This window comes from Leptospira alstonii serovar Sichuan str. 79601 (assembly GCF_000347175.1).
Taxonomy (GTDB): Bacteria; Spirochaetota; Leptospiria; order Leptospirales; family Leptospiraceae; genus Leptospira; species Leptospira alstonii.
On sequence record NZ_ANIK01000071.1, the window covers coordinates 57,672 to 115,342 of the forward strand.

At 42.2% G+C, this 57,671-nt stretch carries 44 protein-coding genes and 3 pseudogenes (1 of these 47 only partly in view); 26 read left to right on the forward strand and 21 right to left on the reverse strand.

The window, feature by feature from the left end; translation table 11 throughout:
* A protein-coding gene (locus LEP1GSC194_RS14600) for an aldo/keto reductase (protein WP_020774388.1) crosses the window boundary here: on the reverse strand, window positions 1–407 show its start. The gene continues 1,129 nt to the left of window position 1, outside the view; 407 of the gene's 1,536 nt are visible here — the first part of the coding sequence; the start codon lies at window positions 405–407; its stop codon lies beyond the left edge, outside the window.
* A gap of 276 nt (window positions 408–683) precedes the next feature.
* On the opposite strand from LEP1GSC194_RS14600, the gene LEP1GSC194_RS14605 reads away from it, so the two are divergent.
* From LEP1GSC194_RS14605 to LEP1GSC194_RS14625, 4 genes and pseudogenes are all read left to right on the forward strand, one after another.
* Window positions 684–1,364 carry a succinate:quinone oxidoreductase gene (locus tag LEP1GSC194_RS14605; protein ID WP_036043153.1) on the forward strand — a complete coding sequence of 227 codons (681 nt, stop codon included), beginning with the start codon at window positions 684–686 and terminating at the stop codon, window positions 1,362–1,364.
* Between the two features lie 18 nt (window positions 1,365–1,382).
* Window positions 1,383–3,296, forward strand: a complete 1,914-nt coding sequence (locus LEP1GSC194_RS14610; protein WP_020774313.1) for a fumarate reductase/succinate dehydrogenase flavoprotein subunit — start codon at window positions 1,383–1,385, stop codon at window positions 3,294–3,296.
* The gene (locus LEP1GSC194_RS14615; protein WP_020774265.1) at window positions 3,296–4,027 is read left to right on the forward strand and encodes a succinate dehydrogenase/fumarate reductase iron-sulfur subunit; all 732 of its coding nucleotides are present in this window, start codon (window positions 3,296–3,298) and stop codon (window positions 4,025–4,027) included. Before LEP1GSC194_RS14610 ends, LEP1GSC194_RS14615 begins: the two co-directional genes overlap by 1 nt.
* Before the next feature lie 406 nt (window positions 4,028–4,433).
* Window positions 4,434–5,159 (forward strand): annotated as a pseudogene (locus tag LEP1GSC194_RS14625) (HEAT repeat domain-containing protein); the annotation flags it as partial.
* Between the two features lie 389 nt (window positions 5,160–5,548).
* Here the strand turns inward: LEP1GSC194_RS14625 and LEP1GSC194_RS14630 are convergent.
* The 4 genes and pseudogenes from LEP1GSC194_RS14630 to LEP1GSC194_RS14650 all read right to left on the reverse strand — a co-directional run bounded on the left by LEP1GSC194_RS14630 (window position 5,549) and on the right by LEP1GSC194_RS14650 (window position 10,733).
* Window positions 5,549–6,469 carry a 1-aminocyclopropane-1-carboxylate deaminase gene (locus tag LEP1GSC194_RS14630; protein WP_231384537.1) on the reverse strand — a complete coding sequence of 307 codons (921 nt, stop codon included), beginning with the start codon at window positions 6,467–6,469 and terminating at the stop codon, window positions 5,549–5,551.
* 830 nt (window positions 6,470–7,299) lie between these two features.
* Window positions 7,300–9,103 (reverse strand): annotated as a pseudogene (gene lepA / locus LEP1GSC194_RS14635) (translation elongation factor 4).
* 531 nt (window positions 9,104–9,634) lie between these two features.
* Entirely contained in the window at window positions 9,635–10,372 is a 738-nt protein-coding gene (locus LEP1GSC194_RS14645) for a diacylglycerol/polyprenol kinase family protein (protein ID WP_017808943.1), read from the reverse strand.
* A 7-nt stretch (window positions 10,373–10,379) separates the two neighbouring features.
* Entirely contained in the window at window positions 10,380–10,733 is a 354-nt protein-coding gene (locus LEP1GSC194_RS14650; RefSeq protein ID WP_020774333.1) for an STAS domain-containing protein, read from the reverse strand.
* Window positions 10,734–10,777: 44 nt separating this feature from the next.
* Here LEP1GSC194_RS14650 and LEP1GSC194_RS14655 point away from each other — a divergent pair, with 44 nt between their 5' ends.
* From LEP1GSC194_RS14655 to LEP1GSC194_RS14685, 7 genes are all read left to right on the forward strand, one after another.
* Window positions 10,778–11,410: a hypothetical protein gene (locus LEP1GSC194_RS14655; protein WP_020774376.1), complete on the forward strand. Its 633-nt coding sequence runs from the start codon at window positions 10,778–10,780 to the stop codon at window positions 11,408–11,410.
* Complete coding sequence (locus tag LEP1GSC194_RS14660) at window positions 11,407–11,760, forward strand: hypothetical protein (protein WP_017808292.1); 354 nt, start codon at window positions 11,407–11,409, stop codon at window positions 11,758–11,760. The genes LEP1GSC194_RS14655 and LEP1GSC194_RS14660 overlap by 4 nt, the downstream gene beginning before the upstream one ends.
* Window positions 11,761–11,780: 20 nt before the next feature.
* Window positions 11,781–13,259: an LIC12015 family putative lipoprotein gene (locus LEP1GSC194_RS14665; protein WP_020774358.1), complete on the forward strand. Its 1,479-nt coding sequence runs from the start codon at window positions 11,781–11,783 to the stop codon at window positions 13,257–13,259.
* 429 nt (window positions 13,260–13,688) lie between these two features.
* Entirely contained in the window at window positions 13,689–14,096 is a 408-nt protein-coding gene (locus LEP1GSC194_RS14670) for a helix-turn-helix domain-containing protein (RefSeq protein WP_020774351.1), read from the forward strand.
* Between the two features lie 303 nt (window positions 14,097–14,399).
* Window positions 14,400–15,305, forward strand: a complete 906-nt coding sequence (locus tag LEP1GSC194_RS14675) for a TIGR01777 family oxidoreductase (RefSeq protein ID WP_020774345.1) — start codon at window positions 14,400–14,402, stop codon at window positions 15,303–15,305.
* A 139-nt stretch (window positions 15,306–15,444) separates the two neighbouring features.
* Window positions 15,445–16,176 (forward strand): hypothetical protein, encoded by a 732-nt coding sequence (locus tag LEP1GSC194_RS14680; protein WP_231384534.1) that lies wholly within the window; start codon window positions 15,445–15,447, stop codon window positions 16,174–16,176.
* 259 nt (window positions 16,177–16,435) lie between these two features.
* On the forward strand, window positions 16,436–17,059 hold the full coding sequence (locus LEP1GSC194_RS14685) for a hypothetical protein (RefSeq protein WP_036043178.1): 624 nt from the start codon (window positions 16,436–16,438) through the stop codon (window positions 17,057–17,059).
* A 59-nt stretch (window positions 17,060–17,118) separates the two neighbouring features.
* On the opposite strand, the gene LEP1GSC194_RS14690 is transcribed toward LEP1GSC194_RS14685, so the two are convergent.
* From LEP1GSC194_RS14690 to LEP1GSC194_RS14705, 4 genes are read right to left on the reverse strand one after another with little or no spacing between them, the layout of a single operon-like run.
* Complete coding sequence (locus LEP1GSC194_RS14690) at window positions 17,119–18,234, reverse strand: sensor histidine kinase (RefSeq protein ID WP_020774377.1); 1,116 nt, start codon at window positions 18,232–18,234, stop codon at window positions 17,119–17,121.
* 16 nt (window positions 18,235–18,250) lie between these two features.
* Window positions 18,251–21,880 (reverse strand): response regulator, encoded by a 3,630-nt coding sequence (locus LEP1GSC194_RS14695; protein ID WP_020774364.1) that lies wholly within the window; start codon window positions 21,878–21,880, stop codon window positions 18,251–18,253.
* Window positions 21,877–22,464 (reverse strand): chemotaxis protein CheB, encoded by a 588-nt coding sequence (locus tag LEP1GSC194_RS14700; RefSeq protein WP_020774372.1) that lies wholly within the window; start codon window positions 22,462–22,464, stop codon window positions 21,877–21,879. Before LEP1GSC194_RS14700 ends, LEP1GSC194_RS14695 begins: the two co-directional genes overlap by 4 nt.
* Before the next feature lie 23 nt (window positions 22,465–22,487).
* Entirely contained in the window at window positions 22,488–23,312 is an 825-nt protein-coding gene (locus LEP1GSC194_RS14705) for a CheR family methyltransferase (RefSeq protein WP_020774294.1), read from the reverse strand.
* A 558-nt stretch (window positions 23,313–23,870) separates the two neighbouring features.
* Here LEP1GSC194_RS14705 and LEP1GSC194_RS14710 point away from each other — a divergent pair.
* A complete protein-coding gene (locus LEP1GSC194_RS14710; protein ID WP_020774264.1) occupies window positions 23,871–24,629 on the forward strand; it encodes a lysophospholipid acyltransferase family protein in 759 nt (252 codons plus the stop codon).
* Window positions 24,626–25,627, forward strand: a complete 1,002-nt coding sequence (locus LEP1GSC194_RS14715) for a patatin-like phospholipase family protein (protein ID WP_020774346.1) — start codon at window positions 24,626–24,628, stop codon at window positions 25,625–25,627. Before LEP1GSC194_RS14710 ends, LEP1GSC194_RS14715 begins: the two co-directional genes overlap by 4 nt.
* Window positions 25,628–25,837: 210 nt before the next feature.
* Here the strand turns inward: LEP1GSC194_RS14715 and LEP1GSC194_RS14720 are convergent, their stop codons facing one another.
* On the reverse strand, window positions 25,838–26,200 hold the full coding sequence (locus LEP1GSC194_RS14720) for a nuclear transport factor 2-like protein (protein ID WP_020774278.1): 363 nt from the start codon (window positions 26,198–26,200) through the stop codon (window positions 25,838–25,840).
* Window positions 26,201–26,325: 125 nt separating this feature from the next.
* Here LEP1GSC194_RS14720 and LEP1GSC194_RS14725 point away from each other — a divergent pair, with 125 nt between their 5' ends.
* A complete protein-coding gene (locus LEP1GSC194_RS14725) occupies window positions 26,326–26,766 on the forward strand; it encodes a MarR family winged helix-turn-helix transcriptional regulator (protein ID WP_020774352.1) in 441 nt (146 codons plus the stop codon).
* Window positions 26,767–26,881: 115 nt separating this feature from the next.
* Here LEP1GSC194_RS14725 and LEP1GSC194_RS14730 read toward each other — a convergent pair whose 3' ends face one another.
* The 5 genes from LEP1GSC194_RS14730 to lipB all read right to left on the reverse strand — a co-directional run bounded on the left by LEP1GSC194_RS14730 (window position 26,882) and on the right by lipB (window position 36,154).
* Window positions 26,882–31,660: an LA_1737 family protein gene (locus LEP1GSC194_RS14730; RefSeq protein ID WP_036043180.1), complete on the reverse strand. Its 4,779-nt coding sequence runs from the start codon at window positions 31,658–31,660 to the stop codon at window positions 26,882–26,884.
* Between the two features lie 98 nt (window positions 31,661–31,758).
* A complete protein-coding gene (murJ, locus tag LEP1GSC194_RS14735) occupies window positions 31,759–33,354 on the reverse strand; it encodes a murein biosynthesis integral membrane protein MurJ (RefSeq protein WP_020774343.1) in 1,596 nt (531 codons plus the stop codon).
* Window positions 33,355–34,269: an STAS domain-containing protein gene (locus LEP1GSC194_RS14740; RefSeq protein ID WP_020774332.1), complete on the reverse strand. Its 915-nt coding sequence runs from the start codon at window positions 34,267–34,269 to the stop codon at window positions 33,355–33,357. It lies immediately after the preceding gene.
* A 9-nt stretch (window positions 34,270–34,278) separates the two neighbouring features.
* On the reverse strand, window positions 34,279–35,370 hold the full coding sequence (locus LEP1GSC194_RS14745) for an LIC_12071 family protein (protein ID WP_020774322.1): 1,092 nt from the start codon (window positions 35,368–35,370) through the stop codon (window positions 34,279–34,281).
* Window positions 35,371–35,497: 127 nt separating this feature from the next.
* Window positions 35,498–36,154 carry a lipoyl(octanoyl) transferase LipB gene (gene lipB, locus LEP1GSC194_RS14750; protein WP_020774337.1) on the reverse strand — a complete coding sequence of 219 codons (657 nt, stop codon included), beginning with the start codon at window positions 36,152–36,154 and terminating at the stop codon, window positions 35,498–35,500.
* A gap of 18 nt (window positions 36,155–36,172) precedes the next feature.
* On the opposite strand from lipB, the gene LEP1GSC194_RS14755 reads away from it, so the two are divergent.
* The 3 genes from LEP1GSC194_RS14755 to LEP1GSC194_RS14765 all read left to right on the forward strand — a co-directional run bounded on the left by LEP1GSC194_RS14755 (window position 36,173) and on the right by LEP1GSC194_RS14765 (window position 38,008).
* A complete protein-coding gene (locus tag LEP1GSC194_RS14755; protein WP_020774270.1) occupies window positions 36,173–36,706 on the forward strand; it encodes a type II toxin-antitoxin system antitoxin SocA domain-containing protein in 534 nt (177 codons plus the stop codon).
* 28 nt (window positions 36,707–36,734) lie between these two features.
* Entirely contained in the window at window positions 36,735–37,070 is a 336-nt protein-coding gene (gene panD, locus LEP1GSC194_RS14760; RefSeq protein WP_020774347.1) for an aspartate 1-decarboxylase, read from the forward strand.
* Window positions 37,071–37,159: 89 nt separating this feature from the next.
* Complete coding sequence (locus tag LEP1GSC194_RS14765) at window positions 37,160–38,008, forward strand: hypothetical protein (RefSeq protein WP_020774276.1); 849 nt, start codon at window positions 37,160–37,162, stop codon at window positions 38,006–38,008.
* Between the two features lie 270 nt (window positions 38,009–38,278).
* On the opposite strand, the gene LEP1GSC194_RS14770 is transcribed toward LEP1GSC194_RS14765, so the two are convergent.
* Together LEP1GSC194_RS14770 and LEP1GSC194_RS14775 are read right to left on the reverse strand one after the other, a co-directional pair.
* Window positions 38,279–38,551 (reverse strand): hypothetical protein, encoded by a 273-nt coding sequence (locus tag LEP1GSC194_RS14770; RefSeq protein WP_173644565.1) that lies wholly within the window; start codon window positions 38,549–38,551, stop codon window positions 38,279–38,281.
* A pseudogene (locus LEP1GSC194_RS14775) lies at window positions 38,535–38,856 on the reverse strand (LIC12077 family protein). Before LEP1GSC194_RS14775 ends, LEP1GSC194_RS14770 begins: the two are co-directional and overlap by 17 nt.
* Here LEP1GSC194_RS14775 and LEP1GSC194_RS14780 point away from each other — a divergent pair.
* Together LEP1GSC194_RS14780 and LEP1GSC194_RS14785 are read left to right on the forward strand one after the other, a co-directional pair.
* On the forward strand, window positions 38,827–40,407 hold the full coding sequence (locus tag LEP1GSC194_RS14780) for an HDOD domain-containing protein (protein WP_021064795.1): 1,581 nt from the start codon (window positions 38,827–38,829) through the stop codon (window positions 40,405–40,407). The pseudogene LEP1GSC194_RS14775 and the gene LEP1GSC194_RS14780 sit on opposite strands and share 30 nt — an antisense overlap.
* A gap of 8 nt (window positions 40,408–40,415) precedes the next feature.
* The gene (locus tag LEP1GSC194_RS14785; protein WP_020774389.1) at window positions 40,416–41,207 is read left to right on the forward strand and encodes an ABC transporter ATP-binding protein; all 792 of its coding nucleotides are present in this window, start codon (window positions 40,416–40,418) and stop codon (window positions 41,205–41,207) included.
* 221 nt (window positions 41,208–41,428) lie between these two features.
* Here LEP1GSC194_RS14785 and topA read toward each other — a convergent pair whose 3' ends face one another.
* Entirely contained in the window at window positions 41,429–43,267 is a 1,839-nt protein-coding gene (gene topA / locus LEP1GSC194_RS14790) for a type I DNA topoisomerase (protein ID WP_020774334.1), read from the reverse strand.
* Between the two features lie 194 nt (window positions 43,268–43,461).
* Window positions 43,462–44,391 carry a cysteine synthase A gene (cysK, locus tag LEP1GSC194_RS14800; RefSeq protein WP_020774302.1) on the reverse strand — a complete coding sequence of 310 codons (930 nt, stop codon included), beginning with the start codon at window positions 44,389–44,391 and terminating at the stop codon, window positions 43,462–43,464.
* Window positions 44,392–45,297: 906 nt separating this feature from the next.
* Between cysK and LEP1GSC194_RS14805 the strand changes: the two genes are divergently transcribed.
* Window positions 45,298–49,032, forward strand: coding sequence for a beta strand repeat-containing protein (locus LEP1GSC194_RS14805; protein WP_020774282.1), 3,735 nt, complete (start codon window positions 45,298–45,300; stop codon window positions 49,030–49,032).
* 814 nt (window positions 49,033–49,846) lie between these two features.
* On the opposite strand, the gene LEP1GSC194_RS14810 is transcribed toward LEP1GSC194_RS14805, so the two are convergent.
* A complete protein-coding gene (locus LEP1GSC194_RS14810; RefSeq protein ID WP_020774304.1) occupies window positions 49,847–50,920 on the reverse strand; it encodes a hypothetical protein in 1,074 nt (357 codons plus the stop codon).
* Between the two features lie 215 nt (window positions 50,921–51,135).
* A complete protein-coding gene (locus LEP1GSC194_RS14815; protein ID WP_017808048.1) occupies window positions 51,136–51,678 on the reverse strand; it encodes a gamma carbonic anhydrase family protein in 543 nt (180 codons plus the stop codon).
* 109 nt (window positions 51,679–51,787) lie between these two features.
* On the opposite strand from LEP1GSC194_RS14815, the gene lepB reads away from it, so the two are divergent.
* From lepB to LEP1GSC194_RS22725, 6 genes are all read left to right on the forward strand, one after another.
* Window positions 51,788–52,354: a signal peptidase I gene (lepB, locus tag LEP1GSC194_RS14820; protein ID WP_020774386.1), complete on the forward strand. Its 567-nt coding sequence runs from the start codon at window positions 51,788–51,790 to the stop codon at window positions 52,352–52,354.
* A gap of 311 nt (window positions 52,355–52,665) precedes the next feature.
* Complete coding sequence (locus tag LEP1GSC194_RS14825) at window positions 52,666–54,117, forward strand: sensor histidine kinase (protein ID WP_036043184.1); 1,452 nt, start codon at window positions 52,666–52,668, stop codon at window positions 54,115–54,117.
* A complete protein-coding gene (locus tag LEP1GSC194_RS14830) occupies window positions 54,114–54,545 on the forward strand; it encodes a response regulator (protein ID WP_020774374.1) in 432 nt (143 codons plus the stop codon). The genes LEP1GSC194_RS14825 and LEP1GSC194_RS14830 overlap by 4 nt, the downstream gene beginning before the upstream one ends.
* A 599-nt stretch (window positions 54,546–55,144) precedes the next feature.
* A complete protein-coding gene (gap, locus tag LEP1GSC194_RS14835; protein ID WP_020774378.1) occupies window positions 55,145–56,152 on the forward strand; it encodes a type I glyceraldehyde-3-phosphate dehydrogenase in 1,008 nt (335 codons plus the stop codon).
* Between the two features lie 3 nt (window positions 56,153–56,155).
* A complete protein-coding gene (locus LEP1GSC194_RS14840) occupies window positions 56,156–57,346 on the forward strand; it encodes a phosphoglycerate kinase (protein WP_020774321.1) in 1,191 nt (396 codons plus the stop codon).
* 89 nt (window positions 57,347–57,435) lie between these two features.
* A complete protein-coding gene (locus LEP1GSC194_RS22725) occupies window positions 57,436–57,663 on the forward strand; it encodes a hypothetical protein (protein WP_081605107.1) in 228 nt (75 codons plus the stop codon).
* The last annotated feature ends 8 nt before the right edge of the window (window positions 57,664–57,671 follow it).

Consider the following 57,671-nt stretch of genomic DNA (forward strand, 5'->3'; position numbering starts at 1 on the left):
TCAAGATTTCTTCCTTGTATGTATCCGGCCTTCGTGACGATGAATACGCCTTCTCGTTTCCATGTTCCCGTTTCTATTTTCTTTTGGAGAACCTTTCCGACTAAACTTTCGCTTTCTCCGTTTCCATAATTGGAAGAAGTATCGATCACGTTGAATCCTTGCGCCAAGGAGAGTTCCAACGCCTTTTCGTGTTCCACCGATTCGAGTCCGACTCTATAACATCCGAACGCGATTCGAGAAAGAGTTCTTCCTCGAAACTGAAAATACGGATTCAAAGTCTTGTCTTTGTCCGGATATTTTTTGGAAAGGGGTGAATGTTCCGTATATTCTTTGGTGGCTTGCAAATCGGAAATGCCTTTCAATTTGTCTTTTTGATAGAGCGCTTGGAACGGATCAAATGGAATCATTGTTTTTATCCTCGGGTCTTTACACAAAGGTTTCGTTACGCGACGCACAAAATTCTCGAACGGATGATTTCCGAGAATACGACTTCTAATTGAGAAAGAATCTTAATAACTTTCGATCCAGTATCAATTTTTTCCCTTTCCAATAAAAATGCTTTTCGTCGTAGCTCGCTTTTTTACTTTCATTTTAGAAAGTTAGGTTTTTTTTAAGCCCATCTTTTTTTGTTCATTCAAAATTTTCGATGAATTCTTTCCACCAAACAAACAGGAGAAAATGAAATGGATTTTAAGGCTGGATATCTCCGGTCTTCCGTCGGGAGAAAAACTCTCGTGGCAGTAACCGGACTTGTTTATTTCGGCTTTGTGGTTGTTCATATGCTGGGAAATCTTCAGATCTTCCTAGGACAAGAAAAAATCAACGCATACGGCCAATCGCTTAGGGATATTGAACCCCTTCTCTGGGTAGCCAGAGTCATTCTGATCGTTAGCTTTATCATTCACGTTTATTACGCGATAACCCTTTCGATTGAAAACAAACAGGCTCGCCCTGTTCCTTACGCAAAGAATAACACGGTTCAGGCGACTCTCGCTTCCAGAACCATGGCTCTGACTGGACTTTTAATTTTTTCCTTTATAGTCTATCACCTTCTCCACTTTACGTTAGGCGTCACCAATCCGGATCAGTTTGCCATGACCGATTCCAAAGGAAGACACGACGTCTATACGATGGTTGTTCTCGGCTTTCAAAATCCGATCGTCGCCGGTTCTTACATCTTCGCGATGTTCTTACTCGCGTCTCATATCAGTCACGGCGTCGCGAGCGTTTTTCAGACGTTGGGACTCTCCACACCTTTCTTAAGTGGAAAGATCAAGGCGGGAGCGATTCTTTTTGCTCTGTTCATTTTCGTTGGAAACACTTCTATCCCGCTTTCGATTTGGCTGGGATACGTTCATCCGTAATTCTTTGGAGAAACTTTCATGAGTTTAGATTCTAAAATTCCAGACGGACCGATTGAGAAAAAATGGTCCAACCACAAAGCCGATATTAAATTAGTAAACCCTGCTAATAAAAGAAAATTTAATATCATCGTAGTAGGTTCCGGTCTCGCGGGAGCTTCCGCTTCCGCGACTCTCGCAGAACTCGGCTACAACGTAAAAACATTCTGCTTTCAAGACAGCCCTCGTAGAGCTCACAGTATCGCGGCTCAGGGCGGGATCAACGCGGCGAAGAACTATCAAAACGACGGTGACTCGGTTCACAGATTGTTCTATGACACGGTTAAAGGCGGGGACTTTCGTGCAAGAGAGGCTAACGTGCATCGTCTTGCGGAAGTTTCGGCAAACATCATCGATCAGTGTGTGGCTCAAGGGGTTCCTTTCGCGAGAGAATACGGCGGTCACTTGGCAAACCGTTCCTTCGGTGGGGCGCAAGTCTCCAGAACCTTCTACGCAAAAGGTCAAACCGGACAACAGCTTCTTTTAGGAGCTTACTCCGCTCTTTCTCGTCAGATCGGACTCGGCGCAGTAAAAATGTATCCTAGAACCGAGATGGTCGAACTGATCGTCGTAGACGGTCACGCAAAAGGAATCGTGGTTCGTGACTTAGTCACTGGAAAACTTTCCACTCACATGGCGGACGCGGTCGTGCTGGGAACCGGCGGATACGGAAACGTATTCTTCCTTTCTACAAACGCAAAAGGTTGTAACGTAACCGCGACTTGGAAGGCTCACAAAAAAGGAGCGTTCTTCGCTAACCCTTGTTATACGCAAATTCACCCGACTTGTATTCCGGTTTCAGGAGATCATCAGTCCAAACTGACTCTGATGTCCGAGTCTCTCAGAAACGACGGAAGAATCTGGGTTCCCAAAAATAAAGGGGATAAACGCAACGCTGCGGATATCCCCGAAGGGGAAAGAGATTATTACTTGGAAAGAAAGTATCCAAGTTACGGAAACCTTTCTCCGAGAGACATCGCCTCCCGCGCAGCCAAAGAAGCCTGCGACGCGGGACTCGGCGTGGGAGAATCCGGTCAGGGTGTGTATCTGGATTTTGCGGATTCAATCCGCAGACTCGGAGAACCTAAAATCCGCGATCGTTACGAAAACCTATTTCAGATGTATGAACAAATCACCGGTGAGAATCCATACAAACAACCGATGAGAATTTATCCCGCGGTCCACTATACGATGGGCGGACTTTGGGTGGATTACAATCTGATGAGCAACCTTCCGGGTCTTTTCGTAATCGGCGAAGCCAACTTCTCCGATCACGGAGCAAACCGACTCGGAGCTTCGGCGCTCATGCAAGGACTTGCGGATGGATATTTCATTCTTCCTTACACGATCGGAAACTATCTCGCGGGAGCGGGATTCGGTTCCCGTCCGAGCGAAGATCATCCCGAAGCAAAAAAAGCTTTGAACGACGCGGAAGAAACTACGAAAAAATTTCTTTCCATCAAAGGAAAAAGAACCGTGGATTCTTTTCATAGACAACTCGGAAAACTGATGTGGGACAAGTGCGGCATGGCGCGTAACGACAAAGGTCTGAAAGAAGCGTTAGCCGAAATTCCTAAGATCCGAGAAGAATTCTGGCAAAACGTAAACGTTCCGGGAAGCGGAGCCGAACTCAATCAGTCTCTTGAAAAAGCGGGAAGAGTCGCAGACTTTTTAGAATTCGGAGAACTTCTTTGTCTCGACGCTCTCACAAGAGAAGAATCCTGCGGGGGGCACTTCCGAGAAGAATACCAAGAAGAAGGGGAAGCGAAACGGAACGACGATAAATTCTGTCACGCGACCGCTTGGGAATTCAACGGGATCGGTAAAAAACCAACCGAACACAGGGAAAAACTGGAATTCGAAAACGTTCACCTCGCTACAAGGAGTTATAAATAATGGATCTGAAACTCAAAGTCTGGAGACAAAAAAGCGGAGAAAAAAAGGGAAAGATCGTAGACTACGACGCGAAAGATATTTCCCCAAACATGTCTTTCTTAGAGATGTTGGATGTGGTCAACGAAGAGATCATCACAAAGGGCGACGATCCGATCGCGTTCGAACACGACTGTCGGGAAGGGATCTGCGGTTCTTGTAACCTGATGATCAACGGACAAGCGCACGGACCTCACCAAGGGGTTACTTCTTGTCAGCTTCATATGCGCTCCTTCAAAGACGGTGACACCGTTTACGTGGAACCTTGGAGGGCAAAGGCTTTCCCCGTGATCAAGGATTTAGTCGTGGATCGAAGCGCGTTTGATCGAATCATCCAGTCCGGTGGTTTTATCAGCGTAAACACCGGAGGAGCGCCCGACGCAAACGCATTACCGATTCCTAAAGTAGACGCGGACATTTCTATGGATGCGGCGACTTGTATCGGATGCGGAGCCTGTGTCGCGTCTTGTAAGAATGCAAGCGCGATGCTTTTCGTTTCTGCAAAGATCACTCACCTCGGTCTTTTACCACAAGGAAAAGTGGAACAAAAAGAACGCGTGAAAAAAATGATCAACGCGATGGACGCGGAAGGTTTCGGAAATTGCACAAACCAATACGAGTGCGAGGCGGTTTGTCCAAAGTCGATCAAGAGAGATTTTATCCGTACGTTAAACCGGGATTATATTCTTTCTTAAAATTCTTTTTTCAAAGAGAAGAATGTAAAAAAGCCGCCCCTCAACAAGGCGGCTTTTTTAATCGGACGGATTCATACTACTCAAGAACTACATAATACAGTTTTCGGAATCTTGCCTTTAAATCGGGGGTTCGTTTCAAAATTCAGGAGAATCTATTATGTAGAGATCAGTAATATTCTTTTCGAAAGAGATTTTCTCGATATTTTCGGACGGATGCTATATCAAAATATTCTAATCTATAAAATAAAATCCTCTCTCCTTCGAACATTGAACCAAAATGGATTATTTTCCGAAAAAACGATCTTATTGATGTCCAACGTTCTTTGGCAAAATATTGGCCGAAGTCTTGGAAAAGAAAAAAATTTCAAAAACATTTTTTAACGCAAATTCTACGTAAGAAAAACAAATGAGCATCTTTTTACATTTAACTTCCTTACAAAATAAAAACCGGATCCTTAGGTCGGGTATCAAAACTTCTCCGGTTCATTATGAAAATATTCGTAGAGGGATTTTTTGTATGCCCGTAATTCCGGATTTTTCGATCACACATCAATGGTTGAGAGAAATCAAAAGATTTTCAAACGGTCCCGTGATCGGAGTTTATTTTCGAATTGCAGATTCGGAACTCGTTTGGTCGGGGAAATACAATGAAGAACTTTTATCGTCTTCCGCAGTCGAATCTTTTCAAACGTTAGGGTCGATTGAGGATCCATTCGGCTTTCAGGTTATTTTACCGCGAAAAGTCGCACGAAAAGAAATCGTAAAAATCAAAAATCTTCCACAAACGATCGGATGGAGATATTCTCCGGAGGCGCGTAAAAAACCGAGATGTCTTTGCCCCGCTTGTATACCCAAAGGTTGGCCCTTCGGAAATAAACTTAAAGAAAACAAATACTATTCTTTGATTTCAAAATTCAATCAGGCGCAAAACATATCGGATAAACTTTCCATCTTACAATCCATAAGCGATCTACTCAGCTTTCATCATCGAATCGACGATTTTGAACCTCTGCTTCGTTTTTTAAATACCGATGTAACGGAAATCCAAGAACAAGTCCTAAGAATTCTTTCCAGTTTTAAATCGACAAAACTATTTCCCATTCTTTCCGAATATCTGCATTCTAAAGAAGAACTGAAAGAAGCGGCTGCGGAAAGTCTTCTCAGAATGAAAGGAGAAGGAGCAAGGCCGTATTTAAAGAAATTTGAAAGTGATTCAAAGATTGATTTCCGATTATTTAGATTAAAATCGATTTTGAAGATGTGTTTTTTGAATTCACATTTAGATGAATTTCTATAATCCAGAATTACGACTGCTTTTGAACCGTTTGTTTAATACCGATCAAAACGAAACAAGATCCTTTCGAAGTTGCATTTTGATATAGAAAGAATCGGCAATATTGATTCCAACTAACGAATTCAATGATTATACTTTACTTAAAAAAGGATTTGAAATTCCTTCTAAAGCAGGAATGTACGCAGTTTCTCGCTTCAACATCGAAAGTGATAGACACAATTCGATTCTTACAATTCTTCTTGCCGCGCGATTAAAACATCCAAAAAATTCCAGAGACCGCCTTGATGGATGTACAAGGTTCTTCCTGTAAGTTCTCCACGATCCATCTTGTTTTGAATCGTATATAAAGATTTTCCGGAATAGATCGGTTCGATCGGAATTTTATACTTTTCATAAAACGACTTACAATATTCTAAAATTTGCATATTCCTTGAGCCAAATCCACCTCCGATGGTCGATTCTAAAATTTGATTTTCATCGATGATCATCGTTTTTAAATTTAAAGAGTCGCTCTTTTTACGCAACCAATCGACCATTTTCTTTTTTGGTAGGCCGACAGAAACGCCGACAACCTCGATACGATTCTGAAAAAAACGATTCGCCCCAAGCCAACTCGCGCCGGACCCGATGTCCAAAACGAGACGATCGTATTTTTCGACGGGAATTTGTTTCCAAAGAGAATCCAAACCGTCCAGCGCCGCGCGGCTCAGTCCGTATTCGGGAATCAAAACTCCTTCCACATCCGAATGCGTCGTTTTCACTTTGAGAAACCTTTGCGAACTCGTTGTTTCCGGTTTGGCATCGATCGATATCCGTTCGATTGCATTCTTCCATTTCGATCTGGAATCATATTCTTGGATGGAATAAGAATTTCTTTTTACAAAAATGGAATTGGCGCTACTTCGATTCCGATCCCTCGAGTAACAAAACGTATGAACGTGATACCCGAAGTTTTGAAATAAAAATGCAAAGGCGGCTAATGCGTTGCTGTGCGACTCTCCTTGCAAAATCACATTTAGAATATTTCTTTTTTCTAATGCAAAATGAATTCCTAAAAACTTTCGGAACTTGGTTCCCATTCCGAAGGCGAGACGATCGTCTCGAACCATGGAAAGTTCAGCTTGAGAATTGAAAACGATCGGCTGGATTTTTGTCCGATTAAGATCCGTTAGAAGTTGAGTTTTTAAGTCTTTCAATGGAAAAAAGTTGAGTTAGAGTAAAACGTCGAAGTTTCAAAACGCTCCAGCGCTTTTCTTGACCGCGTCCATTCGGTTTATCCAAGATTCCAGTTTAGAATGATATTTTAAACTTAAAAAATCCTTAAATAACCCTTCAAAGCAAATACCGAAAATAATGGAGATCGTGTCCTTAAAGTTTCGCACAAACGAGAACTTGAGAAATGATCTTTAAAAATCGGAATGAAACGGTCATCAGGCGTTTTTTGGTTTCATCGCATCCATTCTATCCGATGATTCTTTTTTAAAATGAAAATTCTAAAATCAATTATTAAGAAAACAGAATCAAAATCGGAAAACAAATCATCAATCTTTCAAACAATGAAATGAAAATCGCAAGAGCTTGTCCCAAAACCGTCCAATGTAGGAACTCCTACGAAAATGGAACGATTAGAATTGCTCGAAAACGCCGAATGCGACTTAATTTGTGGGAACTACTGCAAATTTCCTTTCAGGTTTTGGGACAAGCTCTAAGTACATAGGCGGAAACAATTTGAGAAACCGAATTTCAAAGATTGGAACAAAACAACCTTACTGTTAAAAACGATTTGAAAAATCGGATTTTAAAGACGAAACAAAACGATCACATAGGTTTTTGCGATGTCTTCTACAATTTTTTCAAGCTTTTAGATTTGAAAACCACGTTCCGGACGTAAACGAAAAGATCGTATTTTACGAACAATCTTAGAAACGATTTTGACTATTTACAAAACAAAGCACAGAGTTACCGCGTTTTAAAAACTCTAGTTGCTCGTTTTTAAAACCGCCAAGAATGCTTCTTGAGGAATTTCCACGTTCCCGATTTGTTTCATCCGTTTCTTCCCTTCTTTCTGTTTCTCTAAGAGTTTCTTCTTACGCGTAATATCCCCGCCGTAACACTTAGCGGTCACATTTTTACGAAGCGCGGAGATACTTTCCCGTGCGAGAATTTTTCCTCCGACGGCGGCTTGGATCGGAATCATAAACTGATGTCTTGGAATCAGATCTTTCAGTTTTTCAATAATTTCACGACCTCTTTGTTCCGCCTTGGTTCTGTGGACAATCATAGAAAGAGCATCCACGGGTTCTCCGTTGACCAAAATATCCATCTTGACGAGCTGCGAAACCTTATAACCGGATGGTTCGTAGTCCAAGGAAGCATAACCTCTCGTAAAAGACTTAAGTTTATCATAAAATTCGAATATAAGTTCCGCAAGAGGAAGTTCGTAAGTCAATTGACTTGTCCTGAGTGAGATAGACCGTATCCAACCCGATCCCGCGTTTGTCCATCGCGAGGGCCATGATATTGCCCACGTATTCGTTCGGAGTAATGATGGTGGCTTTTACATACGGTTCTTCCGTGGATTCCATTGCGATCGGATCCGGAAAACGAGACGGATTATCGACCTCTTCTACCTCGCCGTTCTTTTTACGAATGATGTATTTTACCGAAGGCGCCGTCGTGATCAGATCCAGATTGAATTCGCGTTCCAATCTTTCCTGAACGATTTCCATGTGAAGAAGTCCGAGATAACCCACACGAAATCCGAATCCCAGCGCCATCGAACTTTCTTTTTCAAACACAAGAGCGGCGTCGTTCAGTTTCAGTTTTTCGATCGCGTCCACGAGTTCGTCGAATTGTTCTCCGTTGATCGGATAAAGTCCGGAGAAAACCATCGGTTTTGCTTCTTTGTAACCGGGAATCGATTCTTTCGTAGGATTGGAAAATAAAGTGATCGTGTCCCCCGTCTTTGCGTCGGAAACTTTTTTGATTCCCGCGATAAGATACCCGACTTCTCCGGCTCCGAGACCTTCGGTCGGAGTCAATGTGATTCGGTTGATTCCGACTTCGTTTACGGTGAAATCCTTTCCCGTACTCATAATGAGAAAACGATCTCCCTTTTTGATACTTCCGTCAAAAACTCGGATCTTGATCACAACTCCCATATAAGGATCGAAATAAGAATCATAGATCAACGCTTTGAGAGGTCCTTTCGAATCTCCTTTAGGCGGGGAAATTTGTTTCGTGATCTGTTCGAGAACTTCCTTTACGTTCAGTCCGGTTTTTGCGGAAATCGCAACGGCCTTTTCCGCATCCAGGCCCAAACTTTCTTCGATTTGAATTTTCGTTTTTTCAATGTCGGCAGCGGGAAGATCGATCTTATTCATGACCGGAAGGATTTCCAAATCCTGTTCCATCGCGAGATAGAGGTTCGCAAGAGTCTGAGCTTCCACTCCCTGACTTGCGTCCACGATCAACAGAACGCCTTCACACGCTTTGAGAGATCGGGAAACTTCGTATGTAAAATCCACGTGGCCCGGCGTATCGAGCAGGTTCATCGTGTATGTATGGCCGTCGGCGGCGAGATAATCAAAGGTTGCGTTATTGGCCTTAATCGTAATTCCTCTTTCTCTTTCTATGTCCATGGAATCCAAGATCTGATCCTTTTTGGTTCGATCGTTTGTGACGTGACCGATCTCCAAAAGTCTGTCTGCCAAAGTGGATTTTCCGTGATCGATATGGGCGATGATGGAAAAGTTACGGATGTATTGCTGCTTATCACTCATGAGGGTTACACTTCAGATGATTTTCGCCGCGGGCCTACTCTGGAAAGCAAAATACTTTCGCCGTTTTTGCGCGAGAACTTGGATTTTTTCCAATTCGGTCGATTTCATAACCAACCCCACAAAGTTGAGAAGGATTTTGAAATTAGAAGGATCAAAAAGGCACGTTTCAAGTGGCGAGTGGTTAGGAACTAGGGATTAGGACTTTACAACCTGTTGTAACAATTTCCGTGAAAGCTCCGACAAGAGTGAGACTTTGTACTTGCAAAAAGTATGATTTTCTGATAGAGAAAAATCTCCCGAGCCCTCCCGCCTCCTATTTCGCGATCCGTAGAGAACGAAATAGAGTTTCTTCCCTGAATTGCGCCCCTGGAAACTCAATGCAACGCTTCCTAAGGGGCGCGTTGCAGGGCGTACGTTTCACGGAGGATTTGTCGTAATTCCGACAGATTTACCTTAAGATCCAAGTAATTGTGGGGTTGGGGTTATCGGTCGATCTAGGGTTCTGACGTTCTTTACGAGCGTTTACTAGGTTCAGATCTTTAAAAACAACTCCGCCGGATTTAGGAAAATGAAGGAAGGTTCCACTCCCAAAAACAACCAGGCGGTAAAACCCAAAACGAGAGCGGAAACCGCGGGAATCAAAAGATTATCGTCCACGATCCCGTTCCAGTACGTCCCGCAATAAAGTTCCGTAACCGCGGAAATCAAAATCGCAGGAATTAAGAAAATTAGATTATTATAAAATACAAAATCCTCGGTTTTCAAAAAACTTCTCTTACCGGAAGTTTCGGAAAGATAAATAAAAGCAAAACCTACGATCGCGCTGGCTACGATGAAAGCGACGATCCCTTCCACCGACTTGCCGTTGGAAAATCTGCGCCTACCGTAAAACGTACCGACCCAAGCCGCGGTCGGATCTCCGATCACTAAAAAAAGCATGGAAAGAATGGAAATTTCCGGAGGAAACAAAAACACTACGAACGTACAGGAAAGAAAATAAGGAACGGTACCGTTCAATCTCGTCTTTTCCTCCTCCTTCATCAAAATTCCTAGGATCGATAAAAAGAATTTTTGAAAAGCGGAATACCGAAAACGAAGATATTCGAATAATAAAATAATTCCGAGACAAAACACCAAAGAGGCGGAAACGACCGCGCGGGTCGCATTCAAAAGTCCGAATGCGCCTTGAAAAACGTCCAAGTAGTAACAGATAGGAACCGTCAACCCGAGAAGATGCCAGAATTTACGCGCGTAGTTGAAACTTGTCACTTATATCCTACCTATTTTTCATCGTCATTTTCAGGGCGGATTCCTCATCCGGAGCGATTAAAAAAAGTCCGTTGAGCGCGGCCATTTTGATCGCATTCCGAACCGATTCGGTCGGATGAATCAAGACCAATTTGTTACGAGAAGTAAAACTCAATTGATTCATTTCTTTCAAAGATTGAATTCCCCGGGAAGAAATCAAACTGACTTCTTCCAGATCCAAAATCACGGGACCGGAACGGATCGAAACCGAAAGCTGGTCCCTGAATTTTTTTTCAGTAAATGAGTTGATGGAACCCTGAAGTTTCATAATCTGAACGTTGTCGATTTTTTCCGTAGAAATAATGATTTCGTTTAGGATCATAATGCTCGGAAAGACAATCTATAAGCGTTTATTCCCTAAGACAAATGGTTTTTCTATTCTTATCCGTTCTATTTTTGATTTTAAGGTCTTATTCCTTTTTATCTCCGGGCGCCGTCGTCTTAAGTCTTGCCGTAATATTCTATCGTAAACAAGGGATCTCAAACAAAGTCGACGGTCTTGTACTTCCGCTTTCGGTTTTGACCTTGATTTTTCTCGCAATCGGCGGTTTGGACGGTTCCACACCCGGCGATCTTCTCGATCTCTTGTGCGTTCACTGCTGCGGAATTCTCTTCTTAAAGAGAGACAAGGACGATTTTCAAAAAATAGGACTCGGTTCGGAAACCGGATTTTTAAAAGATGAAACTCTATTCCAAAAAGGATTTCTCTTCTTATTTCTTTTGATTGCTGGATTTAAGGTTCAGTGGGACTTCCATTTCTGGAACAAAATCGGCTTTTTCTATCTTATCAAGTCCGGGATTTTGACCTGTGTTTTAGGATTTTTGCATTTGCGTACCGAAAAAAACCGCTTCAAAACTTTCTTCTTCGTTTTTCTCGTCCTTTGTATCTTGTTCGTGCAACCTTCCCAAGGAGTTCTGAATTTTTCCTACTTCCATTTATTTTCATTCTTGCAAACGGACATAGAATCCAAAAAGATCAACGTTGGGATTAAGGTATGAAGGTAAAGGTAGCGCATCTTTTTCGAAAGATTGAAGAAGTGGACCGAGACATACTCGAATTGGGAAAAATTCAGGAAAGAATTTCCTCGGATCGGGACTATTCGGAAATTCTAAAAGATTCCATCAGAAAGGAAATGACGAATTTAGAATCCGGGAAGGTCGAAATTCTCTCTTTAAAAATCAAAGAAGAACCCGGTAAAATCGGGCTCGTGAAAAACTCCGGAAAATCTTCCCCCGTCGAGATGAAAAACTTATACAGTTCCCGAGAAAAAAACCTAACTCGGGAAATCTCCGTGGAAATCCCGGATCCCAAACCTCAAACAACTCGAAAGACAATTCACAAATACTAAGACTTAAAAGACACAATTTCATGAAACAAAAAACTCTATCTCTAACCATTCTTTCCCTATTCGTAACCTTTGCGATCAACTGCAGCAGGGACTCGGACGTACTCGCTTCCTTTAAATCCGGAACCGTAACACGCGAAGAACTGAGAGCGTATTACAAACTCCGCGGCATAGAACCCGATCCGAACAGCGCTTCGATCGCAACTCAAGCGAAGATCGTGGAAGAAATCGGAATTCAAAAAATCGCCGAAGCCAATAATAGCAACACGAACGTAGTCACGAAAGACGAATACGCGAGAATCATGGGTTTCGTCGAACCTCAGGTCCTATTCAACGATTATAGAAAACAATTTTCCGAAAAACTGCTCAGCTCGGGAATGCTTCAGTTCGCCTTCGGGAGAATTCTTTTTGTAAAAGCGGGAACCGATGCGTCCACAAAGGCCAATTCCCTTCTCCAACAAATCCAAGGAATTAAATCCGATCGGGAAATCGCGGAGTTCATCTCAAAAAACACGGATGAAACGCAAAGAAAAGCGATCGGAGGAAGACTGGAACCGCATTGTATCAATTGTGGGGACGATCCGTTTACCGCGATTCTTAAGGAAGCCTCCGATAAAAAAGGAGAGTTCATTCTCAAAGAAGCACAAGGAAATTATTATATTCTCAGAGTGGAAAAGATCGAAAAGATTTATCCGAAGAAGATCGATAAATTTTTTCAAAACGAATTGGATAGGCTGAAGTCTCTCGCTTTAAAAAACGTTTCCAAAGAAGGAATTACGGAAGAGGAAAAAAACGCGGCGAAATTTTATTCCGACTTAGTCGTAAACGAAAGAGCGAATCAAACCGCCGAACACTACGGAAACCGTTTTTTAAAAGAAGCGTGGAAGAAGGAAATGGACGGCCTCAAAGCCAAAAGCGGTTTAAAAATCGTAGACTTAACTCCCGACTTTATCAAGGGTTTAAAATCCGATACGATTCTTTTTGAAGACGGAAGCGGAGCGAAATTCTCCTTTAAGGATCTTCTTGTGGAATTCAATAAAATCGCTCCGATCCTTCAAAAACGCAAAACTTCTCCGGAAGAGGAAAAAAACGATCAACTTTCGTTTTACACTCAAATCTATCTTCCGATCCGAATTTCTTCGGAATCCAAAGAAGTTCAATCTCTCAAAGATACGAAAGAATTTAAGAAAACTCTTCCCTTGCTCGGAAGATCCGTTCTTTTTATGCTGATCCGCAATCGTTCCATCGATTCGGATGTAAATATTTCCGAAAAGGAAATCAGAGATACTTATGAAGCCGGAAAACTCTACGCTTATTCCAAACCCTCTTCCACAAACCCAAACGAAAGAGTTCCGGAAGATTTCGGTAAAGTAAGGGACAGAATCAAACAAGAGTTAGTCGAATCCAAAAAGCAGTCCATCTTTCAAGACTACTTGGCAAAATTGAAGTCCGAAAACGAATTTAAAATCGCGTCCGAAAGTTTAAAACCCGGACAAATCTAAGAATTATTAAAACCCCGGCTAATAAAAAGCCAGGGTTTTTTAGTTATATATTGAACGCGAGTTCGATAAAGCCGTGTTAGGCGCCCGGCAACCGCAGATCGTCCGGATGAAAACGAGATCTTGAGACATTCCTCAAATACTTTCTTTGCAAGACAAACGATCCAGAGCCTAAAAAAATTCCCGCAAACATATTCAGAAAATTGAATTCATTATTTCGTTTCATTCGTTTTTCATAACGTAAGAAAATAACCGTCTTAGCATTCCATTACTTTCGTCTTTTATTCTGCTTATTTATCATAACCCTTTCGGCTTACTGATTAATGAATTCATAATCTTGTTAAGATGTGTTGGAAATTTTTTCTTGAATTTACGTTTAATCAAAATACCCTTGTCGATCGAGAGGGGAATTGAATGAAAAACCACATCTACATGCTCCGTAAAAAACGGGGTATAAAACAATACGATATGGCGAGAGCGCTCGGAGTTTCTCCAAGTTACCTTTCAAAGATCGAAACCGGCAGTCAGGATCCGACCGAGAAGTTCAAACAATCCTGCGTAAAATATTTGAAAACCACTCTTGAAAAATTGTTTAACGAGCAACCCGTTGAGGAGGTATATCCTGAATTTACGGAAGGGCTTACCAACAGACTCTGGGCAAAACGTAGGGAATTGGGAATTAAACAATACGATATGGCTAAAAAACTAAAGGTCTCCACTCCTTTTCTTTCTAAGGTGGAACTCGGGCTTTTAGAGCCGCCGGAAGATTTTAAAAATATGGCTTCTAAAGCCTTAAAGATGAAAAAGGAAGAATTATTTCTTCAAAAAGTTGAATATTAGAATAAAATAAAGTTAAGTTCCGTAAAAAAGGGAAGTAAACACTTCCCTTTTTTATGTACGGCGATTTATCGCATCAAAAAACCGAAGACAGAATGAAATTGATTAAAAATATAGATTTATTTTTATCAGAGGCGGCGAGACGGATAAATATTTTAATGCAAAGCGGAAACGATTTGCTAATTTAAAAAATATAGAAAAATATAAAACGGTCTACACGAATTGTTTTACAAATGACAACGACGCCTAACTTCTGCTTTTCGCTTTGTTAAGACGACGAGTTAAAATCATTATGGATGTATAAAATTGGAAAAGAAAATCATACTAGCGGGCGGATCAGGATTCTTGGGTAAATCCGCCGCACTCTTCTTTAAAAACCTTGGATATAATGTAATCGTTTTATCTCGATCGAATTCACACGAATCCGAAGGGCTAAAATATATCCAGTGGTATGCTTGTAATATAGGCGAATGGATAAATGAGTTGGAAAATAGCGTTGCCATCGTCAATTTCACCGGAAAAAGCGTTAATTGTATTTATACTGAAAAAAATAAAAAGGAAATTATCGATTCAAGAGTAAATTCAGTAAGGGTTTTAGACCAAGCCATTCTTAAATTAAAACATCCGCCGGAAGTCCTAATTCAAAGCGCTTCCTTAGCTATTTTTGGAAATAACAGAAATGAATGTTTTGAAGAATCTCCTCTCGGCGAGGGATTTTCGGTTGAAGTGTGTAAAATTTGGGAAGCCGAATTTAACAAGATTCAATTGCCTAAAACTAGAAAAGTAATATTAAGAATCGGATTTGTTTTGGGAAAAGACGGAGGAGCTTTGGAACCTCTCACTCAACTTGCTAAATGGTTTCTTGGCGGAACCGTCGGAAATGGAAAACAGTTTATCAGCTGGATACATATAGATGATATGAATGAGATGTTCAATTTTTGCATTCAAAATACAGTTTCGGGAGTTTTCAATGCAACCGGACCCGGTCCCGTGGAAAACCGGACTTTTATGAAATTTCTTAGACAAGCGGTTGGCAGGCCCTGGTCGCCTCCGGTGCCTACTTTATTTGTCAAATTAGGCGCATTTTTTATTATGAGAGCCGACTCTAGTTTGGCTTTGACCGGACGGAATTGTATCCCGAAAAGGTTTTTAGAATTGGGATTTAAATTTAAACATACCGACTTAGAAAAAACTTTGAGGATTTTAGCATAACTAAAACTTCGCCTAACATCGATTTCTTGTTTTGTTAGGCATGTTATATATTACGAAAATGAAAAAAGATTTAAATTCAATTATTGAAGAAATCAATAATACCGGCCTTGAGCAGTTAGAAGGCTTATCGCCGAAGCGGATGCACGATATTCTCTATGGGAAAGAACAAAACTCTTTTTACAAATTAAATCCGAACGATAAGTCCGTTAATGAAATCCCTTTGGTAAAACAAATTCGCTATTTTTTAAATCAAATCGAAACCGAAGTTAAACTAACGAAAGCCGGAAATCTGCCTCCGACTCTGGTTAAGGAATTGTATTCTCAGAAAATACTTGTCGATGAACTTATTGAAAATGGTTTTACGAAACTAACCAAAGAAACGGATGCAAATTGTATAGTTTTGACAAGAGTTCTCTGCGAACTGTCCGGAATATTGAAAAAAAGAAACGGAACCTTGTCCTTGACTTCGAAAGGAAAGGATATCTACAAAACCAACGGGATATTCCCACTTATATTCGATACATTCGCCAATACGTTTAATTGGTCTTATTTCGACGGATACCCCAATAAAATAGCGGGACAGATTGGTTATAAATTCAGTTTATTTTTAATTCACAAATATGGCGATGTGGAAAGGAATGCGGATTTTTACTCTGAAAAATATTTTAAAGCTTTTCCTCAATTGTTGGACAATCCGGAAGCAAATCAATTTTCAGTACCCTACGGATGTTATTCGGTTAGAACGTTTCGTCGTTTTCTTGATTATTTCGGATTCATTCGGTTAACCGGAAACCATTTTCAAAAATTGATGACCGTCCGGAAAACCGAAACTTTCGATCAATTTATCGTTTTTAAAGCGCACGGAGTCTAATCGCAGCTCCGTTAGGCGTCATTGAAGTTTAAATTTATGAATCACCGAATCATTTTAATCGTATTTTTAATATCGTTTTCGACGAATATTCTCTCTGCTAAGATAAAGGATTTTATTATATTACCGCTCATTCCGGACTTAAGGGATATGAAATGCCTCTCACAAATAAGACATTTGCTAAGTTAGATGATTGTTCCTTTGATCGAATTGTAAAAACAACTTGGTCTGGACGGGAAGAGCAATGGAAAAATCAAAGGAATTGAAGCCTAAAGTAGTAATCCAAATATTTAAAAGTCGGCTGATACTATCCAAAGGCGATCGTGGTTTTCAAAATAGACCCATTATAATATGGCCGGATCGTCTTGAGTCCACAACTGCTAAGATAGAAAATCAATGTATCCATTATTTCGGCTTGGATCTGAGTAACAACAAGTCCTTTTCGGATTCCGAGTTTTTCGTTATTTTAGATCATCATTCGTCCGCGAAGGCTCCTGAGAATGGTTTTTACGACGATAGGGACGAAATTACATTCAATTATTCGAAAGTGATTAGATTCGAGTTTGATATCTTTGAATTTGAGAAGATAAATCCGGAGGAAGTAAATTTATATTTTAACGGGAAAAATATCGGCGTTCCTAAAAGAAGACGCTTCCAAATAGCCCGCTTAAAACCCAATTTACCGGTTAGGGTAAGAATCAACTGGAAAAGCGATTTTTCTTTTTCTCGGGGAATAGAAAGGCGATTTTACGAGTTGGACTATATAGTAGAATTTAAAGGTATCTTTGAAAACTTCCTGAATGAACGCGCTAAAGATCGAACTTTTCAAAAATTTCTTCAGGTGTCGAATTGTAAGGAAGTGGATCTTAGGAAAATACTTAATTAAAACGGAATTAGTACATTTTATACTCCGATCCGAAATGTTAAGTCAAAAGGAAAATTTCCTCATCTTGGTAATGCAAAATAAAACACGGCTCCCCGCTCCAATTCTCCCTCCGCCCATACCCTGCCTCCGTGGCGCAGGACGATCCTTTGGACGATCGCAAGTCCGATTCCGATTCCTTCGAACTCGCTGTTTTCATGTAGTCTTTGAAACACTCCGAAAAGTTTGCCTACGTACTGCATACTAAAACCGGCGCCGTTGTCTTTTACGTAATAAGTAATTTCCTTTTCGTCCGCCAAAGCTCCGATTTCAACCTTCGGATTTTCTTTCTTAGAGGAATACTTAATCGCGTTGGATATGAGATTGATCAAAACTTGTTTGAGCAATTCCGGGTCACCCGAAACGGACGGAAGCTCCTGCACGTCCAAATCCGCTTTTCTGTCTTTCAGATCTCCTTGAAATTCTTTCAAAACCATGCCGACCAATTGATTCATATCGATCGGATTTTTCCTCATATCTTTTTTTCCCAACTTGGATAAAAGCAGAAGACTATCGATCAGACTGCTCATCTTAGCGGAACTATCGATGATCAAATCGAGGATACGTTCTCCTTCTTCGTCCAATTTTTCTTTATAATCCTCATTTAATATCTTTGTATAACCCCTTATGCCCCGCAGAGGCGCTTTTAAATCGTGAGAAACGGAATAACAAAATGCGTCCAACTCGCGGTTTGAATATTCCAATTCCAGATTTTTCTGCCTAAGGCTTTCGTTTAATTCGCGTAAGGCGATATCCTGAAGATATTTATCCACGAAAAATCGAACCTTATCTATCAAAATTTCGGGTTGAAACGGTTTCGTGATAAAACTAAACGCCCCTTTTTCATAACCCTTAAACACGTTCAGATTATCCGTATATACCGCTGAAATAAAAATGAAAGGTAAATGTGCGGTTTTGTCCTCTTCCCTCATGATACTTGCCAATTCGTATCCGTCCATCTCGGGCATTTGTATATCCAGCAAAGCCAAAGCGAACTCATGATGCAGAGTCGCCTTCAGCGCGTCGTTTCCACTCAAAGCTTTGACCAACTCCACGTCCAAATCCTTTAGTACGACTTCCAGAGCGATCAAATTTTCAGGCTTATCGTCCACAATCAATATTTTAGGTCTTATGTTCATGATCTCTAACAACCCGCTATTTGCTTAACCAAACCCTCATCAGAGAAAACAGTCGTTCCATGTCTACCGGTTTGGCTATATAATCGTTCGCACCCGCATTGATACATTTCTGTCTATCGTCGTTCATCGCCTTTGCCGTAAGCGCGATAATCGTAAGATTTTTATATTTTGAATCCGATCGGATCTTTTTCATCGCCTCGTATCCGTCCATCTCGGGCATCATAATGTCCATAAGAATCAGATCGACGTCCTCGTTTTCGGAAAGAATTTCCAAAGCGTTTTTTCCGTTTTCCGCCTTTAAAACGTTCATTCCTTTTTCATTTAACATTTTAGATAACGCGAATATGTTTCTCATGTCGTCGTCCACCAAAAGAATTTTCTTACGAAACAACACGGCGTCCTTATCATATAAACTATTGATAATATTCTGTTTCGATTCCGGAAGGTTGTCGATCATTCTATGGAGAAACAAAGCGGTTTCGTCCAAGAGTCTTTCTTCGGATTTGATACCTTTGATGATGATACTTTCCGAATATTTCTTAAGTTCTATGTCTTCCTCTTTTGTGAGTTCCCTACCCGTATAAATGATGATCGGAGGAATTTGTCCCTCTTTGATCTTTTCCATTTCGTAGATCAAATCGAAACCGCTCATATCGGGAAGACCGATGTCCAAAACGATACAATCGAAATAATTCTCTCCGTAAATCCGAAGCGCTTCCTTACCGGAATCCGCTTCGAAACATTTCACGTCCCCGTTTCCGATCAATTTTCGCATCATCTTTCTCGAACTTTCGTCGTCTTCAATGATCAAAAGATTCTTCATCTTCCTGCTTATAAAATGTTCGATGCGATTGAAAGCTTCGTCCAGCCGTTTCTTATTTACTGGTTTTCTAATATACTCCACCGCCCCGCCTCGAATGAGTTCTAGGGAATGTTCTTTCGCGGAAATTACGTGAACGGGAATATGTCTGATCGATTGATCCGTCTTTAATTCGTTCAATACGGAATGTCCGTCCATTCCGGGCAGATCCAAGTCCAAAAGAATCGCGTGCGGTTTGTATTTTCGGGTCAGAATCAATCCGTCTTCGCCCGTCGCCGCGGAAATACACTTGAACTCTTTTTCCTTGGCTTGTTTGATCAAAATCGAAGCGAATTTTAAATCGTCTTCTACGATCAAAAGAACTTTATCACCTTCCTCAATTTGATTCCTATCGTCGTCTAACGCAGGATAATCGATAAATTCGTTTCGATCTTGGTTCGCAAAAATTTCAAAACCGGTAGCGATTTTTTCTTTTTTTGGAATCTCAACTTCTTTCCTTTTGGTTTCGATCGGGAGCAGTAAGGAAAACGTGGAACCTTCGTTCACCTTACTTTTAAGAAAAATTTCGCCGCCCAGTAACTTGGCAAGTTCTTTGGAAATCGATAACCCGAGCCCGGTCCCACCGTACTTTCTACTCGTGCTTCCGTCCGCTTGTTGGAACGCTTCAAAGACCGCCGAATGTTTTTCCTCCGGGATTCCGATTCCGGAATCGATTACGGAAAAAAGAATTCCGTCCGGATCCTGTCTTTTAATCTCCAGTTGAACCTTACCTCGTTCCGTAAACTTCAGGGCGTTTGCGATTAAATTTTTAAGAATCTGACTCAGACGATTGGGATCGGTTCGTATTACCTCCGGCAAATCCGCGTCAAAAATCAAATCCAAGTCGAGTTTCTTTTCGACGGCTTCTCGTTTAAATCCGCCGATGATATCCTTTACGAGTTTTTTCAGTACGACCCTTTCCACTTGAATCGACATCTTGCCCGATTCTATCTTGGATAAATCCAGAACTTCGTTTATCAAAATCAGAAGATCGTGTCCGCTTTTATGAATAATGTTCGCACTTTCCACCTGCTCCTCGTCCAAATTTTTCTTTTTGTTGTCGGCCAGGTCTTTGGAAAGAATCAAAAGACTGTTTAAAGGAGTTCTCAATTCATGAGACATGTTCGCCAAAAACTCTGATTTGTATTTTCCGGAAAGCTCCAGTTGTTTCGTTTTCTGCTCGATATCGTTTTTCGCCGATTCCACTTCCTTATTCTTCATTTCCAAAATTCGAGTTTGCTCTTCCAACTCTTCATTAGAAACTCTTAATTCTTCTTGTTGTTGTCTTAAAATCTGAGTTTGTTCCTCCAACTCCTCGTTCATCTGTTTCAATTCTTCCTGCTGAGTTTGAAGTTCCTCGCTCTGAACACGCGTTTGTTCCAGAAGTTCTTGAACGCGTCTTCTCACTCTGGAAGAATTGAAACTGATCCCTATACTTTGAACGGAAACTTCCATAAACTCGATTTCGGAAGGTGAAAACGGATCCAACTTTCCCAACTCGATCACACCCTGAGTTTTTCCTTCGAATACAAACGGAGCGATCAGGATTTGATTCGGTTTAGTGTCGACTATCCCGGAAAGAATACGGATCGATTCTTCTTCTATGTTCGTTAAAAGAATCTGCTTTTGTTCGAATGCCGCTTGCCCGACCAAACCCTCGTTCATCTCGAATTTTTCATGAGACCGATCCGTCGAGGCGAAACCGTATTTCCCGAAAAGCGATAAAGTACATAACTGATCGTTACAAAGATAAATCGCTCCCACGCTTACCTTAAGATAATTGGATAAAAAAGTGATAACGTCGTTTGAAAGAACGGATTCGGATTTATCCCCTCTTAACTTTTCATTCAAAAGATTTTGCCCGTTTGTGATCCAATTGTGTTTTTCATTTTCCTGGGTTTTTTTTCGGAGAGAGGAGGTCATCGTACGCAGCGAATTTCCCAAAATATCCATTTTCGATTTTGGTACGAGGTCCACCAGATAATTTCCGGAGGCCACGTTATTCGCGCTATCCGTTATCTCCTTGAAACTTTCGCGGATTTTATTTAAGGATTCGTACACCTCTTGAAGTTCGTCTTTCGCAACTTCTTCCGATCGACTCTCCGAAAATTCCCGACTCGCGATTTTTTCCGCTTCCTTTGCAATAAACTGAATCCTCAAGCTGATCGTTTTTATGATCCAATAAGAAACCGTAACCTCGATCAAAAGACTCGCCAAAATCAAAAGGATCAACAAAAAGAGAGTTAAATAGTATCTCCTCTCGTTTTCTTGCTTATCCATTTGCATTCTTTCTTCGTTCTTTTTTACGAGATAAGTTAATGTTTTGATGATAGAGTCTCTTATAGTAAGACCTTTGCGAATGGAAATTTCGAACGCCTTATCGTTTTCATTCTTCAATGCGAGAAATACGATTTGAGATAGGTCGACCTTATACGTGCTCCACAAGGATTTAAAATCATCGAGTATCTTCAGACCGTCTTCGTCGGCGTATGCCTGCAATTCGATCGTCTTTTGATCGACCGAGTCCACCGCCTTATAGATCCTGTCCTTATAATAACCCATCTTCGTATAATCTTCTTCTATGATGATATTTTTCTCGTGACGCGACGCTTCCAGAACGTCGATTAAAATCTCGTGCGATAAACTCACTTTTTTTGCGGATAGGTCAACGATCCGTTTCAGTCTCTTGTTCGAATCGGAAATCATCTCGATAACGAATATAACGCTGATAAACAACATCACGAGAATGACGGAAAATCCGACGATCAGTTTTCCTCGAATAGTCATGTAGCCCCTCGGTCCGGATTATTTTGATCCAATCTTATCAATAGTTCCGCGATCTTTTCCAGGGAAAGAACGTAATCCACGGGTCCCGTTCCGATAGCGGACTCCGGCATCAAAGAGATCTCCGCGGTTGACGGATCTTGAACGATCGCCAAACCGCCGTTTTCCTTTATCCTTTTTAAACCCTTCGCACCGTCCGAGTTGGCGCCCGTTAAAACGATTCCGATCAGTTTATCTCCGTACACGTCGGAAGCGGATTCGAATAAAACGTCTACGGAAGGCCTCGAAAAATTCACTCTTTCGCCGATGGAAAGAGAAAGCGTCCTGTCTTTTTCAATCAACAAATGATAATTAGGCGGGGCTACGTAAACGGTTCCCGGTTCGATTTTCTCCTTTTCTTCCGCCTCTTTGATTTTGACGTTAGACAACTTTCCGAGGATTCGGAACCATTCTCCGTCGGAACGCGGACCGATATGTTGAACGATAATAAGCGGGATTCCGTATTGTACAGGCAAAGTCGGCAATATCGCTTTCAAAGCGTTTAAACCGCCCGCGGAAACTCCAATCACAATCGCCTCGTAGTTCATTCAAATTTTATAATACGAATTATTTAATACTTTTTTTTATATATTTTCTGTTTCGAATCCAACGTCTCGTATTTCTCCGATAAATTTCCGTAGGAGATTCCCTCTTTAGAACCCAAACAAAGAAGCCCCCCGTTTACGAGGCTCTCAAAAAAAAGAAGATGTACCTTGTTTTGCAGATCTCTCTTAAAATAGATCAAAACGTTTCTGCACAACACAAGATTCACTTCCGCAAAAACGCTGTCCGTCACTAAATTATGATTGGCCCATACTATATTCTTCTTCAACATCTGATTCATGATCACCATCTCCTGATCGGAAGTATAATAATCCGAAAAAGATCCCTTACCTCCCGAAAGTTGATAATTGGAAGTATATTCCTTCATGCTCTCGTTTTTAAAAACGCCGGCCCTTGCCGTTTTCAAGGCGCGTTCATTAAAATCTGTGGCATAGATAATCGTCCTTTCATACAAATCTTCTTCTTTAAGGATGATCGCCATAGAATACGCCTCTTCTCCGGTCGAACAACCCGCGTGCCAAATTTTTACGAACGGATACGTTTTTAAAATCGGGATTACCTTCTCCCGTAAACACGCATAAAAATCGGGATCGCGAAACATCTCCGTAACCGTGATCGATAAATCCTGCAACAACCTTCCGGCAAATGCCCCGTCGTGTAATACGTGATGTTGAATTTCGGAAATGCTCTTTAAACCCGAAAGCGCAAGTCGACTCATCAATCTTCTGCGTATATGAGCTTCGGAGTATTGCCTGAAATCATATCCGTATTTTTGAAAGATCGCTTCCAAAAGGAGGTCGATTTCAATATCTAACGTATCCTTAGACTTCATAATTTCTAAAAAACCTTCTTATCGAACCGCGAAAATATATTTTAATCAACAATTTATTTCAAATCGATTTAATTTTTAGGAACTTCCGCTATTGGTTATATGCTAATTTTCTCATTTATAAGAATTTCAAAAGAATATTCATGAATTTTAATCTTAAAGAATCGGCGGAACCGTTCTCCATTTTTCTGTGGAAATACCCGCCGTTTTCCGTTTTCAATCTGAAGCGCAACTCTTTACTGAACTCTTTATTCGCTTCCGATAAGAAGTGATTCGCCTAATTTTAAACGACTCGACTTGCGTCCTTCGTTTTGAGGAATGGGTTGGTAAGAAAGACGAGCAAACTCAATGCGCAACAACTTTCCTGGACGCCGATGCGTCACTTGAGTTTTAAAAGCCGATCCATAGGACTCAGAGGCTCGCGGACATTTCCGGATCGTCGTAGATAAACCCCATTGTAGATCGCTTTCGAAACGAAAAACAAAGACGTAAATTTCCGATTCCAAAAAAGAATTTCTTTTTTTTGCAACCCGTCCTTTTATTTTGGCTCAGAAGGAACGTATGAATTCTCAAAGAACCCGAGCGAGCGAAGAACAAAATAAAATCGATAACCGAGACGCGGAACCCGGCGTACATCCGGGAAGTTCCCTTCGAGTACGAAAAATTCTCCGTTGGTTCGGAAGAATCTACGGAAGTCTTTTTTATAAAACCGACTTGACCGGAATCGAAAACGTACCGAAAGAAGGTTCGGTTCTCGTTCTCGTCAAACACCAAAGAAACGACGATATTCCCATCGGACTTGCCAAGGGGTTGTACAAAGCGCGCTGGGATATCTGGGCGATTATGAAAGACTCGATGGCTTCCCCGATGTTTTTCGATTTCTTTTTAAAGTGCGGAGGAATCCCCCTCAATCGGCTTGAACCCCGTAAAAGCAAAAGAGATCTTCTGTTTGCGAGGAAAGTATTATACAACGGTAATATGTTGGTCATCTTTCCCGAACAAACCACGGTTCCCTATAAAATGGGAAGAGGAAGGCCGGGTGCGTTTCGTTTTATCGTGGGAAAACCCGAAAGCCCTCTTCCGGTTTTATGTTTGGGACTCGACTACCGTCCCCGAGGTTTTTTACGCAGGACCTTACTTTCTATCCGGATCGGAGAATTGAAATATTTGAATCCGAACCAGGACCCAGAGGATTTTTTACACGAACGTATGCATGAAATCGCAAGTCTTACCAATCTTATTTACCCATTTGAATTCAAAAAATCTAAATTAGAAAGTTTTGAAGAACTAGATACTACAAAGGTGGAATCGATCGTATGAAAATTCCGGCGGCCAAAGGAAGCAAACGGGCCCTTCTCGTGGAGGGCGGCGGTATGAAAGGGGCGTTTGCCGGAGGTGCATTACATTCTTTGCATACATTGGTTTCTCCGAAACATTTTGATTTAGTCGTCGCGGTTTCCTCGGGCGCCTGCTCGGCCGCCTACTACGTGACGATGCCCAAACCGGAACCCGAAAAAAGTTTAAAAACCCTCGCAATTTGGTACATGGAACTCGCCGGGAGAAAACTCATTTCTCCCTTTCATCCTTTTCAGGGAAAAACTTTTTTAGACCAAGAATATCTCGTGGACGATCTGTTCGGACAAAAGTATCCCCTACCGGCGGAAAATTTCGAAAAGTTCGGTCTGCCCGAATTGAGAATCGCGGTCAGCAATCTTCAAACTCGAACGATAGAATATGTGCAGGCGACTACCGCAAATATATTCGATCTTTTGAAAGCGGCAACTTCTCTTCCGATCGCAACCAGGGGAAGACACAAAGTGGACGGAAAATTGTATTCGGACGCGGCGGTGCTCAATCCGCTTCCGTTGGAAGATTTGATCGAAGCGGGTTATAAAGACATTACGGTTGTCTTAAATTCTCCCGTGGAAAGAATTTCTCCTCCGTTCGGAATGTTGACCAGCCTTCTGTCTTTTCCGAAAGACTGGAAAATGGCTAAACTGATGAACCGATGGCACCATCATCATTTTAACATCGCAAGAGCCGTTGCGCAAAAACCCCCGAAAGGAGTTCGAATTCATACGATCTCACCCGAAAATCCTTTGCCCGTAAGCCTCGTTACTACGAACGCCAATAAACTGAAAGAAACGGTAAATTTGGGAGTGTCCAAAGGAGAGGAAATCGGAAAACGCCTTTTGAAATTATTTTCGAAAGATAAGAACGGAAAAAAGGTTCAAGGCGGAAACGCTCAGATCAAAAAACAAGTTCGTTTAACAAATCCGAAAAAGAAATCGAACCCCAAGAGAAAAAAAACCAAATAAACTTTTTCGCTCGATCCTAATTCGTAAAAGATCGTCTTTCAACCGAATTTTACAATTCTATAAACCGATTATCGCCGGATAAAAAAATACCGGGAATCGTGATTCCCGGTAAGGTATAAGGTTCTGTATGCAAAATATATAATATGGATGAAAAAACTTATTTTGGATACGAGACGAGAAAACCCGCCCCTATCTCGTATCCGCATAACGTTACTTAACCGTATAGTAGAATCTTTCGTGAATGATTTTTCCGTCTTTCCAAGTTTGAACGCTTGCCTGTGTCGTTTTGATATGACCCCATTCATTATGAACGTAGTCGATTTCCCATTCCACGACGCTTCTGCCTTTTTCCTCGTCAACGATTGTGCCTAACACTTCCGCATGATTCCATTTCGCCTTGGACACGAAGTCTTTTTCCCGCGCGAGATTCGCTTCAAAACCCTTCGTAGGATTTAGGGTGTTTTCCTGCATCTCCACAAGCGGATGGTAAAATTCCTCAAAGGCTTTGATTACATCGCCCGCCAGAATCATTTCGTTCAACTTAGTGACGTTTTTTTTAATCAGTGTGCTCATTCTTCTTACTCCTTTTGAATTCTTGCCGGGTAAAATTCGGAAAGAATTTTAGTTGCAACTGCAACTATTACATATGACGAAAAAATGATTGCAAATGCAATCAAAAAAATCAATCTCTGCCTCCAATGAAAGAAAAAATATCGAAGACGTCGATCGACGCTTGGGCCGCGGGATTGAAATTTTATACGGCCTCCTCCTCCAAAATCGAATCCGATCTTACAAAAATGAAAACGATTTCCCTCACTTGGTACGATATACTCTATTCGGTTTATACAAAGTCGAAAAAAAGATCTAGAATGTCCGATATCGCGGAGGAAATCATCCTCAGCAAAAGCGCTTTGACGCGTTCCGTGGATAAACTCGTTGCGGAAGGTTTTTTAAAAAGGGAAAGAAGCGAAGAGGACGCGAGGGAATTTATCGTAGAGATCACATCTTCCGGAATCCAAGCCCTTAGAGAATCCTGGCCGATTTACGAGGAAGGAATTCGGGAACTTTTCTCTTCTAAACTTAACTCCAAGGAAACGAACGAACTCCTGAGAATTTTCAGAAAGTTGAATCGAACCTAAACGTTAAACGACGTCTTTTTATACGATTCAAAACATCGTAGATTTTCAAATCTCTATTCATTTCTTTTATACGATCGAATCTTAGATCCGAACTTAAAATGTCGATTCTATAGTATTAATTATCTTCGTCCTTATCAAACCATAACGAAGGGGAAATCCCGAAGTAGCTGTTCCATGTTTTTCCCTTATAAGTCGTTCTGCTAAAAACAAATTTCAAAACGGATGTTTTTCGAAAACCGGTCTCTTCTTCATACTCATGATTCCAAAGAAGGCCGCCCAGAAAGGGAACTCCCAAAACCCCGTAATTTTGAAAACCTCGAAGCGCCTTTTTTTCGGAGAAATAGACGAGACCTCCGAGAATTTTGGTCGATTCTTCCCGGGCAACGTCGGAGCGATTTCGATAGTAGATGATACCAAGGCCGCCTAACGTGAGACTTCCCTCCTGATCTTTCGAATGATACGTCAAAAGCGGAGGCGCCAAAAAGGAATAACCTTCCTGCGTTTCGCTATATCGATAGATCGGAAGGAAATTCTGAATTCTTTCCTGGGGAGAATTCAGATATCGAATCCACAAAAAGTTCCAATCCGTCATCTGTGGAGTCGATTCGTAACCGAGTAATACTCCTCCAAAAACTCCCCATCGGGTTCTGTCCTTTTCAAACTCGGCGTTAAACACTCCTAAAAAAAGAGTCAGCTCCTTTTTTTGTTCCCTGAGCGAGGATTCCAGATCGAACAGGTATAAAAAGTTATAACGATTGGATACGGAATTTTTTCTCTGATAATAACCCATAAAGAAAAACGAATATTGATCTTCGCCGACGGAGGAAGAATAAACGAACGGAAGAAAGAAAAAGGTTTTTTCTTTGTATCTTTGATCGTTAGAATAATAGACGGAAGGAAATAAAAAGAAACTTTTCGTTCCGAACTCGTCGTTCCGTTTGTAGTTCATAAGAATTCCGAAAAAATTCGTATGAGAGTTTATCTTTCCTTGTTTTTCGCTATAACTTCTGTAAAGTACGATCGGAATCAAAGTGGAAGAATTCGTGATCGTTCCGTTTTCCATCTCCGATTTTCTGAAAAACAGAGGTGATACATTCCAAGAAACGGATTCTTTCTGCGGTTCCGTAACGGAAGAATATCCGAAAATTCCGCCCAAAAGTATCTTAAAGTCATATTCATTTTTTTGAATATTAGGAGTTTTCCTGCGTTCCCAATTGGCTAAAAACAACCAATCCCAACCGCTCGTTTCTTGAATCATTCCGTCTCCATAGTCCGTAACCTTTTCATAAGTAAAAAACAGAGGAATCGGATAAAAATTCCTTTCGAAAGAGGTTTTCAGTTTCGACTCACCCGGAGTCATTTTACTTTGAAACCAAATCGGGCTGAAAAACGAAGTTTCGATCCGACCGAGCGAAGTTCTACTTTCTTCGGAATGGAAAAAAGGAATCGTGGTCGATTTGTATTTTTGAGCCCCTCCCTCGGTGATCCTCGTTTTAAAGTAAAACGGAAATACGTAGGAAGATTCGACGTATTCCTTATCCTTCTTTGTATCGCTCGAACCGAATAAAAAAAGAAAGTTCCAAGCCGATCGATCGGGGGCCGTAGAACCGTAATATCCCAAAATAAATTTATACGTTTCGTCCCCTTCGCGTCCCCAAACAAAAAGCGGAATCGGTAAGATCAGATTTAATTCGGAAACATGCGGTTTATTGAATATTATTCTTTCGTTGGACGAGGAGTAATAAAACGGACTCAATAGGAAGGAATCCTTCGATTTTAAAAAGATATCCTCCTTGTAGGAATACAAAAACAAAAGAGAATAAAAATTCCTTTCCTTATAGACTTGCCTTTCCCCGACAAAACGATCCGAGTAATCGCGATAATAAAAAGGAATCAGCGTGCCGTAACCGGAACCGGATATCGAATCTTTTTTCGTAAAAATTTCTTCGGAAGCCTGATACAAAGGAAACAAAATTCCATGAAAGGAGGATGTTTCGTAAGTTCCCGTCTTTTCCCGGGAACGATAGTAAAGGATACTTTTCGTTTCCAAACGTTCGGCGGTTTCCCGGTGCGTAAAAATCGGAAAGAACCGATACGAAACTTCCTCTTTCGATTTCGCATAACGTATGAGAGGCCAAAGGATCGAATATTCCTTCCTATCTTTTTCCTTTTCCATCACGAAAAGGAAAATTCCCAAGGATCGGATAAAATCGGAACCTTTCCTTTGCTCCGCATAAAGCGGAAATACGACTCGGTACGATTCGTCGCCGACGGTTCCCAAGAACGTCGGCAGAGGCAACGGAAACGCTAAGATATGATCGTCGTTGTTTTTTCCCCAAGTGAACCAACCCAACGGAAGAATCCGAAAGTGTTTTTTATCGTCCCCGGATTGATAACTTGCGATACCGAATAAAACTTCCCATGCGAAATAATTTCTTGAGTTTTCTCTCGCCAATTTTTTATACGAAGCGAAATCCGAACCTTGTTTCTGCGTGCTCTTCGGTACGTCCTCTTCCACGGTCGAGAGTCGGATCTCCTTTTTGATTTCCGAGTTTTTGGAATTTTGAATCTGCGGAAGTGTAACATCTTCCTTTTTTTCATCCGTAAAAAAAGTGAGAGGATTGGAAACTTCCTTTCGAAGAGAAACACTGAAGATATTGTAGATAAAGGAATAATCCAAATCCACGTAAAATTCCTTTCCAGACGCGCTCGACTGAAATGAAACGTCGAACTTTCCTCCGCTCTGAGAAACGGAAATCCCGCCGAAGTAAAGTTCTAAGTTCTTATTCTTTTCATAATATTTGAGATAGGCGGGAAGAAGGATGTCCCCTCTGGATTCCGGATTTTTCCACGCGAAATAAAAAGGAGCTACGACGAGCGAACTCGTTTTTTCTTTCCTGTTTTCGGAAGAATAATAGAGTAAGGCCCAATCCCGATCCACGTTAGACGATCTAAGTTTATAATGGATCGGACTGAACGAAACGTAATCCCGATCTTCTCCCCCGAACCGAAAGTAGAACGGAAGCCAAAGATTATATTCATTTTTTTGATAGTAGTGCAAAGGCAAAATCGTTCGAGTTGTTGTCTCACCTGCGGAATCCTTCCAACGATAAAAAAGACCCGCTAAACCTAAAAACGAAGATCCGTCTTTTTCGCGGGAAGAATAATAGAACGGATACAAACGAGTGAAAGAATTCGAATTCGAACCATAGTTGTGATAGGCTAAAAGAAAAAATTCGTTCACGTTCGGTGTGGAATATCGATAAAAGAAAGGAAGTAAAAACGTTTCTTTGTAACTCTCGCCTTCTTGAGTTTGGAAAAAGAGCAGGAACGGGATATGCAAATACGAATTTTTCTTATGAAAGTAAAACGGAAAAAAGGAAGAAGACAAATATTCCCCCTTTTCGTCCCGGCTCCAATACGCGTTTAAGACGAGCGTTTCGGATTCCATTTTTCGAATATGTCTGTACATAGGAATCGGTAAAAGAAAATACTGAGTAAAGTCGTCTCCTTCTATCGAATGATGATAGATTGGAAAGAGCGTAAGATAAGAGTCCCGTTTGTAAAAAACGAAAGGAAAACTCACGAGCTCCGTTAGGCCCTTTCCTCTTTCTCGTTTATAATACGTATTCAAATAATAATCCTGATGTACGTCCTGGGAACGATAGCGATAGAAGAGCGGACCCGCGAGGTTATCCGCTCTCTCATCGTCCTTCCAAGAAAAGAAAATCGGAAATAGATGTTTGTATTCGTTTTTTTTATAAAACCATAATGGAAGCAGAGTGAGGTAGGAATTCTCCTTATAGAAAACGAACGGAAAAAACGTGAACGTATTGTCGGTTTGATTTTTCGTTCCGGACCAATAAAACAAAGGTAAAAATCGAAAGAAACGATTGTCCTTTTCCTTTCCCCACTGAAATAAAAGTAAGTTTCGAAACTGAAAGTTATCCCCGTCGTTTTTGAAATAAAGAGCCAGAGGTCCGAAAAAATATTTTGTGGATTCTTCTCGGGCTGAAACCGTTTTCGATTTGTAAAAAAGAGGAATCGGTAAAAATAAAAAATCCGATTCCGAATCCGAAGTTTTCTCCGATTCGTGAAACCAAAGCGGCGAATAAGTCGCAAATTTTTGCGAGTTCGATCTGGATTGGTGATAAAGTGGAAATAAGGTAAAGGAATAATCCTCCTCGGTTTTATAATTCGTATAATGAAACAAAGGAAAGAAACTAAAAAATTTTTTCTCTACATCGTGTCCCCAATGAAACAAAGTAAAAGTCGTAGTGGATTCCGTCGACGATTCCCGATTCCAGTAGAGTAAAGGAAGAAACATCGTAAAACTCGATCCGACTCCGTGGATCGAATCCGTTTTCCGGACAAACAAAGGAAAAAAACCGGGAAACATCAAAAAACTTTTTTCAAATCCCGGACCGACAGAACTGGAATTATATCCCAGCCAGTAAAAGTTCGTAGACTCTTTGGTTCCTTCTCTTCCATCGACGGGTTGTACTGTGTTACGATAATAAATCGGCGAAAGAAAAGTTTTTTCTTCCATTCCGTTCGCTTCCACTCTGCGATAACTGAAAATAGGAAAAAGATAATCCAGACCGGCCTTTCCGGATTTAGCCTCGATAGAATTATAAAACGGGAATATTCTAAATTGCTTAAATTTAGGATAATCCGTTCTTCGTACAAACCAAAACGCGTGCCAGGATTTATGCCCGGGCCATTTTTCGACGTCTACAAAAAGCATTCTAACGGGATACTTTTCCTCTTTTTCGCTTCCGAAGATTTCCTTCTTCTCCTTAACGAGTTCGTCGAAAGGATCCTCCGATTGTGTCTGCGCCGTTAAAATTCCGGGAAGGAAAAGTAGAATTGTAAGTAAAATTTGATTTCTCATCATAGATGACGCTTAACGTTTATAGGTTGATTTCGATCGTTTTCTCTTTGCCTTTTTCGAATCCGGTTTCACGCGGACGGTCAACTTCCTATTTTCGCTCAAGCCAGCCGGTTTTTCCTGCGAAATTTCCCGACTAAAAGATATATCCCATCCACTCTAAAAACGAGACTGAAGACGAAAAAAATCAGGACCGCCGGAAGGATTACGACGCTCAGATTGATTCTCGCGGCCTGCACATAATCGATTCCAATCGATTCCAAATAATTTAGGAGAGGGGAATATAAGAATAATTGATGAAAGAAAAGATAACTTCCTAGTAACAAAAACGGAACCGACATCTTGGAAATTTTTTTTATAAGTTCCGTCCAAGGGAATCCGATCTTGTGTTTTTTCAAAAGTGTTCCCAAAAGAAAAAATGTGATCATCGCGGAAATTGCGGAAGAAAGAGCGATCGCGGAATGTTTTAAGAACCAGACCAGGGACAGATTCAGAATGATATTGATCGTAAACGATACGGACTGAATTCGCAGAGGCGTTTTCGTGTCTTGAAAAGCGTAATAAGAAGAAATCAATATCTTATTAACGCTGAAAAAAGGAATCGCAAGGGAATAAAAGATCAACGGCAGGGTCGCGGTATGAGTCGCCAGATGATCCCATTTTCCGCCGAAGTAAATCGAATCCAAAATCGGCCCGGCAAGAAGCGCCATTCCGATGGCCGCGGGAATCGTTAAAAATAATGCGAACTCGATTGCGGAGGCAAGTTCCCCGCTTACCGCGGACCATTCTTCTTTTTTTAAGGATTGTAAAAGCGCGGGAAGAATGGTGGTCGCAAGCGCGACTCCGATGATGCCGGTGGGTAATTGAACGAGTCTTTGGGAATAATCCAAACTCACGACCGCACCGAGTCCGGGGTTATGATTTTGTACCCAGTTTGCCAAAAAAATATCCACGAGAAGACTCAGTTGATAAAAACCTCCTCCGAGCGCGGCGGGAAGCATGAGTTTGAAAATCTTTCGAATGGAAGGATGTTTCCAATTCCAGTTGATCTTGGGCATGTCTTTCTTTTTCCAAACGTACCAAACCTGAACCGCAAGTTGTAAAAATCCTCCGGTTACGATCGCGGAACAAAGAAGAATCACTCGATCGTGCAAGTCGTCCACGAACGGAAACAAACAGATAAAAACGAAAAGATAACTCAGATTCAAAACGATGGGAGAAAGAGAAGGAACAAAAAAACGATTCTTGGAATTGGAAATCGCCATGAAGATGGCCGACAAACTCGCCGTAACGATTAAGAAAAAAAGAATATACGTAAGTTCTATCACCAAATCCGAATATTCTTTCGTTCCACCCACGAGCACAGGAAGAAAAAGAGGAGCAAAAAGAAAAACGATTCCCACAAGAAGCGATAAAACGAAAAACAAAAAGGACAAAACCGCCCCGCTCATCACCTTCGCTTCCTCTTCGCCGATCTTTCCCGACTCCGCGTAAAGAGGCAGAAAGGATTGGGAAAGAGTTCCTTCCGCGAGAAGGTTTCGAAACATGTTGGGAAGCCGATAGGCCACCGAAAACGCGGAAGCGATCATACCGGTTCCGAAGGAAACCGCCATAAAATGATCTCGAATCAGACCGAGAATTCTGGATAAGAACGTATAAAAAGAAAGTGCGATACTTCGCGATGCTGCGTTGGACAACTAAGGGCTTCCTAGAAGTTTTTCTAGGTATCGAACTCCGTCCATGGCATTTAGGTCAAACTGAATCTGACAGGCCGGACATTGGTATCTTCCCGGTTTCGAAATCCGAATTCTGGAAGAACAAGCCCCGCAATAGATGATTCTTTTGGGAAAATTCCTTTCGGTCCGAATCGCTTTTTCAAGTGCGGACTTTGCGGAATATTGATCGGAAACAGAAGACTTCGTCGTAGAAGACGTAGTATCGGACAAAGAAGAAATTTCGGAAGGATCCGATGTTCCCTTCCGAAGAGTAAGATCACTCTTCTCTTCCTTTTTTTTGTTCTCTTCGGTTAAGGGCTCCTGCGATTTAAGAGGCTCGCCTACAAATCCGTAAGAACTTACCGGTTCCGATTTTACTTCCGAAGTTTGGTCCGCTTCCTCCGGTTCGGGAACGGTTCGAATTTCGGGAACGTAAACGGAAGGAGAAACTCCCGAGCTCGTGCTTTTCAAAGAAGAGCCGGAAGAATAAAATTGTACCGGAGAATTTCTTTTGATCTTAGAGATCGGAGTCGATACGGATCTTTGATCTTGAATTTTGATCGCAGAAAGATATTCCTCGGCGCGATGCGGATCTTCAAAGAAGGCGATCGATCTTCCGAAACCTAAAAAACTCAAAAGTGTTTTACATTCTTCGTTGAACGCGCAATAGGCGGAAGAGGCACCCCTGTTTTTCAGGAAATTTTCGAACCTTGCCAACACGGCGATACCTTCGGATTCGATATATTCCAATTCTTCGCAAGAGAATAAGAATTTACGAATTCCCTCTTCCCATTTCGATTTCAGATAAGAATAAAAATCCTCGGCGCTCGCGGAGTCCAAACGTCCTCTGAGTTTGAGCCTGAGAATGTTTTCGGAAAGTTTGGATCTGATTTCCACTTCTGTATCTTATCCTAAGTAGATCGCGTCCAGGACTTCTTCTTGAGAAGGGGCGATCGTCGGATTTACTTGAGAAATGACCGGTTGAATTGGAATTGCAGCCGCTTCCACTTTCTCGGTCGATCCGGTAGCAACCGGAACGATTGGAGCCGGTTCGACCTGAGTTTGAGGAATTGTAGACGCAGTCAAGACGGGCGGCGTTTGTATCGACACGTCCTCGGTGTTTTGGGAAGAACTTTCCGGACTTCCGGGGAAAACGACCGAATCCAGCGGACTGGATTGTTTTGCAAGAACCGGAACGTGAGTTTCTTTGGAATGAGAAACCTTTTCCACAAAAGGTCTGGAACTCAAATCCGGAACCGATTCCTTTCTGGAATTTCCCAAGGTTAAAAGAAGGTAGATGAATTCCAAAAATAAAGCCGCACCCAGGGCGATCAGAGAATAATTGCGCAACAACCATTCCAAAAGTTCCGTCTGTCGGAAAACGAACTTACGAAAATTCCCCCGATCGTAGATCATGTGAATCGCAGCCACTCTCTCCAATTTTACGGGATGATAGACCGCCGCAGAAAGAAGAATTTCGGGTTCGTCTATTTCCGGAAAAAAACTTTCGAACTTGGAAAAGAAAACGCTCTTGGAAAGAACTTCTTTCTTTTGTCCTAAAAGAACCGGAATTCCGATCTGCCATTTACGAAGACGAAAGGCTCTCGTGTACAAAACGTCCTGATATAAGGCGACCGGTTTTCTTTTTTTCACGGTTTCCCCTAGATACTCGGGATTGGAATGAGCGAGAACGATTCCGTCCTCGGACGTGAGGAAAATTTCCCGGATCGTATAACCGTCCGTGTCCCTATCCGAAACCTTGGTCATTCTGGAAAAAACGAAATTCATGTCTTCGTAAGAACCGTCCACTCCGGAATTTTCCGCCGCCTTAGCAAGAGTGCCTAACGTGTCTCTCGCCCGGTTGTCCGAACCGATCTTCAAAAGTTCAAAAGAGGTCAAGGAAGATTCCAAGAAGGACCAGGCGACGGCTCCGAGTGCGATCGATTCGCAAACGATCAGCAGTAAAAGAAAATAGAATATACTTTTGAAAATCTTCACTACTCGAGACCTCTATCCTACAAATCGGTAAAAAGTGAGTTTTCTCTTGAGGAGAAAAACTCACCTTTCGCCGAAAACGAATGATTTTGAAGGATTTTAGAGTTATCTCAAAAATTATCTCGGAATATCAATAGAGCGCATTGTGAGTTGTTTTTGAAACAGGTCCTAGAAAAGAATTCAGATTTTCCCGAATGTGGAAAATCAATTCTTTCCTCTTTTCCCGATCACAGTCCAAACCTAGTTTTTTCACGCTCGTCATATCCGTCCAACTTCTACCGCAGGGATGGATACGTTGAAATGTGGTAAAATCGTTATCAAAATTGAATGCGATTCCGTGACTCGTAAAAAAGGACTTAAAGTTCACACCGATCGAACAGATCTTTTGGGAAAGATCGGACTCGAGATACAAACCGGGAGAATCGGCATCGGTGACAAGATGCAGATTCCAGGTCGCACGAGCCGCATCGATTACGGCCCCGAGCAAATTCTCCAGATAAGAACGGATCGATAGATTTCTCTTTTTTAAGTCCACGTGAGAATAAATGACGAGTTGGCCGGGTTCGTGAGCGGTGAAATCCCCTCCTCTTTGGATGAAGTGGAGCTGAATTCCCCGAGATTCCAGAAATTCCTTTCCAAAGAGAAGATTCTCAGGATTATAATTGATTCCGCCGGTGATTGTAGGAGCGTGTTCCAAAAAAAGAATACATTCCTTCCGGAACTTTCGCAGTTTTTCCTGCATTTCCAAGTAACGGAGGTACGGAATTTTTTTTCGAAATTCGATCATTCTCACAAGATTCTTTATATGGAAAAACTCTTAGAAGTCATCTCTTTTATCCTTCAAAAGTCTCCGAACGGGAGAGACCGCTTGTCCCTTTCCAAACTGATCTATTACGCGGACGGGGTTTACTTCCAAAAGAACGCAAAACTCATCACAAATCAAACTTACATCCATTCGGAGGATTCTCCGTGTGCCCTGGATTTTCAATCCGCCTTACTTCATTTGAGAAAAAACGGTCTAATTGATATCCAACCTAAACTGACGGAAAAGGGAATCTCCGGATTTCAAATCGTCTGGAAGGGAGAATCGGGAGAAGAAGCCGTCGACCTGAACCGACAAGAAAAAAGAATCATCCGGAAGATCTTGGAAAACTTCAAAAATGCGGTCTATGATGAAAGTCGCGTATATCCCAATCTCTACGAAAATTACATCATTTCCCCTCTTTTTGCGGAAATTCCGTTCAGTATGGATACCTTAAATACCAAAATTCATTTTTTTAAGAGGAAAACGCTTTTAAATATCTCCGGTAAAATTTTTAAGGTACTATTTAGCGAGTAAGCGGGGCCCTAAGATGCAAATAACCGTAATGAAAGGTAAAATCCACCGAGCTACGGTAACGGACGCGGATCTAAACTACGAAGGCAGTCTGACCGTGGATATGGATCTCGTGGACGCAGCCGGAATGCGCGTTTACGAAAAGGTTTCGGTGGTGAACGTAAACAACGGGGCTCGATTTGAAACCTATATCATAGAAGGAAAACGCGGTTCCGGAGATATCTGTCTGAACGGAGCGGCCGCAAGACTCGGGATGAAAGGCGACAAAGTCATCATCATCACTTACGCCCAAGTGGAGGAAAAAGAACTTCCTTCCGGCTACACTCCAAAAGTAGTTCACGTTGACGAAAATAACCGAAAACGTTAATTTTTACCAAAAAACGATTTTCCCAACCTAAGTTCCGGCTTCCAAAGGCCGATATAAATTAGTAAGAATTCCATCGGACCAGAATAACTATGAAATCTTTTTTAAGAATCTCTGTTTGCCTGCTACTTCTTTTCGTTGGCCAAACGACCTTTAGCCAGAACGCAGAAAAACCCGATCCGAACAAAAAGGACGGAGGAACAGAATACTATCCCTTATCCTACTACGACGAACGGCTCGCGGTTAAGAACATCTCCTTTTTTCGCAGACATTCGGACAACGGCAAAGGGGAATTTCTGGATGTAATGGTGGAGATGGAAAACCGAACTTTCGATCCCGCGAAGTTTTCCATTTACGTTTTAGCCATAAACGAAAGCAGTGCGGTCAATCCCGAAAAAAGGGATCTCGTTCCTTTTCCTAAGTGGAGAGGATACGACGTGGAAAACAGCACGTTTGTGATTAATTTTCAAAACTTAATGCCTCAAAAGTTGGAATCTAAATCCGTTTGGGGAGAGGAAAGATACAACAAGGCTAAAAAGGATTACGACGATCGGATCGCTCGCGGAGAAGCCGTAAAAATGTCGATTCCGGCTCTGACCGAAATCATTACCTACCTAACCAATCGCGCGGAGAACGCTCTTGAATTTACGATTTACGGGGAACAAGGTCCGAAAAAAGATCAAGTGCTCATCAGTAACTTCGTGGATCAAACCGAAGAGGAAAAAAAGAAACAAGCCCACGAATCCCTGAGCAAACATACTTATACGATCTACAGCGCGAAGTATAAAACGACTCTAATGTCTCACCACTATACGGAGTACAGACCCGGTTATGTAACGTATAATAAAGTCGTAATTTTGATCTTCAATCCTTTGAAAGAAAAGAATAAATTGGTTTATAGAAGATTTATCGACGTTGCCGGAATCAAACTTCTCAATTAAGAATTTTTTATAGGGCGGAGAATCTTCCGCCCGTCCTACCCGACTTCAGCCCTTTCCTTTTTCATGATCCAAAACTTCTTTCCAGCAGACGTTAAGAGCCACTGAATTAGAAATCGGAGCTTACACGTTTTCATAAGTGAGGTTTCTAGGATTCGATTTTAGTGCTTTCGAAACGGAGATTGCGGAAAGATTAGAACTTGATTCGATGGATTTCCTTCCATCGAACTCAAGTGAAACGTAAAAGACTATGAGAAATAAAAACGCGCTTTTTTAAGGAGATTTACGAGGCCGTCTTTGATAACGTTCGATACTCTCGGGAACATAACGTGTCGACCAATCGACCTCGTTCATATTCTTTTCAATCCAGCCGGTACCGTGATCCCAGCGCCCATCCGAAAGAAAATCGAAGAAATAGGAAGAATTCATATACCGATACGAATCCATGATATCAAGAATGTCCCGTTTTACCGGAAAACCCTGGATGTTTTCGCTTTCTGAAAAGAAGCTATTGTCCATTGGTTCAATCCTAAGAATTACTTCCAGGACTGTCCATCTTTTTATTATGTTCGCATATGGATCCGAGAATCCCATAACGTCAACTGAACCTCCTCTTTTAAGCCGTCGACTTGGGTTTTGTTCGTTTCTTCTTTTTCGTTTTTTTTAGGATGAAAGACTTCCTGGCGCCGTTTTTTTACTTTCCGAGCCTCATCCAAAATTCCTTCCAATTTTTCCTCTAAAAAATAACGAATTTGTCGATCGATTTCGTTTTGTGCTTCTCTGTTCAAAACCATCTTACCCTCCAACATCCGATCGGATACTTGGAAAAGAATACTCAGGACCCCGGACAAAGATTTTCGGAAAGACTGGATTTATTTGCGAAACGTGGAAAAAATTGTTCCGAAAACGGACAAAGTAAAATGCTAAACATATCGGAACTCACAGAAACTCTTCTCGGCGGAAAAGACATAGATATCGAATACAAATTCGTTTCGGAGGAAGATCATCAGCAACTCTATAATTTATTGCTCAATATTCTCGGAAAGATAGACAGACTGTTTCTAACGGAAGTCATTTCAACGGTCCTAAAAGAAATTCTGATGAACGCGAACAAAGCGAACGCAAAGCGGATTTTCTTTCTCAAAAAGAATTTAGACATTCATAATGCGGATCATTATACGAAAGGGATGAGAACCTTTCAAGAGGAGATAACGCATCATTGGGACGAGCAAAAGGAGATTTTGCTGAACAGCAGCTTTCAAATTCATTTTCGCGCAAAAATGGTGAATAACAGTCTCGCGATTTTGGTGGAAAACGACTCCTCCCTTCTCCCACAGGAATTGGATCGAATCAAAAAGAGGATCGAGTCCGCCAAAAAATACAACGATCTTTCCGACGCGTTCATGGACATATCCGATTCTCAGGAAAGCGCGGGGCTCGGTTTGGTACTCATCCAACTCCTTTTGAAAAACTCAGGGATAGGTTCCGATAAATTCAAAATCGATACGGACGGAAAATTGACGAGAGCCACCCTTGTTGTACCTCAACAAATCGTTCCGATCGAAATTACCACAAAACTCAAAGAAAAAATTCTGGCAGAAATCGAAGGACTTCCCCCTCTTCCGAACACTCTCACTAAAATCATTTCTTTATGCAACAATCCGGATTCCGATCTCGGAATCATTGCAAACGAAATCGAAAAAAATCCGGCGCTCAGTGTGGACTTGCTAAAACTCTCCAACTCGGCGGGTTTTGCGAGTAGAAACAAGGTCAACACGATCGTACAAGCGGTTAAGGTAGTCGGTCTGAAAAACGTCCGGAACCTTCTTTACGTTTCCGGAGTGAGAAAGATCATGGACGGACGTTATGCGAAATTGCAAGAGGTTTGGAATCACTCGAATATGTGCAGTTTTTTTATCCGCCAAATCGCGGGTAGAGGAGGAATGACGAGAGTCGCCGATATCGCGGCCGCCGGGGCGCTACTTCACGACCTCGGAAAATTCATTCTACTTTCGCTCAATCAGAGGTTGTTCATAAAACTCACGAACTACCAAAAAGACCGGGACTTCGGAAGTTCCACGATTTTGGAGGAAATTTCGATCGGAATTTCCCATCCTACGTTAGGCGCTCTTTTGGCGAAAAAATGGGATTTCCCTCCCGATCTCGTTCAGATGATCGAATTTCACCACAGGCCTTTTATGAGTGTGGATAGCGTATATCACGATTTGGTGGAACTCGTTTATCTCGCCAATATGATGATGGATTGTATCGATAAAAAAGCGTCCTTTTTCACGATAGACGAAACCGTACTTCGCAAGTACGATCTCTCGGATAAAAAGGTTTTCGGGGAAACCTGCGAGAAACTCAGAAAGTTGTATGACATCGCGAGAATCGAGAATTAAAATACCGTTTGAAAATCGATTCTTTATTATCCATCCAGGAAATCGGCTACAGACCAAACGGAAAAACGATTTTGGACTCGGTGAGTTTTGAAATCAAAGAGAACGAACACTGTGTTCTCTTAGGAAGAAACGGAGCCGGAAAAAGTACTCTTGTAAACCTGATCTACGGAATGATCTGGGCCACCTCGGGGAAAATCCGTTTGTTTCAAGAAACCTACGGAGAAACTCCAATTCAAGACCTGAGAAAACGAATCGGAATCCTCGACTCTTCCCAACTGGAAAATTCCCTTCAAAAAAAACTGACCGTGACGGATGTCGTATTAACGGGATTTTTTCATACGATCGGTTATTACCGAGACCCGTCCCCCGAAGAAAAATCCAAAACGCTCCGAATCTTAAAAGAGGCGGATTTGTTTTCCAAAAAAGATCAGTATTATACGACCCTTTCTTCCGGAGAAAAAAAGAAAATTCTATTCTTGCGAAGTCTTGTAAATGAACCGGACTTTCTCATTTTGGACGAACCCTGCTCCTCTTTGGATTTAACCGCGAGAGAAGACTTTTTAGGATTTCTAAAAGAGTACCATTCGAAAAAAAAATTCACCTCCCTCTACATCACGCATAAACCGGAAGAAATTCCGGAATTCTATTCCAAAGCGATTTTATTGAAGGAAGGAAAGGTGATCCGTTTCGGTCCGATCGAAGAATGTTTTACCGAAAAAAATCTGGAAAACCTCTACGAAATTCCGCTTCAAGTTCAAAAAATCAGCGGAACCTGGTCCGTGATTCCGAAACGAAAATAAAAACCGACTTTTGGGTTCGTCTCATCGAAAATAATTCCAATTCTTCGGAAACACTTTTACGAAATTTAATTTTTAGGTATATATAAATTGTAGAATATTCATTTTATTGAAATCGATTTTAAAAACTCTTTCTTCAAAAGAGTCGAAACATAAACTCGAAACACATTGGAGTTGTCTCAAAATCGATAACGCCTTATTGCAGAGTTTAGTAGCAAAATCTTCTATGCTAAAGACTGAGGAAGTTCGTAACTCACGTATTCACAATCCGGAAAACGACTGCATTGATAAAATTCTTTCTTTCGAGAAGTTTTCTTCTTTTGAAGAGAACCTTCCTTACAAAGAGGACAGATTCCCCAACCGGTTTCCTTTTTCTTTTGTAGAACCGTAGCCCATTCTTTACGAAACGCGGATTTGCTGCTCTGAATTTGAGTTTGTAGATCGGACCAAAGTCGGTTTAATATGGAAAGAGAATCGATTTCGTTTTTTTCGATCCTGTCCAAATCGGATTCGAGTTCCGCAGTAAACTTCTCCCGAAAGAGATCCCCGAAACCGGATTGAAGAAAAAAATTGACCTTTTCTCCCAAAGGAAGCGAATAAAAAAACTTCTTTTCCTGTTCTACGTATTTCCTTTTAACGAGAGTTTCCGAAACCGTCGCGTAAGTGGAAGGCCGACCGATTCCTTCCTTCTCCAATTTTGCGACGAGGGTTCCTTCAGAATAGCGAGAAGGAGGTTCGGTTTGTTTTTTATCACATTCCATTTTTTGAATGGATAAAAGTTCTCCTTTTTCCCAAATTGGGATCGGCTTTACATCCGTTTCGTTTAATATTTTAAAGCCTGAAAAAAGAGTTTTTTTGGTTTCAAGACAAAAAATCTCCCCCGCCGCTAAAATTGAATATTCGGTTTTTAGAAATTCTTCCGGCGGCATGAGCGACGAAATCGTTCGTTTCCAGATCAGTTCGTAGAGAGCCGCGTCTTCCTTTCCTAAAAACTTTTTCGCCTTTTCGGGGATTAAAAAAGGATTCGTGACTCGAATCGCTTCGTGAGCGTCCTGAATTTTCTTTCCGGACTTTCCAACCTTACGTTCCGATCGGTTCGTAAATTTCTCGCCGAACTCGGAAACGATCCAAGAGTTTGCGCGCTCTACAAAATCCGGACTTAGACGAACGGAATCCGTTCTCATGTATGTGATCAATCCTTCCCTTTTACCGTTTCCGGGATCCATTCCTTCGTAGAGTTTCTGAGCGATACTCATCGTTTTTTTAGAAGGAAATTGAAACCTTCGAAAGGCCTCCTGCTGTAAGCTGGCGGTTTGAAACGGAGGTGGAGACGAATTTTTTCCCAGGGATTCTTTTTTTCCGGAAATGCGGAGGTCCTTTTCGTTTTGTAGATTTTGTAAAATCAGATTCGCTTTTTCCTCCGAAAAGATCCGATCCCCCGTTCGTTGAAAAACGCCTTCGATTCCCTTTTTATCCCGCACATACAATAGTATATTATAATATACTTCCGATTTAAAATTTCGAATTTCCTCTTCCCTATCGCAGATCCATTTTAATGCGACGGACTGGACTCTTCCCGCGGACAAACCCGGACCGATTTCTTTCCAGAGAACGGGACTTATAAAATATCCGATCAACCTATCTCCGATCCTTCTCGTTTTTTGGGCGTTGACCAAGGATTCGTTGATCGTATCCGGATTTTGTAAAGAAGTAAGAATCGAACTTTGTGTGATTTCAGTAAAACGAATCCGATAGACATTCGATTTTTTTTTCAAACGATCTCGGATATAGGCGCTGATGAATTCTCCTTCTCGATCCGGATCGGTCGCAAGAAAAATCTTTTGAGATTCTTTTGCCGCCTTTACGATTTCGGAAAGAACCTTTTTTTTTCCGGGTAGAATTACGTATTCCGGTTCGAAATGATTTTTCAGATCCAATCCGAGGGTCGTCTTGGGAAGATCGGCGATGTGTCCGAGAGTTGCGAGAATTCTAAATTCTTTTCCTAAATAGCCGCCGATGGTTTTTGCTTTGGATGGAGATTCAACGATGATTAGCGAGGACACCGATCCTTACGGTTTAGTTTGGTCCCAAGTTTTCAATCAAATATCGTTTTTAAAGGTCCGGTTTTTTCGTTTTGTTGCCGGATACGGTTCAAGGGATTCATCGGCGAATAGTTCAGTGGATAGGAATCAGGGGACAAAAAAACCCGGATTTAATTCCGGGTTTTTAGAGGAAAAAATTTAGATTTAAAAACTTTTTATGCGTTTGCCGGAACCGGAAAGAGCCCTTCGATCGAAAGATATCTTTCTCCCGTATCATAAGAGAAAGTTAATATTTTCGAACCTTCGGGAATCTCCGGCAATTTTTTTGCAACTGCCGCAAGCGCCGCGCCGGAGGAAACTCCGATAAAAAGGCCTTCTTCTTTTGCGGCTCTTTGTGCGTATTCGAACGCTTCATCTTTACTGATTTGAATGGTTCCGTCCAAAAGTTCCGTGTGGAGGTTTTTAGGAATGAACCCGGCTCCGATTCCTTGAATCGGGTGTGGTCCCGGTTTTCCGCCCGAGATTACCGGAGAAGCTTCCGGCTCGACCGCGAACACTTTCAGTTTAGGAAATTTTTTTTTCAGAACCTGAGCGACGCCCGTGATATGTCCGCCGGTTCCTACTCCCGTAATTACGTAGTCGAGTCCGTCCGGAAAATCCTTTGCAATTTCTTGAGCGGTCGTTTCAACGTGAACTTTTATGTTTGCTTCGTTTTCGAACTGCTGCGGCATCCAAGCTTTCGGATTTTCCGCAACGATTTGTTTTGCCTTTTCGATCGCACCCGGCATTCCTTTTTCTCTCGGAGTCAGTTCGAATTCCGCTCCGTAAGCCGCCATGATTCTTCTTCTTTCAACACTCATGGATTCTGGCATAACTAAAAGTAATTTGTAACCCTTAACGGCGGCAACAAGCGCCAATCCGATTCCGGTATTTCCGGAAGTTGGTTCTACGATGATACTGTCTTTGGTGAGTTTTCCGGTTTTTTCCGCGTCTTCAATCATGGAAAGGGCAATACGATCCTTGATGGATCCGCCTGGATTCGATCTTTCTAACTTTGCATAAACCTCGCTCTTTGTGTTAAACAAGCGATTGATTTTTACATGAGGTGTGTTTCCGATCGTTTCTAAAATATTTTGAGCTTTCATTTCTGTTTTCCTGCCTCTTATAAGGGTTCTTTGAGTTTAGATGTTGTTATATTAGACATTTATTTCAATATAACAAATGGATTCAAGAAAAAAAATCCTTTTCAGTGGATTCTTTTTACAAAATCGAGGGCGATCCCTTCCATTCCAAGAAAATTCATAACGTGATCCGCAAGTTTTAAGATCGGAATTTAAAATCCATTTTGGGCTGAAAAAAACTTCACCTCTTCCGCTCGTTTTTCTTATGGAAAAAAATTCTCAAAGAATTCGTTTCATCCTTCTTTATGAAAAGAGTGATTGAGCGACAGAATAAACCTTTGGTATATTATATTCAATTTTAATTATATACTCTCGTCGTAAAACTTCGAGATGACAACCGCGTCGTGAATGAAACCTTTTATTTGGCTTTAGCGCCAATGTATAAATGGGATTCTTGGGGTTTGGGCAAAAGGAGCTCCGATAACTTTACTGATTCTTTCAAAATTTTCGTTTCTTTGAGAATTTTATAAAGGTTCTGGACAGACTCTGAATTGCTTGTTTTGACGGTTTAAAAAAACTTCCGGAAACCATTGCATTCATTTTTTATAAAATACTACTTCGACTCTGCATTTATTTCCTATAGTATGGAATTCTTTGAAATATACATTTCTTATAAAACAAGGTGAGCGACGATACACTCGTATACAAAATACAATTTTAGAATATAAATTTCTTATAAAACAAGGTGAGTGACGACACACTTACAGACAAAATATAATTTTAGAATATACATTTCTTATAAAACAAGGTAAGTGACGATACACTATAAACTAAAAATAATTTTTAAAAAAAAGTATGCAATCATAATCTACGCATGCTATTCGTTTATCAATAATCCAATGTTCATTAAGTCAGAGTGAAGGTACAACTATGAAACGATTTACAAAAACCATCTTAATTCTATTTTTACTCGCGGTCTCTAATTGTGTAAACGGTAACAACAGTAAAAGTCCTCTCTTAGCTTTTATCGGCGGTAGAAGCGCAGACGTCTCTTTCGGGGCTTCTCAGATCACACCGGGCGCCGACGTGACGGGAGTTCCTGCCAATACTTCCATTCAAGTAGGGTTTAATCGGGAATTGGATTCTTCTACGATATCCGCTACTTCGTTTCGTGTAACTCAAGGTACAACTCCGATTGCCGGAACGTTTCAAACAACTGCAAAAGGAGCCGTATTTAAACCTTCTTCCGCACTGGCCTTCAACACCGTTTATACGGTAACTCTCACTAAAGATCTCAAAGCAAACGACGGCTCTGCGTTTGAAGCTGATTTCACTTGGAATTTTACAACGGCTTCCATCCTAGACGCGGTCGCGCCTACGGTTTCCCTGGTCACACCTGCAAATACTCTTGCGGGAGCAGGAATCAATACCAGCGTGAACGCAGTCTTTAGTGAAGTTATGAACTGTGCGACTCTAACAAACGTTACGTTCACTCTCGAACAAACAGCTCCTGTTGTAGCGGTAGCAGGGAACGTAAACTGCGCTGGAACGGCAGTCACTCTCACTCCGCCAGCCAACCTGACCCCGCTCACAAACTATACCGCAAAGATCACGACTGGAGCAAAGGATCTTGCGGGCAACGCGCTTGGGACAAACTACGCTTGGAGCTTTACGACCGGCGCCGCAGCGGATGCGACTCCTCCAACCGTTTCTTTTGTGACTCCTGCAGATGGAGCCGGAGGAATAGGAGTCAACACTTCTGTTGCGGTCGCTTTCAGCGAAACGATGAACTGTTCGACTCTGACCGCTGGAACCTTTACAGTAAATAAAACAGCATTCCCATTTACATCTATAAATGGGAGCATCAATTGTACTGGCGCGACTGCTACGTTTACTCCAAACACTCTTCTTACTCCTCTTCTACCAGGAACAAACTACACGGTTACGGTTACTACGGGAGCAAAGGATCTCGCGGGCCTTGCGATTGGAGCAAACTACGACTGGGACTTTACAACCGGAGCCATAGTGGATTCCACTCCGCCTGCCGTTTCTTTTATCAGCCCTTCTATCGGCGAAGCTGCAGTTGGAATCAATGCCAAGATCACCGTGGCATTCAACGAGACAGTGGACTGCGCGACTCTGACGACCGGCGCCGGCGGAATCGGAACCTTTACTCTTGTAAAAACGGGACCACCGCCTACTGCTCCGATTCCCGGAGGATCCGTTATTAATTGTACCGGCACAACTGCTGCCTTGAGTCCTTCGGCTACTCTAGCCCCAATGGCAAATTATACCGCAACCATAAAGGCGGGAGTCAAAGATATCGCTGGAAATCCAACAACTACTGACTATGCATGGAATTTTACTACAGGAGCTGCAATCGACGCCACTCCACCAACGATCTCTTTTAGAAGCCCTGCAATTGGCGCTGCAGGCGTTGGAACCAATTCGAGCGTAGTCGTAGCATTCAGTGAAACAATAGATTGTTCTACAATTACAACGGGCACATTTACACTCGGCGGAATCACAGGAACTGTAAGTTGTACGGGAAGTACCGCTACGTTTACTCCAACGGCTCCTACTGCTACTCTTGCACCTACAACAACCTACACTGCTACCATCTCTGGCGCTGTAACAGACTCTGTAGGAAATGCAATCGCTGCTGCCACCTCCTGGACCTTTACAACCGGAGCCGGACTGGACACGACTCCTCCAGCTGTTTCTTTTGCCAGCCCTGCAAACGGCGCAACAGGCGTTGGAACCAACACTACTGCGATTACTGTAGCTTTCAGTGAAACGATGGACTGTGCAACTTTAACAGCGCCTGGAACATTTACTTTGGACAACGGTATGGGTGGAGCTGTAACTTCTTGTTCAGGAGCAATCGCTACATTTACTCCAGCCACAACCCTTACTGCGGGAACAACCTATACAGCAACGATCTCCACAGCTGCAAAAGATGCTGCAGGAAATGCGATTGCCGCTTCTACCACAAGCTTTACGACGGGACCAGCGCCGGATGCAACACCACCTACAGTAGCCATCCAGAACTTGAGAACAAATAGTATCGTTGAGTCCGGATTTGTAATCGGCACGGCTGCCGATCCAGGTGGATCGGTAGCCAAGGTTGAAGTGTGGTTGGATGGAGCCTACTATGCCGATGCAACCGGAACGACCAATTGGAAACTCCAATTGCCCACGGGCCTCAATACTTGGAAGCCAGGATCGCAACATACGATCAGTGCAAAAGCAATCGACTCTGCGAACTTGAGTGCAACGACAGGTATTCCTATCACTGTAAAAAAAGGAACCAACAAGGATATCAACGGGGATGGATATGTAGATTTAGCAATGGGTGGTGGTGTAGGAGTTGCTATTTTTTACTCCGCTGGAACAGCAGGTATTACCACTACGAATTTAGGTGCGGCAAATCATTTCATCATCAGTTCCGTTGCTGGTGGTGGCTTACCCTCTAGCGGAGGAATCGGAAAATTCCTTGGAGGTGGATCCCAGACAACCCAGACAATCACGATGGGGGATATCAACGGGGATGGTTACTCAGATTTAGCAGTGGGTGGGCTGAACGCCGTCTATATTTTCCACTCTGCAGGAAATCAGGGTATGACAATTTCCCTATCAGCCTTGGCTTCTCGGATCATTGGCGACGCAGCTGGGACTAGTTTTGGTAACTCACTCGCCACCGGAGATATCAACGGAGACGGATATGCAGATTTAGTCGTGGGGGCGCCAACTGCAAATGCTGGAGCTGCTAACCAAGGAAAAGTGTATATTTTCCATTCCGATAATACTGGGGCTGGAATTAACGCCACAACCACAGCAGCAGCCTCAACTACGATCAATGGAGAGGCTTTAAACAACCTATTCGGCGCTTCAGTTGCAACCGGAAACATCAACGGGGATGGCGCCGTTGACATATATGATGATGTCGTAATTGCCGCTCCATTTTACAACACCGGAAAAGGTCGAGTTTATATATACCACGGTGCAAACGGTGGCGTGAACCCAGTTGCAGCGAATGCTACGCGTACGCACGCTACTGCGAATGAGTATTTTGGATATTCCATCGCAACCGGTTACCTGAATAGTGACAATTTCGCAGATATTGTCGTTGGGGCAGCAGGAGCCAACGGAAACAAGGGTAAAATATTCACCTTTAACTCGGCTGGAGCGGGCGGAATCGCTACCGGAACTAGCGCAGGAATTGCTACAGTAGACGGGCTCACCGCGAGTGATGGGCTGGGAAGCTATTTGGCTCTGAGAGATTTGGACAGTGACGGAAGGTCGGATGTGATAGCGGTTGCAATGCAAACAGGTGGTGCCAACACAGACCAAGGATTACTTTATGTTTTTATGAATCCTGCCGGGACACCCTTTACGGGCGCTGTTGCGGCGAACGCCTGTACGATCTGTATGACTGGAGGCGCGCAGGATCGGTTTGGGATGGGCCTGAGTACGGGGGATTTCAACGGAGATGGCTATGCAGATCTATTGGTCGGTTCTCCAGCCACAACGACGAATCAAGGTCGCCTCTTTATCTTTCATTCTTCGGCGGCAGGTCTTATCGCGAACACTCCTGGTACTGCTTCAAGAATCATTGACAGTATTAACACTGGGTTAAATAGTTTTGGATCTGTTTTCTACTGAGAAAAGGAAGTCAGAGGTCGATTCGGGGAACGTTTTTCCTGATTGCGTTTCACTCGTTCGCTAAAGATATGAGTGAGATTTCAATTCTTATGGATTTGCGAGCTTATAGAGTCTAATCCGGTTTTGATCAAACCGGATTGGAAGAGAAACCGCTATGGCGTATAATGCTGCCCAGAAACGGGAATTGAACAAAGAAAACCTCTTCTTCCAAAAAGAGAGGTTTTAGTTCGATTTGTAAGAGTTCCTACGTTCTAGTGGGTAGGTTTGAGTGAATAGGAGTCAGGAAGTTTTTTTGTAAAACGAAGTGGGAGATCCTACTTTTCTTTGTCTTAAAAAAGTACTTCTTTGAAACGGTGAGTTCCTACTTTTACAAAAAAACACCTACCCAATATTTCCTAATCACTGACATCTAAAATGGGAGTTCCCACATATTTGTGAGTAAAATAAGCGATGGCTAAAAGCCGGCCTGGAATCTAAATCACGAAAAAAGGACAATTCATTGTTCCAACGGAACATAGGTTGAAAAATTAGTTTCAACTTCTTTCTATTTTGAACTTGTCCGACGACTTGATTTTCATTTCGAATACGAATGTAGAAAACGCCAGGATCTTATTGTTCCGACAAAATGTTTCGCCGAAAAAATGCTTGATACCGGACTTCAAGTTCATTCCCACTAAAATTACGGCAAAGAATTGTATTATCTCAAAAAACTTTTTGTGGCAACCATTCAAGTAAAGTAATGAACTTTTTCAGGAACGTCTCTCTACTTTTGAGAAAAGCACTCCATCTCAAAGCAGACTTTTATGAAGAATTCTCAGATTTCTTGTAAAACAATACTCTGCAAAAAAGATTCCGCTTCCGGTCCGAACGCAATTCCCAGTCCGCAAAAAACCGCGTAGATCGTCGAAATATGAACGTTGGAATCTCCGGGGGTCGCCGCATAACCTCGAATCTCTTTTTCCAAAACTTCCAGAGAGCCGAGAGGAATCACAGCATGAGAAAAAATTCTTCCATAAAGACCGCGATCTCTTCCCGAAGAAAAAATAGAGTTGGTGGAAATCAATTCGGTCGTGGACAAATACGGATCGTTTTGCAATCGCCTTAGTATGATTTCTTTCGGAATCGTTTTTTTCAACCGAAAACGAAATCGAACCAGGTGCATATAAGGCGAATTGATCGTAACCGAGGAAGAAGTCAGAGGCAGTTTAATCCGAATCTGAGAATAGAGTTCGTTTAACAATCGGCTGTGATGGGTTCCCCACTCCGCCTCGGGTTTGACAAGCAGCGGCCCGGTTACGTGCGGATCGTCCTTTGCCATGTCCGCGTCCCTTCGGATCACTAAAAAGTCCGCCTCTTCCAAGATCGATTCCAATTCTTTCGGAGAATCCTCGATCAATAATCGAAGCGACCCCGCCAAAGTATGCGTATTGCAGGTGGAAACGTGCAAGAACCTCGGAAGTTCTTTTTTTTCCAAAAACGTTCTCGCATCCGGATACAAAAACTGAGGTCCGAATTTGTGTTCGCTTCCCTGAGCGATAAGCATACGAATTTTAGAATATTCTGAAGTACTGTATTCTTCGATTCTCGAATCGGCAACTCCCGAGGGGGAACAATCACAAAGAACCTCCGAACGATCCAACGCTTCTTTTTTTGCGATAAACTCGGGGAAGAATTCTGCGACTCCGTTGTCTCCCGTATCGACTACGATTCCCCCCTTTTCCACAAGGGAAAGGATCGCCGGAATTTCGGATTTTTTAAGCTTATACGGCTCGATGTAAACCTGAAATTTTCCGAGTTTTTCTTGGAGTAAAAGCAACAAAGACGCAAGAGGCCAACCGATGACCCCGATTCCTCGAACGTATACGCCGGGAAGGGTTTTCTGATTCATTCGCAAATCCTTTTTGTACGAGAGAGTCTTGTCGGAGGTACGACAAAAATTTCAGTCGGAATTTGCGATTGCAAATAGAATGTTTTTCTGATATAGGTGGATTTGCCGTTTTCTTCCCACCACCTCACCCCCCACCCAAGAACAGGGCGGGGCGCACATTTTTTACGGAAGATCGTCGGAACTACTACATCATCTTGAATCACGATTTTCAAATCCTAAACTCGTGTATAAAACGGGTCTTGCAGATAATTTTCCTTGTATTTGATGTAATTTCCGGTCGTTCGAGTGATGATTTCTCTTTCCTTATCGGTAATATCTCGAACGATTTTACCGGGCGATCCCATAACAAGAACTCCGGGAGGAATTTTTTTTCCGGGTGTGACCAAGGCCCCCGCTCCTATAAAAGCGAATTCCCCGACTTCCACGTCGTCCATCAAAGTCGCACACATTCCTACGAATGCGTTGTCTTTGAGTTTACATCCGTGAATCGTCGCCCTATGTCCGATCGATACGTTATTTCCGATCTCAACCGGATACATATCCCTTGCGACATGGATGATCGTAAGATCTTGAATGTTCACATTTTCCCCGATCCGTATGTAGTTGACGTCCCCTCGGACCAAAGTCTGAAACCAAACGGAAGAATTTTTTCCGATCACAACGTCTCCGACTACTTGAGAACCCGGAGCCAAAAAAACGGACTCATGAATTTGAGGTTTTTTTCCCATATACTCCAGGATTTGATAATTTGATTTCATGAATTCTTCTCTCTTTCTTCTTTCAGATCTTTTTCCTTAGAGACTTCAAAACAAGTCTAAAAAAAAGATTTTCTTTTGACCCAATTTCGATCGGAAAAAGAATGCACGCATGGGTAGAAGCTCTTCCAACCAAGAAAAAGAAAAAAGGGAAAAAATAAAATCTCTCCTCAAACAAGTCGGAGTGGGACTTTTGATCGGTTTGACTACGGCGACCCTGATTCGATTTTTTCTTTTTTTCCCTTTCACGTTGGAAACGAAAGAGATGCTTCCCACCTACTCTCTCGGCAAAAGAATTTACTTTTCGCGTTTCGTAAATCGATCCAATCTTTATCTTGGCGATTTGGTTTTGGTAAAACATCCGACTCAAGAAGGTAAGGTCGTTTTTTCAAGAATCTCCGGTAAACCGGGCGACACGGTTCAAATGAAAAATAAGATTCTCTATCGCAATCACAATCACAATCCGGAAGATTTTTCAGGAGTCGGAAACGGATTCGTTCTTCAGTTCGAAGATAAACGAGGACCGTTTCCCTCAAGTTTTTCCGGTCGGGACAATAGCGAACCCTTGATCCTCAAGGACAGGGATTACTTTCTTCTCTGCGACAATCGGGATTCTTGTTCGGATTCCAGGGACTTCGGTCCGGTTCCTATCGAAAATATTTTGGGAAAGGCCTTCTAAAATACCTCTAAAAACCCGAATTTTCTGAAAATCTATATTATAGAATGCTTTTAGAAGAGGGTTTTACTCTTATCCAAATAACGAAACGAAAGTTTTTAGAGGTTCCCTAAATTTTCTTTCGAATTTCGGATTTTTTCCTTTTCGATTTCCAATCTCGTCTTTTCTATGTCCAATTGCTTCAATATTGTAAATTCGAATATTCTAATTTACGATTTGACACGAATTTATCATTGTGATACTTTTATCCAATTCTATTTGTTTTTTAACGTTCTTGCTAGGGTCCATTGAATAAACAAAAAAATCATATAATGATGAAACATTCGGAACTTACATTCCAGTTGATGGTCGAATCGGTTCCAAATGCGATTTTATTGCTGAATCGGGACGGAAAAATCGTTTATATCAATAATCAGGCCGAAAAGTTATTCGGGTACGAACGAACCGAATTGATCGGACAGGTCGTGGAAGAATTGCTTCCGTTTCGATACCGCCAAAGTCATCCCGCGTTTAGAGATTCTTTTTTTCTTTCTCCGAAAGTTCGGCCTATGGGCGCAGGCAGGGAACTTTTCGGTCTCAAAAAAGACAATTCCGAGTTTCCGATCGAGATCGGATTGAATCCCCTCGTTACCGCGGACGGAACCCTTGTCTTAGCTTCCATCATCGACATCACGGAAAGAAAAAAGGCGGAACAAAGATTTCGTCTCGTCGTCGAATCCGCGCCGAACGCAATGGTTCTCGTAAACGAAGAAGGTACAATTTCCCTCGTAAACGCACAAACCGAAAAACTTTTCGGCTACGAAAGAGAAGAGTTGATCGGAGTGAAACTGGAAGTCCTATTACCGGAACGTTTTCGAGAGGCACACCCCGATCGAAGAGATCAATTCTTTCAATCTCCTTCCGTTCGATCTATGGGTGCGGGCCGAGACTTATTCGCGCGCAGAAAGAACGGAACCGAAATTCAAGTCGAAATCGGTTTGAATCCGATCGATACGGACGAAGGTATGATGGTTCTCGCTTCCATCATAGACATTACCGAAAGAAAAAATCAAGAAACCACGTTAATCCGAAAAAACGAATTGGAAGTCAAGAATAAGGAATTGGAACAGTTCGCGTTTCTCGCCTCTCACGATCTACAGGAACCTCTGAGAACCGTTTCCAACTACATTCAAATTTTGGAAGAGGATTACGGAAGCACATTCGACGTAAACGCGAATCATCACCTGAAAACGATCGATCAAGCCACCAAACGAATGAGCGTTCTCGTAAAAGCGCTTCTGATGTATGCAAGAATCGGAAGGGATCAAAAATTAGCTCTTACGGATTTAAACCGAATTCTTTCGGAAGTTCTTTCCGATCTCGAAAATCTGATTATCAATTCCAATGCTAAAATCTTTTCCGATCCGCTTCCGAGTCTGAACGTTTACGAGGTGGAATTCAGACAACTTCTTCAGAATTTGATTTCCAATGCGATCAAGTTTTCTAAAAAAGGAATCGATCCTGAAGTTAGAATTCGCTGCGAAAAAGTGGATGATTACTGCCATTTTTCAGTACAAGACAATGGGATCGGAATCGATCTCAAATATCTAGATAGAATTTTCTTTATCTTTCAAAGACTTCATCTCAAAGAGGAATACGAAGGTCATGGAATCGGATTGGCTCACTGTAAAAAAATCATCGAATTGCACAATGGTCGTATTTGGGTCGAATCCGACCCGGAAGTTGGAAGTACGTTTCACTTTATCATTCCTAATTTAGACTTATGAAATATCGAAAATTGAAATGTATCCTTCTCATTGACGATAACAGGGATGATAATTTTTTTCATGAAAGAGTGATCCATAAGGGCGGGTATGCCGAAACCGTAATCGCAAAACAATCCGGTCGGGAAGCCCTGGACTTTTTAAAAAATAAATCGAAAAACGAACTCCCCTATCCCGATCTCATTTTCCTAGATATCAATATGCCCGGAATGAACGGTTGGGAATTTTTGGATGAATATAAAAATTTGGACCCTGAATTCCAAACTAGCACGATCATTGTCATGCTGACTACTTCGGACAACCCGGACGATAAAAATAAATTCAGTCAATTCGGTTCCACATCGGATTTTAAAACAAAACCTCTTACGAATGCGATGATGGATGAAATTTTAGTAAGATACTTTGCCGAATCCGGTTCCACAAGCGCATAGTCTTCCTAAATCGATATAAAATCGATCCTGGGTTTTGTGAAAATTTTTAAAACCCAAAGCTTACGTTTCTCAATCAAATCAGAAAGAAAAAGCTTGGGACACAGCGGCTTATCGAACTGCTAAAAACCAACAAACAACTTCCGCGGAAAAAACGACCCGCATTTTTGAAAGTTTCATTGTGAAATCGAAAGTTGTGGGAGTTCCCACATCCGGATTTAGGAACAAATTTTAAAATGTAGTAGTTCCTACAATTTTCTCCTCATCATCTTCAAATCTGCGGTTTGAGAAAATTTTATTTTTAACGCACCTTTCCCAAGTAAGAATTTCCGACGCTATTATACGGGCTAACCCCAAATCGAATTTTTAATAAAAATCCCGGGTTCATTCCCAAATTCTCCCCAAAAAACGGATTTTCAAGAGAGTTGTCCGTGAAAATACTGTATTCAATTCTTAAAGGATTCTCCTTTCAATCCGGGTATAACCCGCCATAGAAAAGGATCTACTGATAAGAACCTCGTCCTATAGGGCGAAATCTTGCGGCTTAGTATCGATTCGAGTTTTAAGACGAGCTGCAAATCTAAATTAACGAAGGGAAAAAAATGACCAGAATAGCCATCAACGGATTTGGAAGAATCGGAAGACTCGTTTTCCGCGCGGGAATCAAAGACCCCAATTTGGAATTTGTCGCAATCAATGATTTAGTTACTCCCGACAATCTGGCCTACTTACTCAAATACGATTCTACCCACGGAAGATTTCAAGGAACCGTTGAACATACCGAAAAAGAACTCATCGTGGACGGAAAAAAAATTCTCTGCGTTTCGGAAAGGGATCCCGAAAAACTCCCTTGGAAAGATCTGAAAGTGGACTACGTGATCGAATCCACGGGACTTTTTACCGACCGAGTCGGCGCCGAAAAACATATCAAAGCAGGCGCCAAAAAAGTGGTCATCTCAGCCCCCGCAAAAGACAAAGACATCCCTACTTTTGTTATGGGAGTCAACAACGAAAAATACAACGCGGCGTCCGATCACATTGTGTCTAACGCGTCCTGCACCACAAACTGTCTCGCTCCGATCGTAAAAGTCGTTCTGGATAACTTTGGAATCGAAGAAGGTCTGATGACGACAATTCATGCGACAACCGCTACACAACCGACCGTAGACGGACCTTCTAAAAAGGACTTCCGAGGTGGTAGAGGAGCTATGCAGAATATCATTCCCGCGTCGACCGGAGCCGCCAAAGCGGTGGGACTTTGTATTCCCGAAGTTAACGGAAAACTCACCGGTATGTCCTTTCGAATTCCGACTCCGGACGTTTCCGTAGTAGACTTAACGGTAAGAACGACAAAAGAAACTTCCCTCAAAGAAATTTCCGCGAAGATGAAAGCGGCTTCCGAAGGTGCGATGAAAGGAATTCTCGGTTATACCGAAGACATGGTCGTATCCAACGACTTCATTGGTTCCACTCTTTCTTCCATCTTCGATATGGACGCTTGTATCGAACTCAATTCCAGATTTTTCAAATTGGTTTCCTGGTACGATAACGAGATGGGATACTCCAACCGAGTTCTCGACCTGATCCGCTTTATGGCGAAGAAAGGTTAATTCATGGAATTACCCAGACTTGAAAACGTCGACCTCTCGGGAAAACGCGTTTTCCTGAGAGTGGACTTTAACGTTCCCATCGAAAACGGAAAAGTAACCGACAAAACCAGAATCGAAAAAACACTTCCTACGATCGAACTGCTTCTGAAAAAAGGGGCGCGGATCGTCATAGCAAGTCACCTCGGAAGACCGAAAGGACAAGTTAATCCCGAATTCTCACTTGCGCCCGTTGTGGAAGTATTCAAAGGATTTGTAAAGGCAAACGTTCGCTTCTCTAAAACCGTGATCGGAGACGAGGCGGTCAAACTCTCCAAGGAACTGAAAAACGGGGAAATCTTAGTCGTCGAAAACGTACGTTTTCATAAGGAAGAAGAGGAGAACGATCCGGGTTTTTCCAAAAAACTCGCAGCCCTTGCAGACGTCTATGTGAACGACGCTTTTGGAGCGGCCCACAGAGCGCACGCCTCCACGGAAGGAATCGCTCACCTTCTTCCATCATATGCAGGACTTCTAATGCATAAGGAAATCATGGAACTTTCGGCGCTTCTTTCCAAACCCGCGCGTCCTTTCGTTGCGATCATAGGCGGTTCCAAGGTTTCCTCCAAGATCAAGGTTCTTACCAATCTCTTCGATAAGGTAAATCACCTTCTCATCGGTGGGGGAATGGCTTACACATTCTTAAAATCCAGAGCGGTTCCCGTAGGAAATTCTCTCGTGGAAAAAGAATTCGAAGTACAAGCGTTTCAGTTGATCGAAAAAGCCGGAGTTGCTGGAGTCGATCTTCAACTTCCAGTGGATCATATCATCGCGGATCAGTTCAGCGAAAAAGCTAAAACGAAGTCAGTGGACAAGATGGGAATCTTAGACGGTTGGATGGGAATGGACATCGGTTCCAAAACCGTTTCCAATTACGAAAAGATCATCAAGAACGCGGGAACGATTTTTTGGAACGGTCCGATGGGAGTTTTTGAAATGGATAAATTCGCGGGCGGCACGATGGCTCTTGCCAAGGCGATCGCGAAGTCCAAAGCCAAAACCGTCGTAGGCGGCGGGGATTCCATCGCTGCGATCAACAAGGCCGGAGTCGCGGACAAGATCACTCATATCTCTACCGGCGGCGGCGCGTCTTTAGAATTTATGGAAGGTAGAAAACTCCCCGGCGTGGAAGCGCTCAAGAGAAAAGATTCCGAGTAAACTCGGATTCAACGTTTCTTGCACCTTATGAACCGGGCATTCGCTCGGTTTTTTGCTTTAAGAACAATGTAACCGCGATAAAAGTTTCCATGAACGAAAAACGACCCAAATTCGAGATGCGACCGCCGTGGATCGAGTATCCCGAGAGCTACCCAAGTTGGAGCGGATGGAGACAAGGCGAGAGCGAAAGTTGGTTACGTAATGTCTGGTTGCCTTTTTGGGAAGGATTAGGGTCGGAGGAACGAAGTCGATATCTCGAAGATTGGGCGCCTCCGGATGGCGATTGGAATCTTTATTTGACTCATTACTGGAAGTGAGGTTCTTC

Excerpts from the sequence above, each read along its gene's own strand:
- LEP1GSC194_RS14605 (WP_036043153.1), top strand. The coding sequence starts at position 684 with ATGGATTTTAAGGCTGGATATCTCCGGTCTTCCGTCGGGAGAAAAACT.
- LEP1GSC194_RS14610 (WP_020774313.1), top strand. The coding sequence starts at position 1,383 with ATGAGTTTAGATTCTAAAATTCCAGACGGACCGATTGAGAAAAAATGG.
- LEP1GSC194_RS14615 (WP_020774265.1), top strand. The coding sequence starts at position 3,296 with ATGGATCTGAAACTCAAAGTCTGGAGACAAAAAAGCGGAGAAAAAAAG.
- LEP1GSC194_RS14650 (WP_020774333.1), bottom strand. The coding sequence starts at position 10,733 with ATGATCCTAAACGAAATCATTATTTCTACGGAAAAAATCGACAACGTT.
- LEP1GSC194_RS14655 (WP_020774376.1), top strand. The coding sequence starts at position 10,778 with ATGGTTTTTCTATTCTTATCCGTTCTATTTTTGATTTTAAGGTCTTAT.
- LEP1GSC194_RS14660 (WP_017808292.1), top strand. The coding sequence starts at position 11,407 with ATGAAGGTAAAGGTAGCGCATCTTTTTCGAAAGATTGAAGAAGTGGAC.
- LEP1GSC194_RS14665 (WP_020774358.1), top strand. The coding sequence starts at position 11,781 with ATGAAACAAAAAACTCTATCTCTAACCATTCTTTCCCTATTCGTAACC.
- LEP1GSC194_RS14670 (WP_020774351.1), top strand. The coding sequence starts at position 13,689 with ATGCTCCGTAAAAAACGGGGTATAAAACAATACGATATGGCGAGAGCG.
- LEP1GSC194_RS14680 (WP_231384534.1), top strand. The coding sequence starts at position 15,445 with ATGCACGATATTCTCTATGGGAAAGAACAAAACTCTTTTTACAAATTA.
- LEP1GSC194_RS14690 (WP_020774377.1), bottom strand. The coding sequence starts at position 18,234 with ATGAACATAAGACCTAAAATATTGATTGTGGACGATAAGCCTGAAAAT.
- LEP1GSC194_RS14695 (WP_020774364.1), bottom strand. The coding sequence starts at position 21,880 with ATGACTATTCGAGGAAAACTGATCGTCGGATTTTCCGTCATTCTCGTG.
- LEP1GSC194_RS14700 (WP_020774372.1), bottom strand. The coding sequence starts at position 22,464 with ATGAACTACGAGGCGATTGTGATTGGAGTTTCCGCGGGCGGTTTAAAC.
- LEP1GSC194_RS14705 (WP_020774294.1), bottom strand. The coding sequence starts at position 23,312 with ATGAAGTCTAAGGATACGTTAGATATTGAAATCGACCTCCTTTTGGAA.
- LEP1GSC194_RS14710 (WP_020774264.1), top strand. The coding sequence starts at position 23,871 with ATGAATTCTCAAAGAACCCGAGCGAGCGAAGAACAAAATAAAATCGAT.
- LEP1GSC194_RS14715 (WP_020774346.1), top strand. The coding sequence starts at position 24,626 with ATGAAAATTCCGGCGGCCAAAGGAAGCAAACGGGCCCTTCTCGTGGAG.
- LEP1GSC194_RS14720 (WP_020774278.1), bottom strand. The coding sequence starts at position 26,200 with ATGAGCACACTGATTAAAAAAAACGTCACTAAGTTGAACGAAATGATT.
- LEP1GSC194_RS14725 (WP_020774352.1), top strand. The coding sequence starts at position 26,326 with ATGAAAGAAAAAATATCGAAGACGTCGATCGACGCTTGGGCCGCGGGA.
- LEP1GSC194_RS14730 (WP_036043180.1), bottom strand. The coding sequence starts at position 31,660 with ATGAGAAATCAAATTTTACTTACAATTCTACTTTTCCTTCCCGGAATT.
- lipB (WP_020774337.1), bottom strand. The coding sequence starts at position 36,154 with ATGATCGAATTTCGAAAAAAAATTCCGTACCTCCGTTACTTGGAAATG.
- LEP1GSC194_RS14755 (WP_020774270.1), top strand. The coding sequence starts at position 36,173 with ATGGAAAAACTCTTAGAAGTCATCTCTTTTATCCTTCAAAAGTCTCCG.
- panD (WP_020774347.1), top strand. The coding sequence starts at position 36,735 with ATGAAAGGTAAAATCCACCGAGCTACGGTAACGGACGCGGATCTAAAC.
- LEP1GSC194_RS14765 (WP_020774276.1), top strand. The coding sequence starts at position 37,160 with ATGAAATCTTTTTTAAGAATCTCTGTTTGCCTGCTACTTCTTTTCGTT.
- cysK (WP_020774302.1), bottom strand. The coding sequence starts at position 44,391 with ATGAAAGCTCAAAATATTTTAGAAACGATCGGAAACACACCTCATGTA.
- LEP1GSC194_RS14805 (WP_020774282.1), top strand. The coding sequence starts at position 45,298 with ATGAAACGATTTACAAAAACCATCTTAATTCTATTTTTACTCGCGGTC.
- LEP1GSC194_RS14810 (WP_020774304.1), bottom strand. The coding sequence starts at position 50,920 with ATGAATCAGAAAACCCTTCCCGGCGTATACGTTCGAGGAATCGGGGTC.
- LEP1GSC194_RS14815 (WP_017808048.1), bottom strand. The coding sequence starts at position 51,678 with ATGAAATCAAATTATCAAATCCTGGAGTATATGGGAAAAAAACCTCAA.
- lepB (WP_020774386.1), top strand. The coding sequence starts at position 51,788 with ATGGGTAGAAGCTCTTCCAACCAAGAAAAAGAAAAAAGGGAAAAAATA.
- LEP1GSC194_RS14825 (WP_036043184.1), top strand. The coding sequence starts at position 52,666 with ATGAAACATTCGGAACTTACATTCCAGTTGATGGTCGAATCGGTTCCA.
- LEP1GSC194_RS14830 (WP_020774374.1), top strand. The coding sequence starts at position 54,114 with ATGAAATATCGAAAATTGAAATGTATCCTTCTCATTGACGATAACAGG.
- gap (WP_020774378.1), top strand. The coding sequence starts at position 55,145 with ATGACCAGAATAGCCATCAACGGATTTGGAAGAATCGGAAGACTCGTT.
- LEP1GSC194_RS14840 (WP_020774321.1), top strand. The coding sequence starts at position 56,156 with ATGGAATTACCCAGACTTGAAAACGTCGACCTCTCGGGAAAACGCGTT.
- LEP1GSC194_RS22725 (WP_081605107.1), top strand. The coding sequence starts at position 57,436 with ATGAACGAAAAACGACCCAAATTCGAGATGCGACCGCCGTGGATCGAG.